The sequence below is a fragment of the Methylocapsa sp. S129 genome (genome assembly GCF_009765995.1).
Lineage (GTDB): Bacteria > Pseudomonadota > Alphaproteobacteria > Rhizobiales > Beijerinckiaceae > Roseiarcus.
Map to the genome: position 1 here is coordinate 112,629 of NZ_LMUI01000016.1, position 55,826 is coordinate 168,454.

Below are 55,826 nucleotides of genomic sequence, written 5' to 3' on the forward strand. Positions count from 1 at the left end.
GAAGCTCTGCTCGCGGCCGGGGCAAGGGGACGCCTGCCTCCTGCGCCAGGGCGACGACCTCGTCGAGGTCAAGGCATCCTTCGAGGTGGATATGCACTTCGGCTTTGGGGAGCGCCTGAAAGTCGAGGGTCACACTGCATCCATCGGGCGGTCTATCCACCCACGCATCGACTCTTCCATTTGCTGCATGTGCGAACAAGCGGAGTTTTTCGCATCAAGCGTGCGCAAATCTGCAACGCTTGCTCCCCGGCGATCGGTGGCTGCCTAGGCAATCGGCGGCAGAGCGCGCAACTCCTGGCGCAGGATTTCAATCATGAGGCCTGCCTGCGACGACAAGGTGTGATTGGGAGCGACGCAGAGCAGCAATTCCTCCGCCGGCAGGCGGATGTCCTCAATGGAGACAAACGAAAGTCGCCCCGCCTCGACTTCGGCCAGGACGTCCATGTAGCTGAGAATGGCGAGATGGCCCCCCTCGCTAATGAGCGCTTTGATCAGGCTCGTTGAATTGGTGGCGACGACGGCGAGCGGTTCGATCCCCGCGCGCCGCAGGGCGTCGTCGGCGACGCGGCGTAGGCCGAGCGAGCGGTCGGGCATCACGAACGAATAGCGCGCGCAATCGCTGAGGCGGATCGATTTTTTCTGGGCGACAGGATGGTCGCACGATGCGACGAGGCCGGGCCGGGCGGAGAGTTTGAGCATCGCCGTCACATGGGGGCGCGTCGGGGGATTGAAGCATAGCGCGACGTCGATCGTCTGAGCCGCGAGACGTTCGAGAATCTGCTCCGTGCCGCCGATGAAGACTTCCACCGTGACGCCCGGATGGCGCCGCTGAAGCGCGCCGATCGTTCGCGGAAGAACGCCCGCGACGAAGCATTCCATGACGCCGATCGCGACATGGCCGCGCTGCAGGCCCTTCAACTCCCGGATCCGGCCGGTCGCCCTTTCGAGTTCGCGCCGCCAGCGGCGCACGTCGTCGACGACGACCTCTCCGGCCGCCGTGAGCCTGACGCCTCGGGGCATGCGTTCGAACAGCGGCGCGCCGAGCTCAGCCTCAAGATTGAGGATCTGTCGGTTGACCGCCGACGCTGAGGCGTTGAGGCGCTCGGCCGCGCGACGGATCGAGCCGAAACGCGCGACTTCGTCGACGAGCAGGGCGGCGGGCGAGATGAGCGGCATGGTAGTCGGGCTCCGGAACCATAAAAATACGGAGCGTTGCAGATTTCCGCACGGATCGCACCAACAATTGCGCTTGCATGAAGCACTCGATGGTCGAAAGCTGGCGGCCGGCGCACCGAAGGCGCCGAGAGCGAATACGAGACGAAGGGTCGGAGGCAAGATGAAGACGATCGGCGCGGAGGCGAACACAGCGGATGAACTGCCTGGCGAGGATGCACGCTTCCTGCGCCTGACCTTCGCCGTGGCGCGTCGGTCGCTTGCTTCCGGCAGCCATCCGTTCGCGGCGATCCTGGTCGATGCGGACGGAGCCGTGCTTATGGAGCAGGAGAACGGATATTTGCCCGAACGCGACATGACCGCGCATGCCGAGCGCGTGCTGATGTCCAGGGCGTCGCGGGCCTACGATCCGCCGTTTCTTAGCCGTTGCACGATATATTCCTCCGCCGAGCCTTGCGCCATGTGCGCAGGCGCAGTCTATTGGGCCGGAGTAGGGCGCGTCGTCTATGCGCTGAGCGAAAGCCGCCTTCGCCTGCTAACGGGCGATCACCCCGAAAATCCGACGCTCGATCTTCCGTGCCGCGAAGTATTCGCTACCGGCCAACGAAAGGTCGAAGTACTCGGCCCCGCGCTCGAGGACGAAGCCGAACAAATCCACCGCGATGTCTGGTCGCGTTCGAGGTGAATGGCTGCCAACGACGGATCATCGACGAGGCGCTCGGAGAACTCGCTCGGGCAAATGGACGATCCGAGAGTCAGGCGCTGGCGGAACCTCGAGCGCAGAACCCATGTCTGCAACGTCTTCAGATGCGGCCTCTCCAATCGACGCGACGCCGAGACCCGCTGGCGAGTAGAGCCATGCAACTGGTGCTCTGACTCAGTCGGTTGGCGCCTAACTTTGATTTCGTCGAGGACATCGAGGGCGTGGCGCTCCGATTCTTCCCTCAGCGCAATTAGCTAGGCGGCCCCAATTTCGGCGCGGCCGGCGTAGACCCAGATTGAGTTCTCGGAATCAGACGGGGTCAGTTGGAAGCCGATAGGGGGCAAACCCCCGTGCCAATTCACAGTACATAACCGAAATCAGCGCAAGCCCGGCCTTCGTCAATCCGACGACGCCGGCCTTTGGTCCACGTGGGTGTCCCTCTCGATAGTGCGTTCGCTTGACCGACCGATCGTTTTAGAGCCAAACCCTGCCGCTACGTCACGTCACTGACTTCTGAGCTGCGGCGTCGCAATTCTTTGCAACGTCCGAAAATCTCGTGCGCAGATATTCCAGCACCGGATCGCCATCGTTACTTTGATGCCACTGGATCACCTCTCGTATAGATGGGATCAGAATCGGAAGCTCAAGCACTCTTAGCGGGAACTGACGCGCGAAGATGGAGGCCTGCCGACGATGAAGCGTCGCGATCCGCTTTGTGCCCACAATGAAATAGGGAAGTAGCGCGTGGCTGCGAACCGTGACCGCTGTCGCCTTCCGAAGACCGCTCTGTTCCAAGAACCATTCGTCGTGTGTCAGCCCGCTTTCGCGCTGAAAACGAACCGACACTTGGGGAAGAGACAGATACTCGTCTACGGTCAGCCTATCGGCCAGGGCCTCGTTGCTGGCGCAAGCCAGGGCGACATAATCGTCCTCGAAGAAAAGTGCGCTTGGATGTTGTTTAGAGACGTAGATGTCGAGCGTAATCAATAGATCCACCGAATAGTCTTCAATCACCTTCGATGGATTGTTGCTTACAGGGACTATATCAAACGAGATGCCTGGAGCTTCAGTCGAAATTTCGGCGAGGCAGCGGCCGAGCATGGCAAGCGCGACATAGTCAGACGCCATAACCCTGACGTTTCTGAGTGCTTTGCGCGGATCGATCGTCCGAAGGTTGATTAGGTCGCTGTCCACGTGCGCCAAAACGGCGCGCAACCTCGGCAGTATTTCTTCGGCGAAGGGCGATCGGTGCAACTCTCGCCCTGCCTGGACGAGCAGAGCATCGTCGAGCTGTTCGCGAAGCCGCGCCAGCGCGCTGCTGGTCGCCGACTGGCTCAGGTTCAAGCGCGCCGCTGCACGCGTGACGTTGCGCTCGGTCAGCAGGACTTCGAGCGCGGCGAGCAGATTCAGGTCGATACCTTTGTAGCGCAACAGACCCTCCTCCCGAGGCGAATATATCCATGAAATCGATACCAACAAGCGAAACAATGCGTTTCCATCGATTTGCAGCCCTCGCTAACGTGGCAATTGCAAGCCTCGGCGTCGCCAGCCTCTCGGTCGACGACGCCGGTAGCGCGCCCGGAGAGAACCGGGCCCGGCCGCGAAGATTTGTCGAACGGAGGAAACCTCATGGCCGATGCAAAACGAACGCTCATTATGGCGTCGCTGATAGGAATCTTCGCAACGGTCGCACCTGCAGCCCGGGCTCAGGGTCAGGCGGACGTCGAAACGGCGAAAGCCTTCGTGGAAAGCTATACCGGGCATCCCTCACCCTTTCCGATAACGGAATCGCTAGTGAAGAAACCGACTGGCAAGAAGATTGCCGTCATCGACTGCGGATCGCCCATCTGCGGAATATTCGCGGATATCGCCGAAGCTCCGGCTAAGGAGCTTGGCATGATTGCCGTACGTATCAAATCAGGGACGACCGCCGACGGCGTCGCGACGGCGTTCGACACAGTTCTCGATGGCCATTTCGACGGCGTCTTTGTTCCGGCTTTGGCTCCTTCCCTCTGGGACCGATATCTCGACAAGCTGAATGCAGCGCACATACCTGTCGTCGCGTCGGGGATCATCGGCCTTGACCAAGCCAAGGTTCCAGTCGCGATCGCGGCGGAGCCCTCCGCTTTGGTCAGCGCCACCGTCATGGCCGATTGGGCCGTGGCCCGCGACGGCGCGAAACTGAACACGGTTTTCTATACGACCCCTGAAATCTCGTTCACTGCGGTGCTCGCGACCAACTTCGTGAAGGAAGTCAAGGCCCGCTGCCCGACGTGCGAAGCGCGGGTCGTCGAAATTCCGGTCGCCACGTTCGGCAATAAGGCGCCGTCAATCGTTGTCGACGATTTGTTGGCTCATCCGAAGACGACCTCTGCGGTGTTCGCCGTCGGGGAGCAAGCCATCGGCCTCGCTTCAGCGCTCAAAACGGCGGACATCAGGCTTCCGATATTCTTGAATTCCCCAGATCCCTCGACACTCGCCCAAATTCAGGACGGCACTTACGAAGCGGGTTTTGGCTCCGATCTGGCGCTCATGAGCTGGATGGCGGTGGATTCGCTGGCTCGGCTAACAACGGGACAGGTTCCGTCGGAAGGCGCGCGGAAGGACGAACTCGTCGTTCAGGTCTTGCACGCCACAGATCTCAAGGGCGATTTGAGCCGTGGCTGGAACGGGTATCCCGACTTCCCCCAGAGGTTCAAGGCTCTTTGGGCCAACGCCAAGTAGCGGACAAGGGTCTGAGCGCGCGCTGCTCCGCAACATTGAAGGCGCCACGAGAGATGCAAGACATCCTGCTAGACGTCCGCCGCGTATCGAAGAGCTTTGGCGGAAACAAGGTCCTCGACAACGTGTCGTTTTCCGTCGGCCGCGGCGAGATAGTCGCCTTGCTCGGTCACAACGGATCGGGAAAATCGACGCTCGTCAAAATCCTCGCCGGGGCCTATTCGCTTGACGCCGGGGAAATCAAACATGGGGCGGTCGGAGACGTCGAACTCCATTTCATTCATCAAACGCTCGGCCTGGTTGCCAGTCTCACGGTCGCCGAAAATCTCGATCTGGGCCTCTCGCACCCCTGGTGTGGCCTGATGCCGGTCCGACGGGCCCAAGAGCGGCGACGGATACAGGCGATGCTGACGAAATTCGGCGTGACGTTCAGCCCAGACGCAATTGTCGCCGGACTGACCGCGGCCGATCGCACGATCGTCGCCATCGTTCGCGCACTCGCAGGCTGGAAGCACGGCAATCACGTGCTCGTACTCGATGAGCCCACGGCTACGCTGCATGGCGAAGAGATCGACAGGCTTAAAGGCGCCGTCAGGACCGTGGCCGCGCAGGGGGCGGGCGTAATCTACATCACGCATCGCCTGGGAGAGGCGGAGGAACTCGCCGATCGCGCCATCGTGCTGAAAAACGGCGTGAAGATTCTCGAGGAGGCGCGAGGCGCCTTCACGCACGACTCGCTGGTTCGCGCCATAGCTGGCGCAAATGCGCAGACGCGCTCGCGACGCGCGTCTCCGCCCAGGCGATCGGCGCTTCTGGAAGTCAGGGGCCTAGCCGGCGCCTCGCTCCGGAGCGCGACTTTCCACGCGCGTGAGGGCGAGATTCTCGGGGTGAGCGGGCTTGTTGGCTCCGGCATGGAGCGCCTCAACGGGGCGGTGTTCGGCGCGTTCCCCACGTCGGGGGGCGTCGTGCTCGTCGGCGGCGCGCCTATCGCGCTCGGCTCGCCGCGAAGCGCCATCAGAGCGGGCGTCGCCTATGTGCCGGCCGATCGGCGAGCCCGGGCGAGCATCGGACACTTCAGCGCACGCGAGAATTTGACGCTGGCGCGCATGCGGGACATCCGCCGTCCCTGGGGGGCTATCGACCGCGCCCTTGAGCGTCAGGAGGCTCTCGCCTGGATGGACCGGCTCCGCGTGACCCCGGGCGGCCAGATCGAACAGGCCTTCGATTTGTTCAGCGGCGGAAACCAGCAGAAGATTGTGCTCGCCAAATGGCTCCGCATGCAGCCGCGCGTGTTCCTGATTGACGAGCCGACGCAGGGCGTCGATGCCGGCGCCCAGACAGAGATCTATGAGTTGCTGGTCAAGGCCGCCAGGGCCGGCGCGGCCGTCGTCGTCGCGTCGAGCGACACAAAGGAACTGGCCCACATCTGCGACCGCGCGCTGGTCATGCGCGACGGCGCTGTCAGCGCTGAGCTTTCGGGCGCGGACATCAGCGAATCCGCGCTCATCTCCGCCATCATCGACGACTTCTCCGACGCTCGCGCGGACTGTCGCGTCAAGCCCTTGCGATACGTCTAGGCTATGAACATGGCTTTGAATGTCTTGAGATATCTCAGTTTTCGCAACGCCAGCGCGCTATGGGTCATGGTCGCGATCGTCCTGTACTTTTCTTACTCCATTCCAGAGACGTTTCTCGCCGCGCGCACGTGGAAGTCCCTGCTGGACGCGCAGGCGATTGTCGCGATTACCGCGATCGCGCTGGTGGTTCCGCTTTCGGCCGGAGTCTTCAATTTGGCGATCGGCGCGCAGGTCGGCGTCGCCTCGATCATGATCGGCTGGCTGCTGGTCCCGGCCGGTTTACCGATCCTTGTCTCCGTTCTCGTCACGCTCGTCGCCAGCGCCGCGATCGGTTTTCTCATATCCGTCCTGATTGTCGGATTTCGGATCGATTCTTTCATCGCCACCCTCGGCGCGAGTTCACTCCTGCTGGCCTTCGTGACGTTCATTTCCGGCGGACGACAGATCCTGAAGATGCCGCGCGCCCTCGTCGACTTCGGAACGGACAGGATCTTCGGGCTGACATATCCCTTCCTCGTGATGCTCGCGATAGCGATCGCCGTCTGGTACGTCCTAGAGCGCACCCCGCTAGGGCGGCGGATCTATGCGACCGGTGGAAGTCTCGAGGCCGCGCGACTGTCGGGAATCCATGTCGTCGCGATCGTCGTCGGTGCGATGACGGCGAGCGGACTGCTAACCGGAATCGCAGGCGCCCTGATGACGGCGCGCCTCGGCAACGCGGATCCGACTATCGGGCCCGCCTTCATGTTGCCGGCCTTTACAGCCGCATTCCTAGGGTCGACACAATTCCACCACGGCCGGTTCAACGTTCCCGGCACGGTACTGTCGGTTTACGTGCTGGCGGCCGGGGTCAAGGGGCTTCAACTGTCTGGCGTGCCGACGTGGGTTACCGACGGTTTCGACGGGGCCGCGCTTCTCATCGCTGTCGGCCTCGCGTCTGCGGCGCGCAGCGGCTCAGCCAAATCCTTGTGGCGGCGATTTCTTCGCCCTCGGCGGACGACTTTACAGATCGAGGCCGAACGTCCGCGGCCAGTGGGAACCTGACGGTGGCATCGCACCCCGCTCGCTGTGCCCACGCCGCCATAAAGGGACGCGAAGAGAAGCGTTTCCGGCTGGAGTCCGGAATTGAGGAGATCCATGCATGCGCGTAATCGCTCTGGAAGAGCACTTTCTGTTCGAAGATCTGGTGGAGAGAATTCCTGTATCGGCCCGCGTCGCCCGCGGCTTTTCGCCCGGACGCGGTCCCGGTCCGAACCAGCAGCTCGGAGACCTAGACTCTGGCCGCATCGAGGACATGGACCGGGCCGGAATCAGCATGCAGATCCTGTCCTGTTACGGTCCGGGACCGGACCTCCTGGAAGGCGGCGAGGCTGTGGCGCTTGCACGCGCCATCAACGACAGGCTCGCTTCGGCGATCGCAAAACGCCCTGATCGCTTCGGCGGCTTCGCGCATCTGCCGCTCCGAAATGGGGAGGACGCCGCACAAGAGCTCCGCCGCGCGGTTGGCGAACTCGGATTCTGCGGCGCGATCGTCAACGGCACGACGCAAGATCTGTTCCTCGACGACCGTCGCTTTGCGCCCGTTCTCGCCATGGCGGAAGAGCTCGACGCACCGATCTATCTCCATCCGCACTTGCCGCCTGAGACTGTGCGCAGGGCCTATTTCGAGGGACTTCCGGGAGCAACCGGAACACAGCTTTCCGGACCTGGATGGGGTTGGCACTCGGAGACGGCCCTTCACATTCTGCGGATGGTCCTGTCGGGAACTTTCGACCGACATCCGAAGCTGAAGATGATTGTCGGGCACATGGGAGAAGGGCTGCCCGCCATGCTGATGCGCTGCGATCAGGTCTTCGGCGGCAAGCCCGCGCATCTTTCGCGTTTGATCAGCCGCACGGTGCTTGATCATGTGTCGATCACCACGAGCGGCCTCTTCACGCTGCCGCCGTTTGAGATCGCGCTCGCCGTCTTTGGCGTCGATCGCGTGATGTTCTCAGTCGATTACCCCTATGCGTCCAACCAAATCGGACGACAGTTTCTCGAGAGTCTGAAGCTGCCTCAGGGCGATTTGGAGAAGATTTGCCATGGCAATGCTGAACGCCTGCTAGGCCTGGGCAAGGCCGGCGCTTCGAAGCAAAGCTGAAGTTTCCCTCCTTGCGACAAGGACCGTCGCGCCATCACCTCTCGAGCGTTGTGATCATGACTGATACTTTTTTTCGTCTCGGCCTGTTTTCTCATAACGCAAGCGCAAAGCTTTGCCTCGTGCTCGGCGATGAAGATATTTTCGAATTGAGAAACGCCTCGACATTCGCCGACCAGCCGGCGCTCGCGGCGGCGAACCGCCTCGACGATCTGCTCGTCGACTGGGAGCGGAATTTTGATCGGCTTCGCGAGCTTGCCGAAGCGATCACCCGGGAAGGCGCGGCGAATTTCCGCCCGCTTCGGCTCGAGGACGTCCTGCCGCTCGCGCCCGTGACGCGACCTCAGCGTCTCCTCTACGCGGCGGCGAATTATGCGGACCATGTCGCGGGGATGACAAAGACTTTTGCGAGTGGTCTGCCGGCGCCCGGCGCCCCCAAGGCTCAACTGCGCCCCTATCTCTTCGCGAAGGCCTGCGCCATGACCGGCGCCTTCGACGACATCGTGCTGCCGCCGGGCATGGAGCGTATCGATTGGGAGGCCGAGTTGGCGGTCGTGATCGGCCGCAGAGGCAAGCGCATCCCGCCCGAAAAGGTCGGCGATCATATCGCGGGCTACATGACGACGAACGACGTGTCGTGCCGCGACCTTACCTGGAGGGAAGACCGTCCAGCCATCCGGTCCGATTGGCTGAGCGGGAAGAGCTTCGACAGTTTCGCGCCTATGGGCCCTTACTTCACGCCCAAGGCCTTCGTCCCTGCGCACGACAACCTCTCGATCCGCCTGTGGGTCAACGGGACGCTCAAGCAGGACGGAATCTCGCGCGACATGATCTTCGGGATCGAAGATCAGATCGCCTATGCCGCGACCATGATGACTCTCGAGCCGGGCGATATCTTTTCGACGGGAACGCCCGCCGGCACCGGTCAGGAACGGCTTGAATTTCTCAAGGCGGGGGATCTGGTCGAGACGGAGGTCGAGCTTTGCGGCCGCCAGCGCAATCGGGTCGTGGCAGGAGATCCGCAATACAGCGCGTGAAACAGGCGCGCCCCGTATGGCCGCCGTCCAGAAGATGGGCCGCGCGTCCCAAACCGCCTGAAACCAGATCATAGCAAGGAAGGACATGCCATGAATATTATCGGACCAGACGCCGTCGCCTTCGGGGTCGACGATGTCTCCGCCTGCAAGGAATATCTGACGTCCTATGGCCTCGACCCTGTCGACGTCGATGAAACGGGCGGTTTCTTCGCGGCGCTGGACGGAACCGGCGTACTTGTGCGCCATCGCAACGATCCCCGGCTCCCCGAGCCGCTCGAGACGGCGAATATGTTGAGACAGATCGTGTACGGCGTCGCCGACCAGGGGACGGTCAACGCGATCGCGGACGAGCTCGCCAAAGACAGGCAGGTCCAGCGGCTTCAGGACGGCTCGGTCGAAGCGAGAGACGATACGGGCTTTGCGCTCAAGTTTCAGGTGACGAAGCGGCGTCAACTGGATCTGCCGGGAGAAATGGTCAACGCACCGGGATCGCCTCCTCACCGCGCGGTCAATAAGATCGGCGTTTGGGAGGACATGCCGGCGAAGCCGAGAACATTTTCGCATATCGTCTGCTTCGTACCCGAGATTCCGGCCGCGGAGAACTTCTATGTCGATCGTCTCGGCTTCAAGGTCACGGACCGGTTCGAAGTCGGTCCGTTTCTGCGTCCTGCGGGCACGCGCGATCATCACACGCTCTTCTTCATCCGGACGCCGGCATACATGAAGGGCTGCGAACATCTGGCCTTCCACATGGGCGGCCCGACGGAACTGATGCTCGCGGGGACCCGTTTCATCAGGGCAGGCTACCAATCGGCCTGGGGCCCAGGGCGCCACAAGTTCGGTTCTAACTGGTTCTGGTATTTCAACAGCCCGCTCGGCTGCCATTTCGAATATGACGCCGACATGGACCAGCACGACGACGAGTGGGCGCCGCGCGAGACGCTGATCAGTCCCGAGGCGGCGCAGGCGTTCCTCTTGGAATACAGCGAACGCAGGCTGCCGGGCGCCGAGCGTCGCAAGACCCAGGAAGGCGGCGGCCATTGAGGAAGCAGGTTCTCTGCCGGCTCGATGACCTTGATGAAAACGAGGCGCGCGCATTCGGACCGTTCGATGGTTCGCGCAAGAAGGCGTTCGTGGTGCGCAAGAACGGCCGCCTCTTTGCCTGGTGGGATTCCTGCCCGCACTACGACGGCGCCCCGATGGCGTGGCGCACCAACGCCTATCTCAACGCCGCGCGCAATCGCATCGTCTGCGCGTCGCACGGCGCGGAATTTGAGATCGAGACAGGACGTTGCCTGCTTGGCGCCGCGCTCGGTCGCTCTCTGACTGCGGCGCCGATCGAAGCGACGCCAGGCGGCGATGTGATCTTCAAGACATAAACAATAGGGGAAGAAACAATGAAGACGTCAGAACTGAGAATACTCATCGTCGGCGGCGGCTTCTCCGGAATGTCCGCAGCGATTCAGTTGCGCAAGACCGGTGCGGTCGTCGATCTCGTCGAGATCGATTCCGGCTGGCGCTCCTACGGCGCGGGCATCACACTCGGCGCGGCGACGCTGCGGACGTTTGTCGAGCTCGGAATTCTCGACGAATTCCTCAAACACGGTAATGCGGCCGAAGGCGGGGAGTTCTTCACGGCGTCCGGCCAGAAGATTGCATCGCTTACCGCACCCCGCCTTACTCGGCCCGACGTGCCGCCGGTCGGTGCGATCATGCGGCCCATCCTTGCCTCGATCCTCGCCAATGCGACGAGGGCATCCGGCACGCACGTCCGGCTCGGCGCCACATTTACCGAAATCAAAGATCAGGCTGACCAAGCGCGGGTCACGCTGACGGACGGGACGACCGCGACTTACGATCTTGTCATCGGAGCTGATGGCATCAACTCCGTTGTTCGCAAGAAATTCTTTCCTGACGCGCCGTCGCCCAGCTACACCGGGCAAAGCGTGTGGCGAGCCGTTCTGCCGCGCCCGGCTGACGTCGAAGCCATGCAGATGTGGATCGGCGACAAGGTCAAGGTGGGCATAAACCCGGTCTCGAAAGACGAGATGTACATGTTCGTCACCGAAGATCGCCCCCTGCACAGCCACGTCGAGCCCGGCCATTTCGCGGCATCGCTGAAGGCGCTGCTCGCGCAGTTTTCTGCGCCGCTGGTTCAGGCGATCCGCGAGTCGCTGAACAACGAGTCCCGCATCGTTTTCCGACCGATGGAGGGCATGTTGCTACCGCTGCCGTGGTCGAAGGGTCGCGTTGTCCTGATTGGCGACGCCGTTCATGCGACGACGCCGCATCTCGGCGCCGGCGCCTGCATTGGGATCGAAGACGCGATCGTCCTCGCACAGGAGCTCGAGCGGCAGGAGACCCTGGCCGAGGCTCTGGCGTTTTTCGGGACTCGTCGCTGGGAACGTTGCCGGATGGTGGTCCAAAACTCGCTGCGCCTGGGCGAGATCGAGGTCTCGAACGGCGACCGAGCTGAACACGCGGAAATCATGAGAAAATCTGCAATGGCGCTTGCGGAGCCAATCTGAACGGGCGGATGTTGAGCCGACATCGCGCTTTAACGGCGCTTGCAGCGTATGACGCCTGCGGACCGCGCGAGCGTCCGTTCGCCGCGCTCCGACGAAAGGTGGCTCCATGTCGTCGGGGCGGCCCGGCCGAACATCGCCGAGCGCGCTTCCGATGCGGGCGCTGCAAGGCCGGAGAGCTGGAGGGCGCAGCGTTCAGTATAGATGCGGTCAATCCGAACGAGGGTCTCCGCACTCTGCGCTTGCAGAAGATCGGCCCAAGCGCGGGAGCACCAAGAACGCGCCGTAGAGCTTCGCCTGTTACGCCAGCCATGCTTCGACCGTGTCCTCGCCGATATTGTCCGGTGCGACTACATTAGCCAGCAACGGATATTTCGCGAGGATCGCGGGGCGGCCTTCGTCCATGACGCGGCGGACTTGATGGGTATAGATGTCTTCGCCAGCCATATAGCTGAGCGCATTTTGCAGCCCTTTGATGCCTTCACGCGAGACAAGTCCGTCGCCTGTGATCGAGAGCACGATGGCAATGTCGAACTGGCCGGCCGGAGGTGTCATATCGCATCTCTTCGGGCGTGGGGTTTCATGACGCGCCATTACTACCATTGTGCTTGCGGCCGCAAATTGTTGGTATGCATTTCCACAAGCTCATTTGCGAGTTTGGCCGAGGGCCGCCCCTTCAGGCGGCGCGCGCGAGAGGCGGGCAGTCGTCCAGTTCCAGGGTAGGAGTTCGCGGAGCCGGCTTTGCGGTGTCTCGGCAATCCTTGAAAGAACGTCGGCGAGCCAAGCCTGCGGATCGACGGCGTTGAGCTTGGCGGTCTGGATCGACGTATACATGACCGCGGCGCGCTCAGCCCCGCGCTCTGAGCCAAAGAGTTAGCGATAATTTCGGAATGGGATGGTGCGCATTCGCCGACCTGCAGGACGCGGGGACCGCGGGGATCGGTAGAAGGGTGATTATGGATCACGCTCGGTCACCCTGGGTCACGGTGAAGCACCGGGGGTCACGCTGCCGCAATTGGAGCCAGTCCGGCTCCCGCGACCAAACTCTCGAGACATCGGGGACAGGGCAGGGGCTGGGCTTGGGAGAGGGATGGTTGGCGGTCGCACCGGCTGGCCGCGCAGAATCAATATCCCACCGGCCCGGAGATAGCTCAGGCGCTCATGGCGGGAAACATTGATGCGGAAGTGAACGATGCTGGCCAACTGAAAAGGGCCGTCGACAACCTTGGCGGAAAGCTGGTCATAACAAGCACGAAGCTTTTTTCCCAGCCGTGGTCGGTTCGGGAGTGAGGAAGAATAATTCGGAGGTGAAGGCCGCGCTGGAGGATGCCTTGAAGAAAATCCAAGCGAGCGGCTTTTATGACAAGCTGCTTGCAAAATACAACTTGGCGGCTCCGACGCCTGAGGAAATAGCGGCGGCGATGCAGAAATAAGCCCGTTTGGATCAGTTGAAACCGTTCGGGTGGAGTCCGCAGTCAGTCGGCGGGCTCCATTTGCTGCTCACCGCCAGCGCCGCTTGGCCATGCATCACCCGCGCCGGCATATCATCGCCATTAGCCATGCGTCGTAACCGATCGGCCAGCGTGGTCGGCCGGGATGTCCTCCTCTGCTCCAACTTGGTGGCTGACGGGCCTCGCAATGCCATGGTGGGTGTTACCGGCATCTTTCCAGCAAGGATGCGACGCAGAGTTTGGCGACTAACGCCAAGATGCTTAGCGGCGGTGGCGACCGGCATATTAAGCGCGTTGAAAACGTCCTTCCGGAGGATTTCGCCAGGATGGATGGGCGTGCGCTTGGGGTCACGCGTTGCCGTAAAAGTGCAAACGGGGATCGCCGTGGGGGGGCGGGAGGCCGTTCGCTACCCCTTAAACCGCGTCCAATTTGCCCAAGCCGCCGCGACTACGCAAGGCGGAAAAGACACAATGAATCAACATCCTTGAGCGTGATCCAGCGCGATCGAAAGGGGGTTAGTGGGGTGGTTGTGGATCACGTTCAGTCACCCTCGGTCATGGTGAAGCACGGCAGAGCAGGTTGCTATGACTTGAGCTCTCCGCGGGTGCTATGCCGACGTTGTCCAAACATTCCGAAAGGAGCAGGTTGGGGCGGGGGATTGGGGATAGGAGACGGATGGTCGAAGGTTCGTCAAATCCCACTCAATATTCGCGACCAGCGCGGATGTAGACGGGTCCGTGCAGTCGATCCCAATGGTAATCGTCCAGCTATTTGACCGCGATGGATTGACTGACCTTCTACCGGCGAGGCGTGGCTGAGCTAGTTTTCCACGAGACGCTCCTTCCTGCACGCGCGATCAAAAGTCTTGATCCTGCCATCTCGAACGGGCACAGCACGCGCATGCTCCGTCGCTTCTTCGCCTACTATCGTCCTTACCGCAGGCTGTTCCTGCTCGACTTCGGCTGCGCAGTGCTGTCCGGCTTGCTGGAACTCGTCTTTCCGATCGCGGTGAAAACCTTCGTCGACAATCTCCTGCCGGGCCAGGACTGGAGGCTGATCCTGCTCGCCTCCGCCGGGCTGCTGGCGGTCTACGTCTTGAATACCGGGTTGATGACCGTTGTGACCTATTGGGGCCACATGCTCGGGATCAACATCGAAACCGAGATGCGCCGAAAGGCTTTCGACCATCTGCAAAAGCTCTCGTTCCGCTTCTACGACAACGAGAAGACCGGCCATCTCGTGGCGCGCGTCACCAAGGATCTCGAGGAGATCGGCGAGGTGGCCCATCACGGCCCGGAAGACCTGTTCATTGCGCTGATGACGTTTTTGGGCGCTTTCGCCCTGATGCTCAGCGTCAATTCCGAACTGGCGCTGGTCACGGCGGCTATCGTGCCGGCCATCGCTTGGGTGACCAGCCACTTCGGCGCGCAGATGACGCACAATTTCCGCGCGCTCTACGGGCGCGTCGCGGCTTTCAACGTGCGGATCGAGGAGAATGTTGGCGGCATGCGCGTGGTCCAGGCTTTCGCCAACGAAGACTATGAGCGCGCCTTGTTCGCTGCGGACAATGCCAAGTACCGCAGCACCAAGCTCGACGCCTACCGCATTATGGCGGCCAATTCCTCCCTCTCGTATTTCGGCACGCGCCTGATCCAGATGCTTGTGATGGTGGCGGGCACCTGGTTCGTGCTGCACGGCGCCCTTTCGGCCGGTGGCTTCGTGGGCTTCCTGCTGCTGGTGAATGTGTTCCTGCGGCCGATCGACAAGATCACCAACGTGCTCGAAAGCTATCCCAAAGGGATCGCGGGCTTTCGCCGCTACACGGAACTGACCGATACCGCCCCCGATATCGCCGATACGCCCGGCGCGATCGATGTCGGGTCGCTACGGGGCGACATCCGCTTCGAAAACGTGGGCTTTGGCTATGTGCCAGGCAAGCTCGTCTTGGACGAGGTCGATCTCTCGATCCGCGCCGGCGAGACGATCGCCTTCGTGGGACCGTCGGGGGCGGGCAAGACGACGCTCTGCTCGCTGCTGCCGCGTTTCTACGAGGCGACGGGCGGGCGTATCACCATCGACGGGATGGACATTCACGCCATGACTTTGCACTCGCTGCGACGGCAGATCGGCATCGTTCAGCAGGACGTGTTTTTGTTCGGCGGCACGATGCGCGAGAACATCGCCTACGGGCGGCTCGGCGCCTCCGAGGCCGATATCCTCGAGGCGGGTCGCCGCGCGCGGCTGGACACGGTCATCGCCGAAATGCCGGAAGGCCTCGACACGGTGATCGGCGAGCGCGGGGTAAAGCTCTCCGGAGGCCAGAAACAGCGACTCGCCATTGCGCGAATGTTCCTGAAGAACCCGCCGATCCTCATTCTCGACGAGGCCACCTCGGCGCTCGACACCGAAACCGAGCGCGCCATCCAGCGCTCTCTGGCGGATCTGTCCGAGGGCCGCACGACGCTTGTGATCGCGCATCGCCTCGCCACCATCCGCAACGCCGACCGGATCGCCGTCGTCGACCGCAACGGCATCGCCGAACAGGGCGCTCACGCGGAACTGCTCGCGCAGGACGGCCTGTACCGGCGGTTGCACAACGCCCAATTCAGCGAAGCGGCGGAGTAGCATGGTAGGAGGCATGGCCCTCCAAACCATCATTGACATGCAGTCGAAAACTGGCTCGTCTATCACGTACCATGGGCGGCAAAGAACTTGCGCCCACCGTACCGCCGGCCGGCAGCCTTGTCGCTCGATGCGCCAAGGGCGGCGAATGACCGATTGCACTATCCAACGCAAGAAATCCGTTCGCGGGTATGGAAATTGGACATCGATCGGCGTTTTGGGTCGTGAACGTGATTCTTCCAAAGTCAGACGCATTGCTCAAGATCGTGGAGGCGCCCCGGGTCTCTGGAGGAGCCGTGACGTGTGCCGATTTATCCCGCCGTCCAATCGCAGAAGTTGCCGCCCACAAGCTCGCGTTCTCATGGTTCTCTGAGTTCAGAGGTCAGTTCTGCGCTCACTTTGTTCTTTTTTATGGAATCGCGGCCTTCGACAAGTGGATCGGCTCGAAAAGATTGGTGTCGATCTGTGCGCGGAAGCCCTCGATGCGGGTGTTTTCGATTGGGCCGAGGCTTCCGTAGCCGGCCACATTCGCCACCACGTCCAGTCGACCGAAGCGTTCGACCGCGGTGTTCACCGCGGCCTGCGCCGCGCCAAAGTCGGTCACATCGAGTCGCCGCAGGAGCACCTGGGGGGCGTACTCATCGGACAGGTCCTCGAGGCCGCGGTGTTTCGAGCTGTGGCGAAGAGATTGTCGCCGGCGCCGAGCAAACTTCCGGTTATGAGCCATGTCTTGGACATTCGTGCCTCCATTGGGTTGGTGAGGCAAATGTGACACCCCGGTCCGGCCCTCTCGACCGCTTGCCCGGACACCAGGCGAAGCGGATGTATTCGCATCCGTGGATCGCGTGCACGTCGCCCGACTATTTGAAATCGCGAGGCGCTCCCCAATCGCCACATGATCTCGGCGCGCACGAGCACGTCGGCTTTCGCAATCCCGCTTCCGGAAGGTTGCTCACGTGGCGCGTCGCGGCTACACGAGGAAAAGGCGTCCCGCGCGTCGCGCCGAAGCCGAAGCACATATTGGACGACGCGCACGCCGCCATCGTTCTTGTGGGTGACGGTTTCGGCATCGACTGGCGACCGGCGTGGCTCGTCGCGGAGGACGTTCGCAACGGCCGTCTCGTCGAAGTTCTCGCCCGGCGTCATTCGCGATTTCCCCGCCCCACTCGACCACCGGGCGGAGAGCGGGTCGAATCTGAAAGCTTCCTCATTCCGGCTTCGGCTGCGCCGCGCCTTTTCGCTCATCCAACATTTTCGCCAGACGCCGTCGCGCGCGCCATGCTGCAGGCCGAGAATAACTTCGCCATCGAAAAACACGAAGAGGCCGCTGCCGCCATGTATCGCCGCGCGCTCGATGTCGCGTTGAAAATATTCGCGCCTGAAGCCGGCAAATCGATCTACGAGCGCATCAAGACGCTCGAAGCCGAGCCCGACGCAAGGTGGCGATCTATGAGCATCTGGTGGGCGTCGATGCGGAGAATGCGGACTGGCTGGACGATCTCGCGACCAGATTGGAAATAGGAACGCGGTAGCGTTTGCCACATTCCCGCTACTCCGCGAGGATTGTTCCGTTTCGCATAATATTGTGAATGGACGCAGCGCCGGCCCAAGACGCTTCAAACGGCAAGCATACACTCAGAGGACGCTGGTTATTCCTCCATCGACAAAAAACGTCTGGCCAGTCACAAAGCTCGCGGCCTCAGAGGCAAGAAATAATGCCGCCCCAGCAAGCTCATGAACTTCGCCCCAACGTCGCATTGGCGTGCGCCCCGTCAGCCACTCCGAGAATTTTGGGTCAGCGACCAAAGCGGAATTGAGCTCTGTCTTAAAATAACCCGGAGCTATGGCGTTGACGCGAACGTTGTGCTGGCCCCACTCGCCCGCCATCGACTTGGTGAGCATGGTGATTGCGCCTTTGCTTGCGGAGTAGGGGGCGATTGAGGGCCTGGCGAGCGCGCTTTGAACCGAAGAGACGTTGATGATGGCGCCCCGGCGGCGTTCGATCATGCCCTTTACCGCCGCCCGGCTGACCTTGAAGACTCCATCAAGATTGGTGGCCATTAGCTCATTCCAATCGGCGTCGGTAAAGCTTTCGAGCGGCGCCCGGCGCTGGATGCCGGCATTGTTCACCAGAATGTCGATGGGACCGATTTCGGATTCCGCCGTCTTGATCGCTTCGTTGACTGAGTCAGTGTCGGTAACGTCGATGACGACTTGCGAAACGGCATGACCTGAAGCGCGCAGGCTGTCAGCAGCGTGCTCGAGCTCCTTCTTCTTGCGCCCAGCGAGGACTACGCTCGCTCCCGCTTTGGCGAATGCTTCGGCAAAGGCGAGGCCGAGCCCTCGGCTTGCGCCAGTAACGAAGGCCCGTTTGCCTTCGAGGTTGAACAGGGCCGTCAGATAATCAGCTGAACGCAATTTGCACCTTCATTGATTTTGATTTGTCCCCTGCGAGCAGGAACGCTTGTCTGGCTTCAACCAGAGGGAGCGTGTCGCTCAGCAACGGGCTGACGTCGATCCGCCCAGAGCCGATGAGATCGACCGCCAGTGCGAATTCCCTGTCAAACCGGAAGCTGCCGCTCAGCTTGATTTCCTTGGTGACGATCGTCGAGATGGGGATCTCGGCGGTCGCGCCCTGTCCTACCAGAATGACCGCGCCGCGGGGCTTCACCAGAGGCAACGCGTTCGACACGGTCTCGCCCTGGCCAGCGGCTTCAAAGATGATGTCGAAATGCCCCTTGTTGGTTGCATAGACGGCCATGGCGCTGGGGTGATCGGCGACGTTGACAGTCCTGTCCGCACCGACCTTGCGGGCGTAGGCTAGCGGCCCCTCTTGGATGTCGGTCACGACGATCTCGCGGGCGCCAGCGTAACGGGCGGCGAGCACCAGGAGTGCGCCAATCGGGCCCGCACCCATGATCAGCACGCGGCCGCCATAGACTGGCGCCTGTCCGACGGCATGCAGCGTAACCGCGAGGGGCTCCGCGAAAGCTCCCGCGGCAGAGTCAGAGCCGGACACCAGGGGAACGGCGTTTTCGGCGCGACAAACGAGATGCTCTGAGAAGCCACCTTGCACGTGCGGGGTACGCATCGCCGATCCCAGAAAGCGCATATCGGAGCAATGGATTGGCTGACCAGTGCGGCAAAATGAGCAGATGCCGCAAGGGCTCGAGGGGTTGACCGCGACCGGCGTTCCTACCGCCGGTCCCTCGACGCCTCGTCCGAGTTGTTCGACGCGCCCGGCAATCTCGTGCCCGAGGATCATCGGCTCCTTCATGCGCACTGCGCCGAAGCCGCCGTGCCTGAAATAGTGCAGATCCGACCCGCATATGCCGCCTCGCTCGATGCGCACCAGGACCTGGCCTGGGCCGGGTAGGGCGACCTCTCGCTCCTCTACATGGAGGTCCTGCGGCTTGTGCAGCACAATTGCGCGCATTGAAGATGGGTTCATCGAGGCGTTCTCCACTGCCTTGGCAACATCGCTATCGAACAATCGAACTTGTTTCAATCCAATTTGTCTGATAAATATTATTTAGCAGTCAATATGAACAGCGCTGCTAGGAGGAAAGGCATGACAACCAGGAAATGGGCGCTATTGGGCGCCGCCATGTGTGTGACGGCCCCCGCATATGCCGCCGACAGTTTCACGATGGGATATTCGGCGGGCTACCTGACCGACCCGTTCCAAAGCATCGAGGTCAACATGACCATTGATGCCGCCAAGAAGGCCGGCCTCACGGCTCTGCCAGTCGCCAACGCCAATGGCGATGCGGGCCGACAAGTCACGGACATCCACAACCTGATCGCTGCAGGCGCGCAGGGCATTATCGTCGTACCGACAGACAGCAAGGCGGTCGCGCCGGCCGTTGATTTCGCGTCGCAAAAGAAAGTGCCCGTGGTATCGATCGACAATGGCGTCGCAGGCGGCAAGGTCTTCATGGTTGTGCGGTCCAACAGCGTGCAGATGGGCAAGGAAGCCTGCGAGGCCGTTGGCAAGGCGCTGGGCGGCAAAGGTGTGGTTCTCGAATTACAGGGAGATCTGGCGACAACCGCCGGGCGCGAACGCACCAGCGGGTTTGAAAGCTGCATGAAGTCCGAGTTTTCGGGCATAAAGGTCAATTCACAGCCGACCAATTGGAAGACCGAAAAGGCCGTTGCCGCCGCGCAAACGATCGTATCCTCGACGCCAGATTTGGGCGCGATCTATATGCAGAGCGATTCAGTGATGCTCGCGGGCGTTCTTAGCGTGCTCAAGGGCGCGGACAAGATGACCAAGGTCGGCGAGAGCAAGCATATCTTTTTGGTAACCATCGACGGCACTCCGGGTGCGCTGAAGCGGGTGCGAGACGGATACGTCGACGCTGTTATTTCGCAGCCCGTCGATCTCTACGTTAAATACGGCCTGTACTATCTGCAGTCGGCTATCGCCGGCCAGACGTTCAAGGCAGGGCCAACCGATCACAATAGCGAGATCGTCAGCGACCAGGGCAGCTTGCAGGATCTTCTGCCGGCGCCGGTCGTAACCTCCGCGAACGCCAGCGATTCGGCTCTCTGGGGCAACGCTGCAAAATAAATCTATCAGTCGCGGAGCGCCGTTTGGTGCGGCGCTCCGCTCTCATTTCGCTCGGTCAAACATGCAGCCAGCCGCCGTCGAAGTTCGAAATATCAGCAAAGCATTCGGGGCCTCCCAGGTCCTTCATGATGTCTCGTTGTCGATTCCAGTTGGCGTCTCGCGCGGCCTTGTCGGGCGCAACGGCGCGGGCAAGTCCACCTTGGTCAGCATCCTGACGGGGCTGCTAGCGCCGAATAGTGGCAAGCTCCTCTTTGATGATGTTGAAGCGCCCGCACAGCGCACGAGCCGCGAATGGCGAAACAAGGTCGCATGTGTCTATCAGCGCTCAACGCTTGTCCCCACGATGTCGGTCGCCGAGAACCTGTTCGCCAACGCCTACCCTGGAAATCCGAGCTGGGTGAACTGGTCACGACTGCGGGCAGCCGCACGCGGAATTTGTGAGGAATGGGAACTCGGCGTCAATGTCGACACGCGCGCCTCTGATCTCAGGGTAGAACAGCGGCAATTGGTTGAAATCGCCAGGGCCCTCGCAAAGGGCGCCCGCTTCATTATCTTCGACGAACCGACGGCGGCGCTTGAATCGAAAGAGGTCGCGCGCTTGTTCGACCGCATCCGTCGCTTGAAACGCGAAGGCGTTACGCTCCTCTATATTTCGCATCATTTGCAGGAGATCTACGACATTTGCGACAGTGTCACCGTGCTGCGCGACGGACGCGTGATAGTGGCTGGCGCCGAAGTCGCCGATTTGCCGAAAGACAAGATTGTCGAGGCGATGGTCGGCGAGCAGATCGCTCGGTCGACGCGCCGGCCTCCCGTGTTGTCAGCCTCGTCGGCGCCGGCTCTCTCGGTGAAACATCTTTCTTTGGCTTCAATGTTTCATGACATCTCCTTTGACATCTCGCCAGGCGAACAGGTTGGGCTGGCTGGCTTGGGCGGATCGGGTAAGGAGCAGATCGCTGAAGCGATAGCTGGACTCCTGACGGCGAGGTCGGGAGACATTCTCGTCGGTGGCGTAACGCTTAAACCTGGTCACGTGCCAACAGCGCAATTGACGGGGGTGAGTTACGTTCCGCGCGATCGTCGCCGTCGCGGAATTCTCCCGCAATTATCGGTCGCGGAGAACTTGACAGTCTCAATCCAACGGACATTTGGAAACTTCGGTTGGATCGCGCCCCGCCGGTTGGAGGCGTCCGCCCGACAGCTCTTCAGCGCGCTTTCCATCGTCGCGTCGTCTATGCGGCAACCTGTCGTTGAACTGAGTGGCGGCAACCAACAGAAAGTCGTGATAGGGCGCGCTCTCGCATCCTCTCCGCAGGTCCTCGTCCTCGTCTATCCGACACAAGGCGTCGATGTCGCAGCAAAAGAAGCCATTTTCGATATTGTCGCGACGGCGCAAGCCCGCGGCGCCGCTGCACTCATTGTTTCTGACGAACTCGATGAGTTGCGCAATTGTCAACGCGTTCTTGTCGTCTTCAAAGGCAGCATCGTCAAAGCATTCGGCGCCGACTGGAGCGAACGCGATCTCATTGCGGCAATAGAGGGAGTCGACGCGTGAGTTCAGTTCAGATGGCGGCCAGTGCGCAGAGCGGCTTCAAGGCGCGCCTGACGAGCCTCGGGCTGCGGGAGCTCACGCTCATCCCCGCCCTATTGATTGTCGGCTTCGTTGGTTGGCTGAACAACCCGGCTTTCCTAACCTCAGACAACCTGCTCAACATTCTGCAGCAATCGTCGGAACTATCGATCCTGGTGATTGCCGAGACCCTGATTTTGCTACTCGCAAAGATTGATCTCTCACTGGAATCGATTGTCGGTTTCACGCCCATGCTCGGCGCCTGGCTGATTTCCACTGACCCGTCTCTCGGCGGGTCAGGGTTGGGCCTCAATCCAGCTTTGGCTATCGCCATCGTATTCCTGACGGGCGCGCTCATTGGCGCCCTCAATGGCTTTCTCGTGGTCAAGATGCGGCTATCGCCTTTCATTGTCACGCTATCTATTTTGATTCTCTTGCGCGGCATGACGCTTGGCCTGACGAACGGCACAACGCTGTTCGACCTCCCAAACTCGTTTCTTTATCTTGGCAGCGCCAAATGGGGCAGCGTTCCCGCGTCCATATGGATCGCAGCGTTGCTCTATCTGTTTTTTGGCATTGGCTTGCGCTACCACCGGATCGGCCGCGCGCTCTACGCCATTGGCGGAAACTCTGAAGCCGCTCGCGTGGCAGGCATCCAAGTCGACCGCGTTGTCTGGGGGACGTATATCGCGTCGGGACTGCTTGCCGCACTGGCGGGCTTGATGTTGAGCGGTCGCATTGCTTCCGTCGTTTCCAGCCAAGGCCAGAATATGATCTTCTACGTCTTTGCCGCGGCGGTGATCGGCGGCGTGAACCTCAACGGCGGCCGGGGTCGGCTGGTTGGCGCGCTGACAGGCGTTCTGCTGCTCGGCGTATTGCAAAATGTGCTCACGCTCTCTCAGGTGCCGACATTTTGGATCGACGCCGTCTATGGCGCAATCATACTCCTGGCGCTGATATTCGCGCGCCTCACTGGGGATCGCGCCGAGGACGTCTAGCGCCGCATGTCGAGTCCTCATTTAGTCGATGCCATTCGCTTTGCGCACGTGTATCAGTTGTCTCCGGACTTAGAACTGGGACTATGGCAAGCCATCAAAACTCGACCGTCACCGAAGAGATAACGAACATACTCGGTCGTGAGATCCTCGGAGGATTATTCCCACCTGGCGCAACGTTGCTGGGCGAAGAGGAGATTTGTGCGCGATTTGGCGCGAGCCGCAGCGCCGCGCGCGAAGCAGCGAAGATCCTGGCGGCGAAGGGTTTACTGCAGACGCGACCGCGGCGGGGCTCGCGTATCAGGCCGGTCAAGGATTGGAACTTCTTCGATCCGTCGGTTCTGGCGTGGTTGCGGGAGAGCGCTAAGCCCCGGCTCTTTATTATCGAACTCCTGGAAATGCGCCTCGCTTTCGAGTGCGAAGCCGCCGCTTTAGCCGCAACTCGCGGCCTCGCCAAAGAGATCGGCGCCATTCGCGTCGCCTTCGAGGCCATGGAAGCCGCGTCGCAAGGCGGCGGAGATCCGATATCGTCCGACGCGGCGTTCCACGAGGCGATACTCGCAGCTACTGGGAACCGGTTCTTTCTGCCGCTTTCCGCCGTCATTCACACCGCGTTGCAATTCAGCGTTCCCACCACGAACGCATTGTTCGGGCATACTGTGGGCGACCTTGCTGCCCATGGCCGAGTGCTGAAGGCGATAGAATGTGGCGACGCCGAGTCGGCGCGAATTGCGATGCGCGATATGTTGAACGGGGTCCTAACTCGAGTTCGCACGGCGGTTGAACTCATGGGCGCCGCTTAATTACCTTCAGGTGCCCGGACTTGTCCCAGGCCAACACGCCAACGCGCGAATCATTGGCCCATTGGATGTCCCGCGCAGGGATAGCGGCGTCGTTGGCCGCATTTCCAGCGATGCTGGAGTCTATGCCGTGATGTAGCGTCCCGATTCCCGCGATCACTATGAGAATCTCTTCCTGGAAGAGATGTCGGCGCCGTCGCGACGACCAGCGCCCTGGGCGCACCGTCTGAACGGCAACGCCAATCGAGGCGCTTCCGAGCGCGCGGCCGATGTCGGCCATCTGCGCGATGACCGGAGCTCCCAAACCATAGTCGAATGGTTTGACAGCCCGCATATTGAGTTTGCGAAGTGGCATAGGTCATGCTCCGCTGGTCCGGAAGCCTCGACTGATGCTCGCATACCGGGGCTGACCCATCAAAGAGAGCCCGGATCGTCAATATGAGATGCGCTTGCCCGGCCAGCATATGAACGGGCGCTCCCAGATGCCGCCGCTCTCCTGTCTGCGAGGCCTGTCAATCCTCGCGGGCTCACCAAGCGGCCTCGAATCCAAGCAGCCCGAGAATTTCGCGGCGCGTCGTCACGAGATCGGAATTGCCGCGATGACGCGGATAGGGCCGGTCGATTCGTATGTCGGCTTTAATCGATGCGGGCCTGTCGCTGAGCACGATGATGCGCGTGGCCATCAGCAGCGCCTCTTCGATGTCGTGGGTGACCAGAAGCGTTGTAAAGCCGGCGTCGCGCCACAGATTGACGATCTCGCCCTGCATCGACAGACGCGTCAGAGAGTCGAGCTTGCCAAGCGGCTCGTCGAGAATGAGCAGTTCCGGATCGTTGACCAGCGCGCGCGCTAGGGCGACGCGCTGAGCCATGCCGCCGGAAAGCTGGTGCGGATAGGCTTTGGCGAAGCGCTCCAGACCGACGAGGCGCAGAGTCTCGTCAATCCGGGCGCGACCAGTTCTCAACACGCCCTGGGCTTCGAGTCCGAGAGCCACATTGTCCCGAACATTGCGCCACGGAAATAAAGTCGGATCCTGAAACATGACGACCCGCGACGGGTCGGGACCAACGATCGTCTGACCATCGGCGACGACCTCGCCATCGGAAGGGGGCTCCAGTCCCGCCACAAGACGCAACAATGTCGACTTGCCGCAACCCGACGGCCCGAGCAAGGCGACAAACTCGCCGCGCGCCACTTTCAGGCTAATGCGATCGAGGACCGGGAGCGGCGCGCCTTCGAGAACGAACCGATGGCTGACGTTGCGAAATTCGAGATCCATCCCCGCTTCGCTGCCAGCCTTGGCGACAGTCGCCAGCCTCACCATTGCACGTCCGCCTTCTTATAGGACAGCAGGCGGTCGCGAATCTTGAACAGCAGAGTAACGAAGCTCGTGCACATTAGGGACATGACGAGCAGTGCGGCATACATATTGGCGTAAGCGGCCCAGCCCTGCGCCCATTGCAGGTAGAAGCCAAGGCCGGCCTTGACGCCCATCATCTCCGCTGTAACGAGGACTGCGAACGAGGCGCCAAGCCCCATGAATAAGCCGACGAACACATGCGGCAACGCCGCAGGAATCGCGACTTTGAAGACGAGGAACAATCGGCTCGCCCCGAGTGTGCGAGCGACGTCATAGTAGGATGAGTTGACGCTCGCCACGCCCGACCACGTGAGCACCGTGACAGGGAAGCCGGTGGTCAGCCCGATCAGGAAGATCGACGCGCTCCAACTCGACGGAAAGGCGTAGAAGGCAATCGGCAACCAGGCGATCGCCGGCAGCGGGCCGATCAACCGCATGATCGGGTGCGCCCAATAGCCAAAGGCGCGAGACCAGCCGAGCAGCACGCCTGTCACGAAGCCGCCCGCCGCGCCGACGAGAAAGCCGAGCAATTCCAGTTTGACGGATGCGGCGACGCTTTGCCCGAGCTTGGCCCAATCTTCGATGAAAACCTCGAGAATGGCATGCGGCGGCGGAAAGAACGGTTGCGGTAGGATGCCTAGCTTGGCCGTCGTCGCTTGCCATACGGAAAGGAATAAGCCTAGCGCCAGCAGCCATGGCGTTGCACGGCGCAGACGGGCGGCGCCCGGTTCCCAAATCGTGCCGAGAAGCGCTCCCGCGATCAAGGCGGCGCCGAGGGCGCTCGCAGCTATCGCAAGCTCGGGACCGCGACCCCAATCGCCGAGGTCAGGCCATCGCAGCGTAATAAAAGCCAACAGCAGCCAGGCGGCGCCGGCGCCGATAGCGAGCCCTGAACGCGCGATATTGTCCCGCGTAGCAATGGGCGCTCGAGCCGAGTCGGACGAATTGAGATGCTCGGCAATTGGAGAGAGCGACGACACCGACGGACCCCTTAACTCAACACATCAGCGTAGATGCGCTCCGCGTATTTCGTCGTATCGGTTGATGGTTTGAAGACCGACACGAGCTTCAATTCGTCGGCGTAAAGCGCAAGCTCCTTCTTCAGATCCTCGCCGACGGGATGGTGATGATGGGTGTGGTATTTGGCCAGTGTCGTCAGATCGTCCGGGTCCACTTTACCGGCTACGAAAGGCGCGTAGGTGGCCGCCGCTTCGGCAGGGTTCTCAGCGGCGAATTCCGCGGCGTCGAGAAGCGCTCGCGCAATTGAAGCGGCCGTTCGCTTGTCTTCGCGGATCAAACTCCCGCGTACGCCGACGATGCAGCAGGTGCGATGGGCGTATTCGGCGGAAAGATTGGTGGCGATCTCTTTGAACTTGCCGTCCTTCAACCAGACATACGTATTCGGATCGCCGTCCGCCAAGGCGTGGGCCTCGCCCTTTTCAACCGCCGCGCGCAAAAGCGGACCGGGAAATTGTTTGAAGTCGACATCGATATCGGGGTCCAGACCGGCCTTCTTGATCAGGATCGCGAAAAAATTCTTGGCCGGCGAATTCATATCGCTGACGCCGATCGTTTTGCCCTTAAGGTCGACGACTTCATTGATGCCCGAAGTCGTCGGCGCGAGCAGGCGCATGCAACCCCCGTGAAGACTGGCCACGATCTTGACGTCGAAGCCCTGTTCCAGGGGTTTCAGCCAACGAAGCGCCATGCCCACCGCGGCGTCGGCTTTGCCAGTAGCCAAGGTCTCCAGCAATTGATCCGTGGAGCCTGAATAGTTGATCAGATCAACGTCGAGTCCATGCTTGGCGAAAAACCCCTTGTCCTTGGCGACAGTCACCGCGAGCAGACAGGGCGCCCCCGCGTTCCAGGCGAAGGTGACCTTTTTCAGCTCGCCGACCGGAACGGCGCCGCCGTCGGCGGCCGCGCGGCAAATCGGAAAGTCCGACTCCGGGAAGGGCGCGACGCGTGGCGTGGCCAGGACGCGGCCGGCGAGGAGGCCGACCGGGGCGGCGACGCCCACTGCTGCGACCTTCGCCAAGAAGGTCCGACGAGAACCCACAGTCCGATTATTCCACGGTTCGGTCATGATCGTGCTCCTTGCATGATTTCCTGGGCGGCCAACGAAACGCGCCAACGATAGCCTTCGCCGAAGATCGAATTGCCGGGGGAAGGCGCGGCGCAGCGGCGTGCAGCCGGAAATCGAAAATCATTGCTTCACTCCCGCGACGATCGCAGGCGTGAAACTTGGATCGACGATCCCCGCGGCATCGATTCGCTTCGGGATCAGCCCGAAGCGAAGGTAGAGATCGATGGTCTTTTGTTCGTCGACGACGACGCTGGCGTCGATCGGCGTCGCGCGAAGTTCCCCGCGCTGATACATTTTCACGGCGACTCCTCGCGGCAGCCCGACGATCTTGCTCCAGGTCTCCGCGTAAGATTCGAGATTCTCAAGTCCCCACGAACGAGCCCGTGCGAGGCGGCCGACGAAATCGCTCAGCGCCGCGCGCTTGGCCTCGTTGGAAAGCGCTTCGTCGCTCGCGAAAAAGAAGCTGAGGCCCGGCGTCAGGTCGACGCCGTCAGCGATCCGGCGGGCGCCGTGGATCACTTCAAGCTGGGCCGTATAGGGATCCCAGGTCGACCAGGCGTCGATCGCGCCTGACATCAACGCGGCGGTGGCTTCGGACGGAAGGAGGAACACAAGATCGATATCGCTTAGCTTGAGGCCATTGGCTTCCAACTGCGTCAGCACGAGCTGATGACCGATCGAGCCGCGACCCGTGCCGATGCGTTTGCCAATCAAGTCCTTGAAATTGCGCGCCGGCGAATCGCCGGGGACCACCAACGCCAAGCCCTCTTGCTTCGATCGAGTCGCAGCGATCGCCTTGATCGGAACGCCGGCCGCGATCGCAAAGGTGAAGGGCGCATCGCCGACGGTTCCAGCGTCGATCGCGCCGGCGTTCGCCGCCTCCAGAAGCGGCGCCGCGGCCTGAAATTCCGACCATTCGATCTTGTAGGGCATATCCGCGAGGACGCCAGCCGCTTCCATTACCGCGCGCGCGTTGCCTTTCTGATCGCCGATGCGCAGCGTCGTCTCAGCGCGCGCGGGATTTCCGGCGAGCGACGATGCGCAGACTAGCGCTAGCAGCACCAGGGCGCGGCGCAACGTTGCTCCAAGGACAGCTCGCATCGGCCTCACTCCGCCGCGGCGTATGGCTGAGCGCGTTCGACTCGGCCAACGATCGTCTGCGGATTTTTCAATAAATTGAGAATCGGGCACCATTGCTCCACTGCCGCATGGAGCTGTTCGATCTGGGCGGCGCTCGCCGACGATGCGATCTTCACGACATAAGAAATATCGGTGGGATAGACGGGCGTGGCCTCAAAACCTTCGCTCTTGGCGCGCGGATCAAGCGTTGCTTCCACGTCGATCGCGATCGACTCGATGGGGACTTCAAGCGCGGCGGCCTGAATAAGAAACGAATGGTTGAGGCAGGAGGCGAGCACGCCAAGCTGCAACTCCGGCGAACTCGGGCCGAGATCGTAGCCCGCGAAATCCGGGGGGCTGTCGGTGATCGCCTGAAAATCGCGAATGCGGATGCGCCTGATCCCGCTGCGCCCCTCCGCGACCGCGCTCGCTTTCAGGCGGGTGGGGCCGAGCCGTCCATCGGCGATGCGCGCGCGACGGGCCAAGAGAGCCTGACGTTTTTGGCTGAGATATTCGACAAGCGAACTCATTAGCGCATCCCTCGTTTGAGCCCCGCTTACAGCTCGCCCCGTCAAACCGGCAGTCTACATTATATTATTTCTATAGACAATATATTTAATCGGAAACGACGAGGTCTTCGCGCCAAAAAGGAAAGTGATGGAGCCGCGCGGCTGAACGCGCCGCCGCCCTTCAGCGGTTTCGAGCCAAGTCGCGCGCGCGGGCAAAAACGCTTTCCATACGCCAATGCTCATTGGCGAAGCGAGCATCGCCGTCGAATTCATCCCATCCGGACTCGCGTCGATATTGACCCAGCGTTCCCGATGCTTGCGCCCCTTCGAAAGTGGTCGAGTTCGCAGTTTCGCAGTCGGCGCCGACATAGAGCGCGTCCGCCTTGCAATAGAGTTCGCACAGGAAGCAGGTCTGGCAGTCCTCAAGTCGCGCAATCACAGGCGGCGCATTCGGCTTGGCGTCGAACACATTGGAAGGGCAGATTTTCGCGCATTCGCCGCAATGGGTGCATCGCTCGGCGATGATCAATTCGATCATTGGGCGGCCTCGGAGAAGCAGTCCGCTTCGAACTTCGTCCAAATCTTGTCGAGACCGCCTACGTTTAGACGCCTCGCGTATCCGTCCTTTTCGTCCGGCGTGTCTTCGCGAACATGCATGCCGCGACTTTCATCGCGCCCCAGAGCCGCCGCGTAGGTCCACCGCGACGTTGCAACAATGGCCGCCGCCTCGCGCGCGGCGATCGCCCTGTCGCCGGAACAAGCCAACCCGTTCCTCAAGTCTTCCCATAATCTATCCAGGCGCGACAGAGACGCCGACAGCGTCGGTCCGAACCGAAAGAGATTTTTGTCGCAAGGCAGCATTTCTTTCTGCGCCTGACGGATGATGTCTCTGGGATCGAGGTCCCGAGCCCGCTCTTTCGGCCGTAATCCGACCTCGCCGATCGCTTGCGTCGGCGCGTCGGCGCGTCGCCCAAGCTGCTTGGCCAGCCGCGCCGCGCCGCGACCGGCCCATTGGCCCGAGGAGAGCGCCCAGGACGAGTTGACGGCGCCTCCGCCGCTCATTGCTCCGGCGACCAGCTCCCGGGTCGCGACGTCGCCCGCGGCGAACAGGCCTTCGACGTTTGTCGCACAATCCTCGCCAAGGATCCGCAGCCCGCCGGCGCCGCGCACCGTGCCTTCCGCCGTCAGCGTCACTTCGAAGCGATCCTTGAAAGGATCGACGCCGAGACGATCGAATGTCAGCGGCACATTGGGCGAGATCCGCGATAGCCGCGCCCTGATATCCTCCGGCATCCGATCGAGACGGCAGAACAGCGGGCCTTGCAGCAATGCGCGACCGAGATCGCGCGTATTGTCCGGCCCTGGCGGAATATCCAATTCGCGACCGTCGGCGTCGAAATAGCGCGCGAATGCGTAGGACATTGAGCGCGTCATGCTCGTGCGCGCCGGCGCGATCGAGTAGAAGTTGGAGAATTCCAGGCCGGACATTTCCGCGCCGGCCTCCGCCGCCATGAGATGTCCGTCGCCGGTGTTCGTCTGCCCGCCGAGCAGGCGCGACTTGAAAGCGTAGCCGCCGGTCGCGAGAACGACGGCGCCAGCGCGGACTGACCAGGCCGAATGGCGCTGACGCTGCCGCCCTCGCGCGCCCACGATTGAACCGTCGGCGCGCCGCAGCAATTCGAGCGCAGGGCTCTGGTCGAGAATCGTAACGCCATGATCGATTACGATCATGCGCATCGCGCGCAGATATTCAGGGCCTCGCAGCGCGCGAAACTGCGTCACGCCGTTCTCGTCCTTGGGAAAGCGGTAGTAGGGCGCAAGCGTGGGCAGGGTGCGCCAGGTCAGATCGAGGATGCGGGCCATCCAGTCGCGATCCCCAAGGCCGCCGCACGTCGCCAATCTTCGCTCGATCGCCTGAGCCCGCTGATCGGGCGGAACCCACCAATGGCCTGGCCCAGCCGTCGCGGCGACGCCGCTTGCGCCGCAATAACCTTTATCCGCCAAGATAACTGAAGCGCCTTCGCGCGCGGCGGCGATCGCGGCCCAGGTTCCCGCGACACCGCCGCCGATGATCAACACATCGGCTTCCAGGTCGTCGCCTGCCGCGTTCGCCATGATTTGGGATCGCTAAGGATACGGATGCTTGTGGATCGGGTCGACCCAGTAGACCGTCTCGGCTTTTTCTATGGGATCGACATCGGCAATATTGACGACGACGGCTTCGTTGTCCGAGCGCACCAGCACGCATTCCAGTAAGTTGTCGGGATCGGCGTTGATCTCCTGATGCGGCACATAAGGCGGCACGTAGATGAAATCGCCCGGTCCAGCCTCGGCGGTGAATTCCAGCCGCTCTCCCCAGCGCATTCTTGCCTTTCCTCGCACGACGAAGATGACGCTTTCCAGCGCGCCATGGTGATGCACGCCCGTTTTGGCGTTCGGCTCGATTGCCACCGTGCCGGCCCAAATCTTCTGGGCTCCGACGCGCGCGTGATTGATCGCCGCTTGCCGAAACATGCCCGACGTTTGCGTGGTGTTGGCGTCAAGGCGATCACCGCTGATGACTCTCACACCATCGTGCTTCCAGCGGGGCGCGTCTTCGTGAGAGTGGCCATGCGTCATGTCTTTCGCCCCCTTCGTCGTCGTGCGATACGCCAGTCCTACTCAGCCGCAGCGGCGCGGCTGACCTCGGCGTCGCGGTTCGCCACGAGCGCGCGCACGCGCGGCAGCAGATCGCGTCCGTAGTGGAAGGCGTCCTCAATCGGATCGAAGCCGCGGATCAGGAAGGTTGTGATGCCGAGGTCGTAATAGTCCAGAAGCGCTTCGGCGACCTGGTCCGGCGTTCCCACGAGCGCCGTCGTATTGCCCTGCGCGCCCGTCAGCCCCGCCATGCCGGTCCATAGGCGCTTGTCGAGCCTTGCGCCCTGCGCGGCGGCGGCCAGAAGACGTTTCGAGCCTTCATTGGCCGGATTATGACGAACAGACCCGTCGAACCGCTGATTGAAAGCGTCGCGGACCTTGCCAGCCTCGATCTGGGCCTTTGCCCTCGCGAGAATGCGGTCCGCTTTAGCCCAAGCCTCCTCTTCGGTATCGGCGAGTATGGGGCGCAGCGACAGACTGAAGCGGGGTGAACGGCCGTGAGGCGCGGCGGCTTCGCGCACGCGCTGAACGAGTTCCCTGACCTGCGCATGCGTCTCGCCCCACAGGGCGTAGATGTCGGCATGTCGGCCGGCCACTTTCAGTGCGGCGTCCGACGCGCCGCCGAAATAGACAGGAATGCCCTCCGGCTGCACTGACTTGATGCTGCTGAAACCACGCTCAACCTGATAATATCGGCCCACGTAGTCGAAGGGCTCCTTACTGGTCCATTCCTGGCGCAAGATGTCGATATATTCATCGGTGCGCGCGTAGCGCTCGTCCTTTGTCAGGCGATCGCCGTCCTGCGCCAACTCCCTGTCGTTGCCCCCCGTGATGATGTGCACGCCGACGCGCCCGCCGCCGATGTGATCGAGCGTCGCCAACTGCCTCGCGGCCAGCGTCGGAGCAGTGAAACCCGGACGGTGGGCGATCATCACGTTGAGCTTCTTCGTCACGCTCGTGACGTGCTGGGCGACCAGAAGGCATTCGGGGGAGGTGGAGTTGAACGCCAGGAGCACGCGGTCGAAGCCGCCGTTCTCCTGCACTTTGGCCAGCGTCTCGACATAGTTGAGATCGAGCACAGGGCCTTGGGCCGCAATAATTTCGGAGGCGTTCTGATTGCCGACAAAGCCGATGAATTCGACAGGCATGGGCTATTCCCTCAAATTTGCAGCGCGGCGCGCCCGGCGGCGATCCGCACCATGTCTTCCTGGGGCGAGTGGATGCGGGCGCACAGGACGTTGCGATAGTGCCGTTCGAGTGCGTTATGGCGGCTGACGCCATGATTGCCTGTGATTTTCAGCGCCTTCTCCACGGCGGAGATGGCGTTTTCGGTGACGGCGAGCTTTAAGAGATTGCTTTCGCCGGAAGAGGGCGGGTCGCCCGCGTCTGTATCGCGCGCCGCTGAGCGGAGCAGCCGTGCATTGACGGTCAGCAACTCCTCGATCTCGCCCAACGCCTGTTGAAGGCGCGGCACGGTCGCGAGCGCTGCGCCCAGATTGGCGGGCTTGCGCTCGTGCAGAAATGTCAGCAGCCAATCGCGCGCCGCACGCGCGACACCGTCGTAGAGCGCGCCGATTAGCACGGCCATCCAGACCGATTGTTCCGCGTCGCGCGCGCCCCACTCCGCTGGAGCGCGCAGATCGACGGCATGATTGAGCGGGACACGCGCCTCGTTCAGGATCGCGTCATGGCTTGCGGTCGCCCGCATCCCGAGCGGGTTCCAGGTCTCCTCGATGCCGAGGCCCTCCGCATCCGCCGGTACAAGAAACAGACCGACGCGCGGCTCAGGCTCGTCGGTGCGCGCCCAGACGAGCCACCATGACAGGCCGGCGACGCCTGTCGAGTAGATCTTCCGTCCGCTGATCGACCAGCCGTCTGCGGTTCGCCGCGCCGTCGTGGCGGGAAGGCCGCCGCGCAGGGGCGTTCCCAAATCGGCCTCGACCCGCAGCGCGTTGATCAGCGCGCCCTTCGTCGCCGCGTCGGAGAGAACGCGCTGCGCGATCGGCGCAGGCCAGCGCTTACCGGGTAGGACGGCGAGATTTGTATATTGCATCGCCAGAATAAGCGCCGTCGAAGGCTCGCCCCTGGCGATCTCGCCGACAACCGTCGCGGCGTCGGCAAGGCCGGCGCCGCGGCCGCCATACGCTGCCGGGGCCGTGAGGGCAAGGAGTCCCACCTGATGCAGGCGTTGGAAATTATCATGCGGAAAAGCGCCGGTTGTATCGTAGCGGCCGGCTGTCGCGGAAAACTCCGCCGCCAGCGTCCGCGCGATCTCGCCTAGCGTCAACGCTCGGGTCACGACCGCCGCTCCCTTGCGATCGAAAGTCCGCTCAAAGCCGACCGGACTGGATTGTCTTGATAGGTGGGGTTGACGTGACGATCATCCATCATCAGCGCTCCGATCTCGAGGATAAGGGCCTTGCTCAATGTCCCCGTCCGAGACGCAGCTCCGGGCAGGCGTTGGCGAACCGCCGGCAAGGGATGAGGGGAATAGGTCAATCCAGCAGATCCGGCTCCGCGGCGACGATCCAGTCCCAGAGGGGTTGAAACGAGAAATAGCCGCCCTTGTGCGTACCGACCTGCGATGCCGTCAGTCGCGCGACGTCCGGCGGGATGGGCTTCGGTTCGCCGGCGGCTTCGGCGAGGAGCTGCGCGTGCGCGGCGTTGTCCATCGTAATGAACCACCAAGCGGCGGCCTCCACCGTTGGCCCGACGGTGAGCAATCCGTGGTTCTGGAGGATGATTGCTTTCTTGCTTCCAAGCGTCTCGGCGAGGCGGACGCCTTCTTCCTCTGCAAGCACGACGCCCGAGAAAGGATCGAACAGGGCGTGATCCTCAAAGAAGGCGCAGGAATCTTGCGTGAGCGGATCGAGAAGCCGGCCAAGGGAAGCCCAGGCCTTGCCATAGGTGGAATGCGTGTGGGCGGCGGCCAGAACGTCAGGCCGGGCGGCGTGGATTGCGGAATGGATGACGAAGCCGGCTTGATTGATGGGACGGTTGCCGATCAGGATGTTGCCCTCGTGATCGACAAGCTGGAGATCCGACACCTTGATCCGGCCGAAATGTTGCGCCAGCGGATTGATCCAGAACCGGTTGGGATATTCGGGATCGCGGACGGTCACATGGCCGGCAAGCCCCTGGTCGAAACCATAGCGGGCGAACAGCCGAAAGGTCGCGGCGAGGCGCTGCTTTCGATGTAACCGCTCCTCCTCCGCCGAGGCCGACGGCTGGCGCTCGACGAGCGAGAATTTTCTGGGTGCTTGTTCGACTCGGGTCATGGCGGTTCTTGTTGTGGCGGACGTCGTTGGATCGCGCGAGGGGTCGGTGGGGCCCGTGAAAAATTGTCGCCTTCAGACTATAAATTACATATATCTTGTCAAGTGACAAAGGCGCGATAATGGAATCGCTCTATTTCTCTTGCGTTTGAACAAGCTGTCACTGTCGCGACCTTTCCGGCCCCATCCTCCTTGGCGCCCGGCGACCCCTTGCTGTTGGGCAGGTATGATCATCGCCATTGTGCAACATATTAGTCTATAAATTCGATAATATAACTGGACAATGGAGCTGAGATCGGGTTTGTTGAGCGCATGACGCATTGCAGCATGCCCGTAGCACAAACCCTCGCGCGCCGCATTTAGGCGCGGCGATGGAGATCAGAATGACTCGCCAGATTCGTTTCAACGCCTTCGACATGAACTGCGTCGGGCATCAGTCGCCGGGCCTTTGGGCTCATCCCCGGGATCGCTCGTGGCAGTACAAGGACCTCGAATATTGGACCGGGCTGGCGCAGACGCTCGAGCGTGGGGGCTTCGACGGAATCTTCATCGCCGACGTGCTGGGCGTCTATGACGTCTACAAGGGCGGCGCCTATCACGCGATCCAACAGGGCGCACAGATCCCCGTCAACGATCCCCTGCAGGTCGTGCCTGCCATGGCTGCTGTGACCAAGCATTTAGGCTTCGGCATCACCGCCTCCATCTCCTTCGAACATCCGTATCCGTTCGCCCGGCGCATGTCGACGATCGACCATCTGACAAAGGGCAGGGCGGGGTGGAATATCGTTACCTCTTATCTCGACAGCGGCGCCCGCAATCTTGGTCAAACGGCCCAGGTCAATCACAACGACCGGTATGATGTGGCGGACGAATATGTGGAGGTTTTGTACAAGCTTTGGGAAGGCAGTTGGGAAGAGGGCGCCGTCGTTCGCGACAAGGAAAAACGAATTTTCGCCCATCCCGAGAAGGTGCACGAGATTGGGCACCAGGGTCGATTCTTCCAGGTGCCCGGTTATCACCTGTGCGAACCCTCCCCCCAACGCAGCGTCGTCATCTACCAGGCAGGGGCTTCGAGCCGGGGCAAGGCTTTCGCGGCGGGGCATGCCGAATGTGTTTTCGTCGCGGCGCCGACCAAGACGATCCTGAAGAACTATGTCGCCGATGTCCGGCGGCGCGCGGCGGCAGCCGGTCGGGACCCCCGAAAGATCTTTGTCTACACGCTGCTGACCGTGATCGTGGACGAGACCGACGCCAAGGCGCAGGCCAAGTTCGAGGACTACCAGAAATACGTGAGTTATGACGGTTCTCTGGTATTCATGTCGGGCTGGACCGGCATTGATTTTGGCCAATATGCCCCGACCGACCTTGTGCGGAAGGTGGAAACCAACGCCATCATTTCAGCCGTTGAAGCTCTGTCCGAGGGCGATCCCAACAAGAAATGGACGGTCGAGGAGCTCGCCGCTTTCGGCAGCATCGGGGGCATGGGGCCGGTTGTGGTGGGCTCGCCCCAGACTGTCGCGGACATCCTTCAGGATTGGGTCGCCGAGACGGACGTTGACGGATTCAATCTCGCCTATGCGGTGACGCCCGAAACCTTCGAGGATGTGACCAATCTGCTCGTGCCCGAACTGCAACGGCGCGGCGCCTATCCCAAGGAATATCGGCCGGGGACACTGAGGGAGAAGCTGTTCGGCGACGGCCCTTATCTGCCGGAAACGCATCCTGCGGCGCGCCATCGCGATCTCGGTCGCAGAAGGGCGCGCGAAGAAGCCGCGGCCACGCGCAGCGTCGAGCGGGTTTGAGAGCGCGCGCCATGAGCCTTTCTCCGACCGCATCGCTAACAAGCGCGCTCAATCGTCTGATCGAAACCGCGCGCCGCGATCCCAGATCTGTGGCGCTGCGCCACAAACACCGCGGCGCGTGGGACGCGTGGTCCTGGTACAGCATTGTGGTCGCCGTCGATCGTTTTGCTTCAGGCCTTCGCCGTCATGGCGTCGAAGCCGGCTCGGTCGCTGCCTTCGCTGGCGAGATCAGCCCGAACTTTCTCCTCGGCGCGTTGGCGGCGCGAGCCATAGGCGCCGCAGTGATTTCGATTGCGCCGGGAGCCAAGACGCCCGAGATCGCTGCTGTGCTTCGAGGCCTGCCTGTCCGCGTCGCCATCGTGCAGGGTCGCGAAGCGCTCGCTGAATGGATCCAAGCGGGGACGGCGGCCGGGAAGTCCATCCCGATCGTGTTCGATCACGTCACGCCGGAGGGTCGATCGCCGCATCCCTCGGTATTGCCGATCGCAAACTTACGCGACCATGCAGCCGAGCAGGGTTGGGCCGAGACCCTGGGCGCGCCGTCGGCTTCGTCGCGCCGCAAACCGACGCTCTGGATCGAGGCGACGACCGCCTGGGCGGACGGGCTCAACATCATCGCGGACCTGTGGCTCGCTTCCGGCGAGACCCTGGCGCTTCCCGAACTCCTCGCTGCTTCCGCACGGGACCGTTTCGAGATCCGGCCAGACCGTTGGATTGCTTCATCCGAACAATTGACAGCGACCTCGGCCGAGATCGCTGGCCGTTTGCCGCCCAACGGCGGCCTGGCGGGTCGGATCGTCGCGCGCGCGATTGGATCCACGTCGCGATCGGCATCGACTGCGGCGCGGTTTGTCAAAAGCCTCCTGCGTTATCGCTTGGGTCTGTCCCGCCTCAACCTCGTTGAAGTGGGCGATGACCACAGACGCACGGAACAATGGGAGGAGGCCGAATACTTGTTCGCCGCGCTTGGCGCGCCCTTGCGCCGGATTGCGTCAGAAAATTATGAAACCGAAACGGCGGACTCTGCGCCCGCGAACGCGATCGGCCATCTTGCCTTGAGCGGAGATGCGCGATGAGCGGCGCCATCCTTGAAGTGAAGGACGTCTCCTTGTCGTTCAAGGGCATCAAAGCTTTGGCGAACCTGAGTTTTGCCGTCCAGCAAGGCGAAATCTGCGCGTTGATCGGGCCAAATGGCGCGGGCAAGAGTTCGCTTCTCAATGTCATCAACGGCGTCTATCGGGCGAACAGCGGCCAGATCGTTTTCGACGGCACGCCCATCGACCGACCGACCCCGATCGGCGTCGCGCGGCTTGGCGTCGGGCGGACGTTCCAGAACAATGCTCTGTTTCGTCGGATGAGCGTTCTGGACAATGTGCTGACGGGTCTTACGCGGCTTGGGCACGCCAGCGTCATTGAAGTTGCATTCCGGGTCGGCAGACATCCCGCCGAACGCCGCGCCTTCCGCGAGCGCGCTGAGGACATCATCGCCTTTCTGGAGATCGAGGCCTATCGCGACGCGGTCGTGGGGCGGCTGCCTTATGGCCTCCAGAAGCGCGTGGAGCTCGCCAGGGCCCTTGTGGCTTCGCCAAAGCTCCTGCTGCTCGACGAGCCGATGGCCGGCATGAATAGCGACGAGAAGACCGAGCTCAGCCGGTTCATCCAGGACGTCAATCAGGAGCTCGGCGCCACGATCGTGCTTATCGAGCACGATGTCGGCGTCGTCATGGGCCTCTCCCACCACGTGGTCGTCCTCGACTACGGTCGAAAGGTCGGCGACGGCTCGCCCGATGAAGTGCGGCGCAACCCGGACGTGATCGCCGCCTATCTCGGCACGAAACATTGAGAGCAGGGCGGACATGTTGTTTTTTCTGAACGTTCTGACTTCCGGCCTTCTTGCCGGGTTGATGTACGCGATGGTGGCGATCGGTTTCGTGTTGATCTACAAGGCGTCCGGCGTGTTCAATTTCGCGCAGGGGTCGATGGTGCTGTTCGCGGCGCTGACCTTTGTGACCCTGAACGAACATGGCTTGCCCTTCTGGGCAGCTTTTCCGTTGACCATCGTCGTCATGATCGCCGGCGCGGTTTTGATTGAGCGGCTGGTGCTGCGTCCTCTCGTCAATCGCAACCCGAATACGCTGTTCATGGCGACGTTGGGTCTGAGCTTCGTCATCGAAGGCCTGGCGCAATTGCTGCTCGGCACCGACGTTCATCAACTCGATCTCGGCATCGACGACATACCTGTTTCGGTCCTCGGGCTACAGATCAGCGCGTTCGATTTGTTCGCCTCCGCAATCGCTGTGGCGCTCGTCGCCGTGCTCGCCGTGTTGTTCAGCAAGACACGCATGGGCATCTCGTTGCGCGCCGTGGCCGATGACACGCTGGCGGCTCAATCGATCGGCATCCGGTTGCCGCGAATCTGGCGGATCGTATGGAGCGTCTCCGGTTTCGTCGCCCTTGTGGCGGGCCTTCTCTGGGGCGCCCGCCAGGGCGTGCAATTTTCGCTGTCGTTGGTCGTCCTTAAAGCCATGCCGGTTCTCATTATTGGCGGCTTCTCGTCGATTCCCGGCGCTATCGTGGGCGGCCTGCTGGTCGGCGCCACGGAAAATCTCGCCGACATTTACATCGGTCCGCTGGTGCAGGGGAGCGTGTCCACTTGGTTCGCCTACATTCTCGCGGTCGGCTTCTTGCTGATCCGCCCCGCCGGCCTGTTCGGCGAATCTGCGATCGAGAGGGTCTAGCCGGATGTCTGCGCTCGTTTCCTCGGTCCAGCCTGCTAACCTTGCCCGCCGGGAAGGCGCGCCGCTGGTAAGCTTGAACCGTATCGCCTTCGTGCTGGCGCTCGCGGCGATCTACGTCGTCGTCCCCCTGATTGGCAACGACTACTGGCTTAACTCGCTGGTTATCCCCACAGTCGTGATGGGGCTTGCCGGGGTCGGCCTCAATCTCCTCACGGGCTACGCCGGCTTGGTTTCGCTCGGCTCGGCCGCCTTCATGTCGATCGGCGCATTTTCGGCCTATAACCTTCTGCTGCGGGCGCCTTTCCTGCCGCTGCCGCTCGCGTTGATCGTCGCGGGGTTCGTCGCGGCCGCGGCCGGCGTGATCTTTGGCCTGCCCAGCCTGCGGATCAAAGGCTTCTATCTCAGCGCCTCGACGCTCGGCGCGCAATTCTTCTTCGAGTGGCTGTTCACGAACTTCCATTGGTTCTCAAACAACAGCATGTCGCTGACCATTTCAGCGCCTAGGCTCGAATTTTCTGGTTACAATCTGACGTCGCCTGCTGGGCGTTATCTCCTCGTCGTGGTGACGACGGGCCTCCTGGTCTGGCTGGCGCGCAATATCGTCAACAGCCGCATCGGCCGGGACTGGATGGCGATCCGCGATATGGACACCGCTGCCGCCGTCGCCGGTATTCCCATCGCCAGTCGCAAGCTCCTGGCCTACGGCGTGAGTTCGTTCTTCTGTGGCATTGCGGGGGCGCTTTGGGCCTTCGCCTACCTTGGCACGGCCGACGCCCATGCGTTCGACCTCGACAAGTCCTTCCAGATTCTTTTCATCGTCATTATCGGCGGGTCGGCGAGCCTGTTCGGCAATTTCCTGGGCGCCGCCTTCATCGTGCTGACTCCGATCGTGCTCGACCTCATCGTGCTCTGGTGGAACCTGACGGACTACGTCGATCAGGGCTCACTCACGAACCTCCTCCGAATTATCTTCGGATTGATCATCATCCTGCTCCTGATCAAGGAGCCGGACGGATTGTCGAGCCTGATCGGCAGGCTCGCGCGGCGTCTCGCCGCTTGGCCATTGAGGATTTGACCATGATCATTTGTCCGCATTGTTGACGCTGCCTTAGGCGCATAACCGCCCCTCTCAACGAACTTCCTCCCAGAAGACTCCCGACGGAAACACGCGTGTTTCCCAACGGAGACGTTTGTCCTCGAAACCGAAAGGTAAAACCCATGAAACTCAGCAAGACACTGGCGCTTTTCAGCGCGCTTCTCCTTGGAGCGACGAGCCTCGCCACGCTTCCCTCGCTTGCGGCCGAGCACGACGGCGAACAGCTCTATCCGCTGTTCTCGTACCGCACCGGCCCCTACGCGCCGTCCGGCATTCCGCAATGGGGCGGGATTCGAGATTATTTCAATTATATCAACGAAGTGAAAGGCGGCGTCGACGGCGTGAAGATATTCGTCCAGGAATGCGAGACCGCCTATACGGTCGAACGCGCCTTCGAGTGCTATGAGCGGTTCAAGAATGGATACGCCGGCGCCCCAGTGGCGGCTCTGTTTACGACCTCAAGCGGTTTCGACGCGGCGGTGTCGGAAAAAGCGCGCGCCGATAAACTGCCGGTCGTTTCTGTCGCTGGCGGACGCGAGGATGCGGTCGACGGCAATGTCTTCCCGTACCAGTTTCCGCTGCTGTTCGACTACTGGACCGAATCGTCAATCGTCATCGACTATATCGCCAAGCAGGTTGGCGGCTATGACAAGCTGAAGGGTCTGAAGATCGCCACCGTCTACCATGATTCCGGCTATGGCCGCGACACGATTGAACCGCTCGCGATTCTGTCCAAGAAATATGGCTTCGAAGATATCCAGATTCCGGTTCCCCATCCCGGCGAGCAGCAGCAGGCGCAATGGCAGCAGATCAAGGAGGCTGGCGCCGATTGGGTGTTTTTCCGCGCCTGGGGCGTCATGACGCCGGTGGGGATCAAGACGGCGGCGCGGGTCGGCTTTCCCGCTGACCATATCATCGGCGATATCTGGAGCGGCTCTGAAGAGGACGTGAAGCCGGCGGGCGCGGCCGCGACGAATTATCTGGCCGTTTCGGTCTATTCGCCAGGCGTCGATTTCAAGATCAGCCAGGAGTTGAAGAAAGATATCATTGATCCAGGCAAGAGCGATCTCAAGGATACGTCGAAGTTCGGCTCAGTCTATTACAACGCCGGTCTGGTCACGGCCATCATCTATGTCGAGACCCTGCGCACCGGGCATAAGAAGTTTGGCAATCGTCCGTTGACGCCAGCCGAGGGCGAATGGGCGCTCGAACACCTCGACATCACCGCGCAGCGGATTGAGGAGATCGGCGCGACGGGCCTGCTCAGCCCACTCAAGGTGACGGCCGCCGATCACGAAGGCAGTCCAGCCGCCAAGATCCAGCAGTGGGATGGCAAGGCTTGGCATCCGCTAACCGATTGGCTCAACGGCGATCGCGCATTGTTCCATGACGCCATCTTCGCCAAGGCGGCCGCCTACGCCAAAGAGAAGAACTTGCCGCCGCGCGACGCGACCAACTAATCTCGTCGAACAGGAGATTGCCATGAACGCCCCGGTGCAGAGCTTTCTGGAAGTGCAGTCGATCGACGCCTTGTATGGCGAAGCGATTCTGGCGCTGCGTGGGGTGTCGCTCTCCGTTTCCGAGGGTTCGATCGTGGTCTTGCTTGGCGCCAATGGCGCCGGCAAGACTACGACGCTCAAGGCAATCTCCAATCTGCTTAGCGCTTCGCGCGGCGCCGTAAGCGGCGGCGCCATCACATGGAGAGGACGATCGACGCGTCGGCTTGATCCCACGGAACTCGTCGCCCAAGGGATCGTGCAAGTTCTTGAAGGACGTCACTGCTTTCCGCAGCTCACGGTCGAGGAGAACCTGCTTTCAGGAGGCTTTGTCCGCCGCCCCAGTCGAAAGGAACTCCAGGCGGACCTTGAACGGGTATATGCGTGGTTTCCGCGGCTCAAGGACCGACGACGCTCTCGGGCCGGACTTTTGTCGGGCGGCGAACAGCAGATGGCGGCGATCGGCCGCGCGTTGATGACGCGCCCGACGCTCGTCTTGCTCGACGAGCCGTCGATGGGGCTAGCCCCCATGATCGTTGAGGAGATTTTCGAGATCATTAGCCGCCTCAATCAAGACAGCGGCGTCAGTTTCCTGCTGGCCGAGCAGAACGCGAACCTGGTGCTGCGTTACGCCCACTATGGCTATATTCTCGAAAACGGCCGTGTGGCGGCTTCAGGGACCGCCGCTGAGCTGGCGGCCCGTAGCGATTTTTCCGACTTTTATCTCGGCGGCGCGGGCGCGACCGACGGTCTTCATCCGACCGCCCCGAATTGACGGGGCCCTTCTCAAACTAGAGTTCACAATGACCGAGCAGAGCGGAGTTTGGGGCGCAGGCCCGACTCGAGATTATGAAAAGCTGGCGGCGCGCTTCCGACCTGTGTTTCGACGCATTCGCGACGGCGCTGTCCAGCGCGAGATTGACCGTACATTGCCGTTCGAGCAGATTCGCTGGCTCAAAGAAGCTGGTTTCGGCGCCGTACGAGTCCCGCGGGATCATGGCGGCTCGGGGACGACCTTACCTGAATTGTTCGCATTGCTGACGGAGCTCGCGGAAGCGGATTCCAATATAGCGCAGGCCCTGCGCGCCCATTTCGCCTATGTGGAAGACGTATTGAATTCCAAAGATGACGCGAGGCGCGATCGTTGGTTCAAGCGCTTCAGGAAGGGCGACATTGTCGGCAGCGCATGGACGGAGGTCGGCGAGGCGAAGATGGCGGCTTTCTCAACGCTCGTGAGCGCGAAAAGCGGTCGACTGGTCCTCAATGGGGCCAAATATTATACGACGGGCTCTATCTTCGCCGACTGGGTTGACGTCGGGGCGGTGAACGACGCCAATGAGACGGTTTCCGTAGTTGTCTCGGCAACCGCGCCAGGCGTCGACATTATCGACGATTGGGACGGCTTCGGCCAAAGACTCACGGGAAGCGGTACGGCGACTTTCACGGACGTTCCGGTCGAACCCGAACAGGTCGTGGCTGGCGAAGAACGGTTCGGCTATTCCGCAGCCTTCGTTCAGCAGGTGCATCTTGCGACATTGGTCGGTATCGCCCGCGCGGCGTCCGCCGATGCGGCCAAGGCTGTAGCCGAACGGCGACGAACTTATTCGCATGCGGCCGCCACTCGCTCGAGCGAGGACCCGCAAGTGCTACAAGTCATCGGCCACGTCCACAGTCTATCCTATGCCGCCGGCGCCGTCGCGCTCAAGGCGGCTGAAGCGCTACAACGAAGTTTCGATCATGGGGGCGCCGGCGACGCGGCGGACGCGGCTAACGTCGCGGCGGAGATCGAGATTGCGCAGGCCCAAACGGTCGTGTCCGCTTTGACGCTCGAAGCGACCGCGGCATTGTTCGACGCGCTTGGCGCATCAGCCACCAGCCGATCGAAAAGCTTCGATCGCTATTGGCGCAACGCCCGCACGATCGCGTCGCACAATCCGCGGATCTACAAGGATCGGATTGTTGGCGATTATGTCGTGAATGGAACGCCGCCGCCCTTCCAGTGGCGGATCGGCCAAGCGTAGCCGGTCGCCTCATTCGCGACACTTATATCTTCTGGCGACTCGGATCTGTAGTCGTGCCGCTCCAGCGTCGCGCGCTGCGTTCCATTTGACGGAGGCCGAGCGCATGCCCTTTTGCTCGGCCCATCTCCGTGGGATGATATAGCGACATCGGCTTGCCGAGAACCGAGGAGCGGACCATTTTCGCGATTCGCATAAAATTATGTACGGAACGGAACTCTGCAGACCCGTAGCCGGGCAGCCCTTGCTACCGAGTCCCGACTTTGCCCCTCGCGGTCGAACCCGACAGGATTGTACTCGACCCCAAAGCGGCGGTGTAGGTCCGAAGACGTCGCTGCGCCGAAGACCATTGGCGGCGTACGCACATATAGGGCACACAAAACTTTGGGCGCCCGCTGATCTGAGAATGCATTTTTCACAGACGACGAGATACAGCGCCCGGTCGACGAAGGCTTGGCCGCGGCCCCTTATCGCACCCGTTTGGTTTCTCGACGCGCCTCTCAGTGTTTGAGAACCCGCGACAGGAAGAGCTTCGTCCGCTCCTCGCGGGGGGCGTCGAAAATTTCGGCGGCGGTTCCGACCTCCAGGATTCGCCCCTGATCGATGTAGACGACGCGATCGGCGACCTCCCGTGCAAAACCCATCTCGTGGGTTACGATGACCATCGTCATCCCCTCCCGCGCCAAGCCCCGCATGACTTCAAGAACTTCGCCGACCATCTCCGGGTCCAAGGCGGACGTCGGCTCGTCGAACAGCATGACCCGAGGCTCCATCGCTAGGGAGCGCGCGATCGCGACGCGTTGCTGCTGACCTCCGGAGAGCTGCGAGGGATATTTTTGAATGTGGTCGACGAGGCCGACGCGCTCTAGGAGGCGCCGCGCGGTTGTCTCGGCCTTGGCCTGATCCCACTTGCGCACCTTTATCGGCGCCAGGGTCACATTTTCCAGTACGGTCTTGTGCGGGAACAGATTGAACTGCTGAAAGACCATCCCGACTTCGCGCCGGATATCCTGCAACGCCCCCGAAGCCTGCCGCCGACCTTTGGCGGCAGGCAGCAACGTGAGGCCATCGACCTCGATCGCGCCGGAGTCCAATTGTTCGAGCCCGTTGATGCAGCGGATCAGCGTCGACTTGCCCGAACCGCTTGCCCCGATGATGACGACCACCTCGCCCTTAGCGATCGACAGGTTGACGTCATGAAGCACTTGAAAAGCGTCGAAAGCCTTGTTGAGGCCCGTCATCTCGATGATGTTGGCCATACCGCCGACCTCCATTCTCTCCGCCTGTCCACGCCGAAGATGATCCAGGAAGGGGTTTGAACCAGGCACTCTGGCGCAGAATGCTGGCCCGGCTTCATCGGCGCTGTCCGGAACGATTGAAGTAGCGCTCCAGCCATCGCACGCCCGCGCTGGCCGGAACGCTGATCGCTACGTAAATGACAAAAATGATGGAGTAGATCTCGGTGTAGCGGAATGTGTCGGAGGCAATGAGCTGGCCCTGAAACATCAACTCGGCGATCGAAATCGTCGAGACCAGCGCAGTATCCTTGAAGAGCGAGATGAAGTAGTTCCCGGTCGGGGGAATGACGATGCGCCAGGCCTGCGGCAGAATGATGTGGCGCATCGTTTGCGAAGGCGACATGCCAAGCGACTCCGACGCTTCGCGCTGACCGGACCCGACGGCAGCGATGCCGGCCCGGAACACCTCGCTCAAATAGGCCGCGTAATTGACCCCGAGGCCCAGCAGCCCCGCCTGGATTGGGGTCAGGCGCAACCCCAGCGCCGGAAGCACGTAGTAGATGTAGAACAGTTGCAGCAGCAGCGGCGAGCCGCGGATCAACTCGACGAAAGCGATGACCGGGGTTCTGATCCACGCATTGAGGCTGATCCGCCCCAACGCAAGCGCGAGGCCAAGCGCCAGCGCGATCGCCATGCTGCCGAACGTCATGCCGACAGTCAAACGTATGCCGGTGAGGAGCTCAGGCGACCAGGCTTTCAGGTCGGCAAACATCCTGTCGTCCCTTCATGGCCGCAACATCCGCTGTTGCGCGTCCGCGCACGATCACCGGCTGAGGAAGAAGTCCGTGGGCGTCAGGCCCCATTTGGAAAAGATGGCGGCCGCCGATCCATCCGCCAGCATTGCAGCATAGGCCGCATTGAACTGTTGTAGAAAGGCGTCGTTGCCTTTGGCCACGCCGACCGCGCTTCCCGCATGCGCCCTGTCGGCGGGTTGGTAATCAGCGACGATCTCGAAGTTGAGCGCCGGATTCTGCCTGAGCGCATAGGCGGAGAGGCTGCTGGCGGCCACAGCCGCGTCAAGACGCCCTGCGGATAGATCCGCCAAGACATTGTCGAGGGTCGGATACTGGCGAATTTCGATGGACTTGCCGCTTGGGCAGTTAGCGCTCGCCGCGCGCAGCAAGCCGACGTAGGTCGTGCCTTCGTAGCTGCCGGCGGTTCGGCCGCAGAGATCAGCCAGATTGCGCAGCTTTGCGGGATTGCCCTTGGCGACGTCCAACGCCTCCGGATTGTAGAAGACGATGTCGGTGAAATCGATGACTTGCTTGCGCTGGGGCGTCGCGTACATGGAATCGCCGATCATGGCGATCCGCTCGCTCGCCAGAGCGGGAATGAGGCTGCTGAACGGCATCGCCACGGGATGGATATCCGCCCTGACGCCCATGCGCGCGAATACCGCCCGCAGGATGTCCGGGAAAATGCCGATGGCGGCGCCATCCCGGCTGTCGATCGAGGACAGCGGCGCGTCGTTCGCTGTGCCGATCGTAATTTCGTGGCCGCCGCCGCGCAGGGACGACAGCAAATCGGCGGCCTGAAGAACCCCTGACGACGTCAACGGAACGATTACCGACAGGATCGACGCTCCGAGCGTCTTCGATAGACGATTCATGTTGACGACCGGTCCTTGGCTGTGCGGCTCAGGGGGCGAGGAAGAAGGCCGTCGGGGTCAGGCCCCATTTGGTGAAAAGCTTGGCTGCGGAACCATCAGCCAGCATGGCGGAATAGGTTTCGTTGAAGGATTTGAGAAAGTCCTCGCTGCCCTTGGCGACGCCGAAGGCGCAGCCTGAACCCTGTTTATCCTCAGGCTTGTAGTCCGCCACCAGTTCGAAGCTGAGGGACAAATTCTCCTTCAACGCATAGGCGGACAGCGTGCTGTCCACTACGGCGGCGTCGAGCCTGCCGGCGGAAAGATCTGCAAAGACGTTCTGGATTGTCGGGTACTGGCGCACGTCGATGGTCTTGCCCGCGGGGCATGCGGCGCTCGCCTTGCGCAGCATGTCGATATAGGTCGTTCCCTCGTAGGTGCCGGCGATCTTGCCGCACAGATCGGCGAGGCTGTGCAGCTTGCCAGGATTGCCCTTCGCGACGTCGAGCGACTCGGGATTGTAGAAGCTGATTTCAGTGAAATCGATAATCTGCTTGCGCGCCGCCGTCGCATACATCGCGTCGCCGATCATATCGATGCGCCCGCTCGTCAGCGCCGGAATGAGGCTGCTGAACGGCATGGCGACAACGCGAACCTCGGTCTTCACGCCCATTTTCGCGAGCGCGGCCCGCAGGACGTCAGGAAGCACGCCGGTGGCGGAATTGTCTTTGGAATCTATGAAGGAGAGAGGCGCGTCGTTGGAGGTGCCTATCGTGATCTCATGCTTGCTACGGGCGGTGGAGAGGAGATCGTCCGCCAGCGCTCCTTGCCATGCAACAAGCGAGAGCATGGCGGAGAGCGCGGCAAGCAAGGTCGTCTTACATTTTCTGGCCATTTTGACTCCTATCAACCGGGTGGGGGAAGCCTCAGCATAGGCGGCGCGCGCCGCGAACCATTCGTCTTCAAGCTGAAAGATTTCGGTACGGGCGATCCTCCTTTGCGGCTTCAGCCTTCGATCACGTAATGCGCATCCCGAGGCGTCTTGTCCGGCCCGTTGATCACGGTCATGTCCTGCGGACAGGCCGAGATCACGACGATGAGATCCATCCCAGCTTTGAGCCGGACATAGTCGCCAGGTTTGGTTGCTGGCGGCAGGCGGCTGATCGTGCGGTCGGCATTGACCGGGATGTTCATGAAAACGTTGAGCGGGCCTGGCGTGAACGGAAATGACAGGCCGATCTCCGCCAGGCCCTCATGCAGGTTGTCCGAGCAGTTTCGGTGATATGTCTTGCAACCCGCCTCTTCGTATATCTGGCGATTGCACGCGCAGAGCAGCGTGTCGTGGATGCCGGGCGATGTGTCTTCGGTGACGCACAACATGGGGCGACGGCGGTCGGACACATAATGGTCGCCGACCCCCAAGACAATTTTGCTATTGCGGGAACGGGTGTGCTCCATCGACATGAATTCGGTCATGTCGGCAGCGTTGAACGCCCACATGTCAAACACCTGCGTTCCATGCTGGCTGAGGACCTTGATGACCTGCCCGTTGGAAAGGGGAATCGCCTTCCCCATCGTGGCCGGGACGACGCCCGGAACGGCTCTCGAAAGTGTGTCGATCATTATCGTCCTTCGGCTTGATGGGACTCTATTAGCGGGCGGGCGCTATGGACAAAAGCTTCAGTCGCCTCATTTGACGCCAGATATTGTATTCAAATGGCATAGTGAGACAAGATGAACTTCTAGGCGCACCGTGCCCCTTTAATAAGCACGGCCGCGAACGTGCATTGGGGTTCCGCGACAGAACCATGACACGCGACGATGAGCGGCGCGGCGTCGCTGTTGGCGGCGGCAAAGAGGCTCTCACCTCTGACGCCCTAAATCCAGACTCTGTTTCCTGTGCCGCATCGCATTGGCCAGATGCGTGCGCATCAGGGCTGACGCCTCCTGGAGTTCGTTCGCGACGACCGCTTCCAGAATGTCCAGATGTTCCTTCAGCCAGACCAGCATGCGGCCCTCGTCCGGCGCGTCGCGGTATTCAAGGATTTGGCGCATTCGATTGTGCTGCGCCACGCCCGAATGGAAGAAGGGGTTGCCGCCGCAGGTAGCGATCGCTTCGTGGAAGGCGGCGTCGACCCTGAAGGCGATCCGCCCGGTGCGCTCCGGCGTGGCGAGCGTGAGAAGGCGAATATGCTCGTCGCGGCAAGCCCGGATCAGGTCGCGCTTGACCCTGAAGGTCGGCAGCAGCAGGATTCTCGGCTCGGTCGCTAATCGGTATTCATAGCTCGCCAGGCTGGCTTCGTTGGTGAGGAGAAAAGGATTGAAACGCCATTTTCCATCCTCGTCCGAGAAAATCACCTTTTCGTCGCAGAGCGCGTTGAGAACGCGTCGCACCATGCGCGCGCTCATCCCGTAGCGGGAGATCACGTCTCTTTCCGAGAAGGGTCGCGGCAGAACGCCCTGGAGGTGATCCAGCGCGACGCGCTCGAACAATGCGTCTTCGTCGAAAGACGGAAAGTCGAGACTCGCCGCGAACAGGGTTCGGGCCGGGCGGGCGAGGAAATAGCCGCGATGCGCGACCTTGGCGACAATGCCTTCGGCGTGCAGATCGGTCAGCGCTTTTCGGATGGGCGTTCGCGAGACGTTCAAGGCGTCGGCCAAGCCCTGCTCGGTCAGATGGGCGCCCTCTGGCGTGTCCTCGGCGACGAGGTGGCTGAGAAGCCGACGAATCAGCGGGGAGCCGCCGCCGTCCGGAGCGGCCGTCGCGCTCGCCTCGCCCCGCGATTGCTTCGGCGCTTCTTCGTCATCGCGGCTGGACCGTTTGGGCATCGTATTTTTTTCGCAGGGAAACATTGTTCTGACGCGGCGCCTATTGTATCAATTTTTTAAATTGATACAAATTCTCGGTTCGCTGCGACGCCGTATTGGCCATAGGCCGCGCCGAGTCTTTGACACCCTGCCGTTCCGGATGACCCGATGTCGCCTGCGCCCCATCTCATTCTGTCGCAAGAGGCCGTTGCGCCGGGGTTGGAATGCGTCTTCCCCGACGACGAACTCGCGGCGCGCATGGCGCGCTTGCGCGCCGCCATGCGCCAGCAGCGCTTCGACGGGTTGGTGCTGACGGGAGCGGAAAACATTTTCTGGCTGACGGGCCGCCAGACGCCGGGGCATTTCGCCTTCCAGGCGCTGTTCGCGCCCCTCGACGGCGAGCCCTTCATCATCGTGCGGCAATTGGAGGAAATGAATTGCCGCGCCAACACCCGTCTTGCCGATATTCGCACCTATGCCGACGATGAGGCGCCGGCGGATGTGCTTGTCGCGGCGATAACGGACCTCGGCTGGCGACATCGCCGCATCGCGACAGAGATGCGCGGCGCCGGCCTGACGCCGGCCGCTTTTGCGCGTCTGGCGGCTTGCGCGCCCGACTTGCACGATGCGAGCGCGCTTGTCGGCGCGTTGCGCGCCGTCAAATCGCGGCTGGAGATCGCCTTCATCGAACAGGCGGCGCGCTATGCGGACGCCGGGCTAGAAGCCGGTATTGGCGCGATCAGGGTCGGAGCGAGCGAGAACGCTGTCGCTGCGGCGATGATGCAAGGGGCCATCGCGGCCGGTTCTGAATATGTCGGGATGGAGCCCCTGGTTTCGTCGGGACCGCGCAGCGGCATGCCACATGCGACATGGCGCCGTCGTCGGCTGGCGGCAGGGGATGGGCTGTTCCTTGAACTCGCCGGCTGCCACAACCGTTATCACGCGGCCATCCTGAGGCCGGTCTGGCTTGGCTCGATGCCTGACGAGGCGCGTCATATGCTAGAGGCGGCGCAGGCAGGGCTTGCGGCGGCGCTCGATGCCCTACGTCCGGGTGCGACCTGTGCGGATGTCCACCGCGCGGCGGAATCGGCCATCGATCGGCATGGTTTTGCCACAGCCTATCGCAAGCGGACAGGATACAGCATGGGCGTCGCTTTCGCACCGGATTGGGGGGAGGGCGATGTGTTGAGCCTCTATCGGGGCGTCGAGCGTCCTATCGAGCCAGGCATGGTGTTCCACATCCCGACGACACTGAGGGCGTATGGTCGCTTCACCATTGGCGTCAGCGAAACGGCGGTGGTGACCCAAGACGGGCCCCGATGTCTGTCCCGCATTCCGCGCCGGCTGTTCGAGATGTCGTGACGGCGCGCCGCTGGAACAATGTCTCAGGCGAAAGCCGCGCTCATTTTCCCACATCAACTTCCCTCCAATTGCGATCGGAACCCTCCCATGCCCGCCCACAAGATCAGCGAAACGACGCGCGGCGTCTTCATCATCGCGCCAACGCCCTTCGACGAGAGCGGCGCGGTCGACGCCTACAGCACGGATACGCTCGTTGACTTCTTCCTTGCCAAGGGCGTCACGGGCATCACGATCCTTGGCGTGCTCGGCGAGGCGCCGAAGCTCTCGGCCATCGAGCGCAAGGACTTCATGACGCAGACGCTCCGACGCGTCGCCGGGCGAGTCCAGATCGTTGTCGGCGCCAGCGACGCCGGCACGGACAATCTCGTCCGGTTCGCCAGGGAGGCGATGGATCTCGGTGCCGCGGGCCTGATGATCGCCCCCGTCGCGGGCCTCAAGACCGACGATCACGTCTATGATTATTGGGCGGCTGTACTGGAGAAGCTCGGACCGAATATTCCCGTATGTTATCAGGACTATCCGCAGACGACGACCGTCGTCAGTTCGGTCTCCGTGCTCAATCGCTTGATCGACGCCTTCCCGAATTTCGTCATGCTGAAACATGAGGATTGCCCGGGCCTTGGCAAGATCACCAGCCTGCGCGACAGCGCCAGAGACGGCGCCCGTCGGCGCGTGAGCATCCTGGTCGGGAACGGCGGCCTCTATCTGCCGCAGGAATTGCGGCGTGGCGCAGACGGCGCCATGACCGGCTTCGCCTTTCCCGAGATGCTTGTCGAGGTTTGCGCAAAATTCTCCGCCGGCGCGGCCAAGGAGGCGGAAAATCTCTTCGACCTTTATCTTCCGGTGCTGCGCCATGAGCAGCAGCCGGGTTTCGGCCTGGCCATCCGCAAGGAAATCCTGCGGCGGCGGGGCGCCATAAAGTCCGCGAAAATCCGCCATCCCGGCCCGTCCCTGACGCCTGCCGATCATCGGGAGCTCGATGGGCTCCTTGTGCGCCTCAACAATCGTCTTGGAGCTTGACATGGATCTTGGTCTGCCCGGCAGAACCGCCCTCGTCTGGGCTCAAGCAGAGGTCTGGGGCCAGACGAGCTCGCCGAATTCGCCGATGTCGTCGCCTTCCTGGCGAGCGCATGCGCGAGCTACGTCACGGGCAGTGTGCTGCGCGTCGATGGAGGCATGATCCGCAGCATCTGATATTCTGAACAAACCGGCGCTCCGATATCGATCATCACGCGCTCGGATGCGAAGCGGGAGAAGCTGCCATGAAAGTCGATCTCAATTCCGACCTCGGCGAGAGTTTTGGTGCCTGGACCATGGGCGACGATGCTGCGATGCTGGACATCGTGACCTCGGCCAATGTCGCGTGCGGCTTCCATGCGGGCGATCCGATCGTGATGCATCGCACGATCGCAGCCGCGCGGGATCGCGGCGTCAGCGTCGGCGCGCATCCCGGCTTTCTCGATCTGTGGGGGTTCGGCCGGCGGCCGATCCAAGGGGAAAGTCCCTCCGATATCGAGAAGATCATCGTCTATCAGGTCGGCGCGGCGATCGCTGTCGCGGCGGCGGCGGGATGGCGCGTCACCCACGTCAAGACCCACGGTTCGATGGGTAATATGGCGATGGTCGATCCCGCTCTAGCCGACGCGATCGCCAAGGCCGTGCATACGGTGGATCGCGATCTGATCCTCGTCGTCATGCCGGCTCTGGAGCTGGAGAAGGCGGGAATGAAGCGCGACCTCGCGCTCGCGCGCGAGATCTATGCGGATCGCACCTATGACGATAACGGCAATCTGACGTCGAGGAAAAAAGAGGGCGCCGTCCTCCACGATCCGGCGGCGGCCGCCGCCCGCGTGCTGCGCATGATCGAAGAGCAGGCGGTTACGACGGTATCCGGGCGCAAATTGCCGGTCCGCATCGACAGCGTCTGCGTCCATGGCGACAAGCCGGAGGCTGTCGCCATGGCGCGTGCGGTTCGCGAGAGCCTCGAGGCCGCCGGCGTCGAACTGCGCCCCTTCGTCGAATTCGTGCGGTCCTAGGCGATGGGCGCGACCGGCACGGGCAAGCGACGACGGCTCCAGACATCCGGATTGACGAGATGCGCCGGCCGACGACCCTCGAGAATATCGGCGACTTGATCGCAAATGGCAATCGCCGTGGCCTGAAGCGCGGTCTCGGTCGTGCCGGCGACGTGAGGCGTGATTACGACCTGAGGGCTGGCCAAAAGGTTCTCATGCGTCTCCCCGCCTTCTTCGTGAGCCAGCACGTCGAGCCCAGCGCCAAAGAGCTGCTTCGATTGCAGCGCTGCGAGGAGGGCGTCCTCATCGATCAGTCCGCCGCGTCCCGTATTGATGAGGATCGCGCCGCGCTTCATGGCGGCCAGAGCGCCGCGTCCGATGATGTGCCGCGTCTGCGGCGTCAATGGTAGGTGCAGGGAGAGCACGTGGGCCTCGGCGAGAAGAACGGCGAGGTCTTCTGTGAAAACGACATCGGAGCGCGGCGCGGCATCGGCATGGCCTCGCCGCCACGCGAGGACCCGCATGCCGAGCCCCGCCGCCGCGATTTCCGCTGTGGCGCGGGCCGTATGTCCCCAGCCGGCAAGCCCGAGAGTTCGTCCGCGAAGCTGCATGAAGTCATTTTCAAACTTGAAGCGAAGGTCGCGAGCACGCCCGGCGGCGTCCGCCTGCGGAATCCGGCGCGCCACGGCCAGCATCAGGGCGATCGCATGCTCCGCCACGGAATGGGCGTTGGCGCCGGGCGTGTTGACGACGGGAATGCCGCAGGCCGACGCGGCGGCGAGGGCGATCGAATTGTGACCGCTGCCATGGCATCCGATGGCGGCCAGGCGCTGTCCGGCTTCCATCATCGGTCGATCGATCGTCGCGTTGCGCGTGATCAGCGCATCGACGCTCGCCGCGAGGGACAGCAGCGCGCCGTGACCAGGCGCTGGAGCGATCGCGTCGATGCCTCGTTGGCGCAACAGCTCGAGCCCCACGCCATGGATCGGCTGGAGGACGAGGCATCGACGCGTCATAAATATGGCCTCCGCTCCAGAATGGCGTTTCGTCAGCGCGGCGGGATTGTATTTTGTCGTGAAATATATTCAATCGCATCGCGCGCTTCGGGAACCGCCCCGTATGATGCAAGCCTTGCGGTCAAGAGACCGGGCGCGGCGGTTGCTGTCTCGAATCGCGCCAATCGGCCCACCTTTATTGAAGCGATCGTTCGGATAGGTCACGCCATGTCCCCAGCGCCGCATTCCGGCCTTCCTTCGGCGGCGTTATGCCGCATCCTGAATGCGGGCGACTGTGGCCTCGTCGTCGAGTTTGGGTCCGCGGTGGACGCCAGGCTAAACGGTCTTGTCGTCGCGCTCGACGCCAGGCTTCGCAGCGAGGCTTTGCCGGGCGTTGTCGAGACGGTGCCGACCTATCGCTCGCTTCTCGTTCTCTTCGATCCCATCGTGCTAGGCCGTCGCGAACTAATCGCCAAATTGGAGATGATGTCCGCCGATCTTCGGCCAGAAGACGATAGCCAAACGCGGCGCTGGTTCGTGCCCGTGACCTACGGGGAGGGTTTCGGCGAGGATCTCGATCACGTCGCGGCGCTGCATGGCCTGACGACTGATGAGGTGATCCGCCATCATTCGCAAGCCGAGTATCGGGTCTATATGATCGGTTTTGCGCCGGGCTTTGCCTATCTTGGCGGTTTGCCCGAGTTGCTCCACACGCCGCGGCGGATCGATCCGCGTCAGCGGACGCCCGCTGGCAGCATCTCGATCGGCGGCGTGCAAGCGGCGATCTCCTCGGTTGAAGGGCCAAGCGGCTGGCATTTGCTGGGGCGGACTCCTCTACGCACCTTCGATCTCGCTCGCGAGGACCCATTTCTGCTGAAGCCCGGGGATCGCGTGCGGTTTCAGCCGGTACCGCAGGCCGAGTTTCTTCGCCTGAAGGCGATGTCGGAAAGCGGTGCCGTCACAGCGGAATGGGAGGCGGCGTCTTGAACGCCGCCTTGCGGATCTCGGCGCCGGGCGGCGCGGCGACGATTCAGGACCTCGGTCGCCCCGGCTTTCAACGCTACGGCGTGCCGGAGGCCGGCGCGATGGATCGAGGAGCTCTCAGGATCGCGAATCTTCTGGTTGGCAATGACGAGACGGAGGCATGCATCGAATTTGCGGTCGTCGGAGGCGCCTATGAGATGGTCGGCGGTCCCGGCCGGCTCGCCGTCGCCGGCGACTTCACCGTGACGGTCGACGGGGTCAAGCTCGCAGCGTACCAATCTTACGACCTGCGCGAGGGGAGCCGCTTGTCTATCGGCCGCAGCGCATCCGGCGTCTATGGCTATCTCGCTGTTGACGGTGGCTTAGACATCGCCGCTGTGCTCGGCAGCCGTTCGACGCATGTGCGCTCGGGCATTGGCGGCGGCGTCTTGCAAGCGGGGATGAGGTTGCCTTTGCGGCAGCAGCGGGAGTCTTTTGCCGTCGCGCAAATATTGCCGCGAGCGTCATGGCCGCAATACGATGGCCCCATCCGCGTGGTCCTGGGTCCACAGGACGATTTCTTCACGCCAAAGGGCATCGCCGATTTCCTAGCTGGCGATTATCGCGTCTCGCTTCGGTCGGACCGGATGGGCTATCGCCTGGAGGGCCCGCCCATCGCGCGTGCCGGCGATTTCAACATTGTGTCCGACGGCATCGCGCTTGGCAGCATCCAGGTGCCGGGCACGGGCCTGCCGATCGTGCTTCTTGCCGATCGTCA

Annotated in this window: 54 protein-coding genes and 3 pseudogenes (2 of these 57 cut by a window edge); 30 read left to right on the forward strand and 27 right to left on the reverse strand. The window is 62.0% G+C overall.

The annotated features are described in order from the left end of the window. On the reverse strand, nucleotides 1-133 hold the 5' end (the start) of the coding sequence (gene add / locus GSQ90_RS09795) for an adenosine deaminase (protein WP_158814652.1). Its footprint begins 857 nt before the window's first position; the window shows 133 of its 990 coding nt (coding positions 1-133); the start codon lies at nucleotides 131-133; its stop codon lies beyond the left edge, outside the window. A gap of 131 nt (nucleotides 134-264) precedes the next feature. After that, nucleotides 265-1,176, reverse strand: a complete 912-nt coding sequence (locus tag GSQ90_RS09800) for a LysR family transcriptional regulator (RefSeq protein ID WP_158814653.1) — start codon at nucleotides 1,174-1,176, stop codon at nucleotides 265-267. Nucleotides 1,177-1,336: 160 nt separating this feature from the next. On the opposite strand from GSQ90_RS09800, the gene GSQ90_RS09805 reads away from it, so the two are divergent. Next, a complete protein-coding gene (locus GSQ90_RS09805) occupies nucleotides 1,337-1,858 on the forward strand; it encodes a nucleoside deaminase (protein WP_158814654.1) in 522 nt (173 codons plus the stop codon). Nucleotides 1,859-2,374: 516 nt separating this feature from the next. Here GSQ90_RS09805 and GSQ90_RS09810 read toward each other — a convergent pair. Continuing rightward, complete coding sequence (locus GSQ90_RS09810) at nucleotides 2,375-3,307, reverse strand: LysR family transcriptional regulator (RefSeq protein WP_158814655.1); 933 nt, start codon at nucleotides 3,305-3,307, stop codon at nucleotides 2,375-2,377. 198 nt (nucleotides 3,308-3,505) lie between these two features. Here GSQ90_RS09810 and GSQ90_RS09815 point away from each other — a divergent pair, with 198 nt between their 5' ends. The 8 genes from GSQ90_RS09815 (at nucleotide 3,506) to GSQ90_RS09850 (ending at nucleotide 11,879) form a co-directional block, all read left to right on the forward strand. Beyond that, nucleotides 3,506-4,600 (forward strand): substrate-binding domain-containing protein, encoded by a 1,095-nt coding sequence (locus GSQ90_RS09815; protein ID WP_158814656.1) that lies wholly within the window; start codon nucleotides 3,506-3,508, stop codon nucleotides 4,598-4,600. Nucleotides 4,601-4,653: 53 nt separating this feature from the next. Continuing rightward, the gene (locus tag GSQ90_RS09820; protein WP_158814657.1) at nucleotides 4,654-6,174 is read left to right on the forward strand and encodes a sugar ABC transporter ATP-binding protein; all 1,521 of its coding nucleotides are present in this window, start codon (nucleotides 4,654-4,656) and stop codon (nucleotides 6,172-6,174) included. Nucleotides 6,175-6,183: 9 nt separating this feature from the next. Continuing rightward, complete coding sequence (locus GSQ90_RS09825; RefSeq protein WP_158814658.1) at nucleotides 6,184-7,218, forward strand: ABC transporter permease; 1,035 nt, start codon at nucleotides 6,184-6,186, stop codon at nucleotides 7,216-7,218. Between the two features lie 97 nt (nucleotides 7,219-7,315). Beyond that, nucleotides 7,316-8,317: an amidohydrolase family protein gene (locus GSQ90_RS09830; RefSeq protein ID WP_158814659.1), complete on the forward strand. Its 1,002-nt coding sequence runs from the start codon at nucleotides 7,316-7,318 to the stop codon at nucleotides 8,315-8,317. Nucleotides 8,318-8,373: 56 nt separating this feature from the next. Then, the gene (locus GSQ90_RS09835; protein ID WP_158814660.1) at nucleotides 8,374-9,351 is read left to right on the forward strand and encodes a fumarylacetoacetate hydrolase family protein; all 978 of its coding nucleotides are present in this window, start codon (nucleotides 8,374-8,376) and stop codon (nucleotides 9,349-9,351) included. Nucleotides 9,352-9,441: 90 nt separating this feature from the next. Then, a complete protein-coding gene (locus tag GSQ90_RS09840) occupies nucleotides 9,442-10,395 on the forward strand; it encodes a VOC family protein (RefSeq protein WP_158814661.1) in 954 nt (317 codons plus the stop codon). Further along, complete coding sequence (locus tag GSQ90_RS09845; protein ID WP_158814662.1) at nucleotides 10,392-10,730, forward strand: Rieske 2Fe-2S domain-containing protein; 339 nt, start codon at nucleotides 10,392-10,394, stop codon at nucleotides 10,728-10,730. The genes GSQ90_RS09840 and GSQ90_RS09845 overlap by 4 nt, the downstream gene beginning before the upstream one ends. An 18-nt stretch (nucleotides 10,731-10,748) precedes the next feature. Beyond that, a complete protein-coding gene (locus GSQ90_RS09850; RefSeq protein WP_158814663.1) occupies nucleotides 10,749-11,879 on the forward strand; it encodes an FAD-dependent oxidoreductase in 1,131 nt (376 codons plus the stop codon). Nucleotides 11,880-12,176: 297 nt separating this feature from the next. Here the strand turns inward: GSQ90_RS09850 and GSQ90_RS09855 are convergent, their stop codons facing one another. Continuing rightward, nucleotides 12,177-12,431 carry a hypothetical protein gene (locus GSQ90_RS09855; protein WP_158814664.1) on the reverse strand — a complete coding sequence of 85 codons (255 nt, stop codon included), beginning with the start codon at nucleotides 12,429-12,431 and terminating at the stop codon, nucleotides 12,177-12,179. Nucleotides 12,432-12,521: 90 nt separating this feature from the next. Next, nucleotides 12,522-12,743, reverse strand: a pseudogene (locus GSQ90_RS09860) (transposase domain-containing protein); the annotation flags it as partial. Between the two features lie 440 nt (nucleotides 12,744-13,183). Between GSQ90_RS09860 and GSQ90_RS09865 the strand changes: the two are divergent. After that, complete coding sequence (locus GSQ90_RS09865) at nucleotides 13,184-13,309, forward strand: hypothetical protein (protein WP_246731502.1); 126 nt, start codon at nucleotides 13,184-13,186, stop codon at nucleotides 13,307-13,309. 11 nt (nucleotides 13,310-13,320) lie between these two features. Here the strand turns inward: GSQ90_RS09865 and GSQ90_RS09870 are convergent, their stop codons facing one another. After that, nucleotides 13,321-13,707, reverse strand: coding sequence for a HigA family addiction module antitoxin (locus GSQ90_RS09870; protein ID WP_158814925.1), 387 nt, complete (start codon nucleotides 13,705-13,707; stop codon nucleotides 13,321-13,323). Nucleotides 13,708-14,228: 521 nt separating this feature from the next. On the opposite strand from GSQ90_RS09870, the gene GSQ90_RS09875 reads away from it, so the two are divergent. Then, nucleotides 14,229-15,953: an ABC transporter ATP-binding protein gene (locus GSQ90_RS09875; RefSeq protein WP_158814666.1), complete on the forward strand. Its 1,725-nt coding sequence runs from the start codon at nucleotides 14,229-14,231 to the stop codon at nucleotides 15,951-15,953. 406 nt (nucleotides 15,954-16,359) lie between these two features. Here the strand turns inward: GSQ90_RS09875 and GSQ90_RS09880 are convergent, their stop codons facing one another. Continuing rightward, nucleotides 16,360-16,677, reverse strand: coding sequence for an SDR family oxidoreductase (locus GSQ90_RS09880; RefSeq protein ID WP_246731504.1), 318 nt, complete (start codon nucleotides 16,675-16,677; stop codon nucleotides 16,360-16,362). A 41-nt stretch (nucleotides 16,678-16,718) separates the two neighbouring features. On the opposite strand from GSQ90_RS09880, the gene GSQ90_RS09885 reads away from it, so the two are divergent. After that, on the forward strand, nucleotides 16,719-17,471 hold the full coding sequence (locus GSQ90_RS09885; RefSeq protein ID WP_256366591.1) for a LysR substrate-binding domain-containing protein: 753 nt from the start codon (nucleotides 16,719-16,721) through the stop codon (nucleotides 17,469-17,471). A 114-nt stretch (nucleotides 17,472-17,585) separates the two neighbouring features. On the opposite strand, the gene GSQ90_RS09890 is transcribed toward GSQ90_RS09885, so the two are convergent. Together GSQ90_RS09890 and GSQ90_RS09895 are read right to left on the reverse strand one after the other, a co-directional pair. Further along, a complete protein-coding gene (locus tag GSQ90_RS09890; protein ID WP_158814667.1) occupies nucleotides 17,586-18,368 on the reverse strand; it encodes a glucose 1-dehydrogenase in 783 nt (260 codons plus the stop codon). Then, the gene (locus GSQ90_RS09895; protein ID WP_158814927.1) at nucleotides 18,355-19,386 is read right to left on the reverse strand and encodes an L-idonate 5-dehydrogenase; all 1,032 of its coding nucleotides are present in this window, start codon (nucleotides 19,384-19,386) and stop codon (nucleotides 18,355-18,357) included. Before GSQ90_RS09895 ends, GSQ90_RS09890 begins: the two co-directional genes overlap by 14 nt. Nucleotides 19,387-19,545: 159 nt before the next feature. Here GSQ90_RS09895 and GSQ90_RS09900 point away from each other — a divergent pair, with 159 nt between their 5' ends. The 4 genes from GSQ90_RS09900 (at nucleotide 19,546) to GSQ90_RS09915 (ending at nucleotide 23,891) form a co-directional block, all read left to right on the forward strand. Then, nucleotides 19,546-20,523: a sugar ABC transporter substrate-binding protein gene (locus GSQ90_RS09900; protein ID WP_158814668.1), complete on the forward strand. Its 978-nt coding sequence runs from the start codon at nucleotides 19,546-19,548 to the stop codon at nucleotides 20,521-20,523. Nucleotides 20,524-20,584: 61 nt separating this feature from the next. Then, on the forward strand, nucleotides 20,585-22,078 hold the full coding sequence (locus tag GSQ90_RS09905; RefSeq protein ID WP_158814669.1) for a sugar ABC transporter ATP-binding protein: 1,494 nt from the start codon (nucleotides 20,585-20,587) through the stop codon (nucleotides 22,076-22,078). Next, on the forward strand, nucleotides 22,075-23,091 hold the full coding sequence (locus GSQ90_RS09910; protein ID WP_246731507.1) for an ABC transporter permease: 1,017 nt from the start codon (nucleotides 22,075-22,077) through the stop codon (nucleotides 23,089-23,091). The genes GSQ90_RS09905 and GSQ90_RS09910 overlap by 4 nt, the downstream gene beginning before the upstream one ends. Before the next feature lie 83 nt (nucleotides 23,092-23,174). Beyond that, nucleotides 23,175-23,891 carry a FadR/GntR family transcriptional regulator gene (locus tag GSQ90_RS09915; protein ID WP_158814670.1) on the forward strand — a complete coding sequence of 239 codons (717 nt, stop codon included), beginning with the start codon at nucleotides 23,175-23,177 and terminating at the stop codon, nucleotides 23,889-23,891. Between the two features lie 524 nt (nucleotides 23,892-24,415). Here the strand turns inward: GSQ90_RS09915 and GSQ90_RS09920 are convergent. From GSQ90_RS09920 to GSQ90_RS09970, 11 genes and pseudogenes are all read right to left on the reverse strand, one after another. Continuing rightward, nucleotides 24,416-25,210, reverse strand: a complete 795-nt coding sequence (locus GSQ90_RS09920) for an ABC transporter ATP-binding protein (protein WP_158814671.1) — start codon at nucleotides 25,208-25,210, stop codon at nucleotides 24,416-24,418. Further along, on the reverse strand, nucleotides 25,204-26,166 hold the full coding sequence (locus GSQ90_RS09925) for an ABC transporter permease (RefSeq protein ID WP_246731532.1): 963 nt from the start codon (nucleotides 26,164-26,166) through the stop codon (nucleotides 25,204-25,206). The genes GSQ90_RS09920 and GSQ90_RS09925 overlap by 7 nt, the downstream gene beginning before the upstream one ends. 71 nt (nucleotides 26,167-26,237) lie before the next feature. Further along, nucleotides 26,238-27,332 carry an ABC transporter substrate-binding protein gene (locus GSQ90_RS09930; RefSeq protein ID WP_158814672.1) on the reverse strand — a complete coding sequence of 365 codons (1,095 nt, stop codon included), beginning with the start codon at nucleotides 27,330-27,332 and terminating at the stop codon, nucleotides 26,238-26,240. Between the two features lie 120 nt (nucleotides 27,333-27,452). Next, the gene (locus tag GSQ90_RS09935; protein ID WP_174247461.1) at nucleotides 27,453-28,433 is read right to left on the reverse strand and encodes an ABC transporter substrate-binding protein; all 981 of its coding nucleotides are present in this window, start codon (nucleotides 28,431-28,433) and stop codon (nucleotides 27,453-27,455) included. Between the two features lie 5 nt (nucleotides 28,434-28,438). Then, complete coding sequence (locus GSQ90_RS09940) at nucleotides 28,439-28,981, reverse strand: OsmC family protein (RefSeq protein ID WP_158814673.1); 543 nt, start codon at nucleotides 28,979-28,981, stop codon at nucleotides 28,439-28,441. 160 nt (nucleotides 28,982-29,141) lie between these two features. Beyond that, complete coding sequence (locus GSQ90_RS09945; protein ID WP_158814674.1) at nucleotides 29,142-29,498, reverse strand: ferredoxin family protein; 357 nt, start codon at nucleotides 29,496-29,498, stop codon at nucleotides 29,142-29,144. Further along, a complete protein-coding gene (locus GSQ90_RS09950; RefSeq protein WP_158814675.1) occupies nucleotides 29,495-31,075 on the reverse strand; it encodes an FAD-dependent oxidoreductase in 1,581 nt (526 codons plus the stop codon). The genes GSQ90_RS09945 and GSQ90_RS09950 overlap by 4 nt, the downstream gene beginning before the upstream one ends. 12 nt (nucleotides 31,076-31,087) lie before the next feature. Further along, nucleotides 31,088-31,579 (reverse strand): cupin domain-containing protein, encoded by a 492-nt coding sequence (locus tag GSQ90_RS09955; protein WP_158814676.1) that lies wholly within the window; start codon nucleotides 31,577-31,579, stop codon nucleotides 31,088-31,090. Between the two features lie 38 nt (nucleotides 31,580-31,617). Further along, complete coding sequence (locus GSQ90_RS09960; RefSeq protein ID WP_158814677.1) at nucleotides 31,618-32,745, reverse strand: LLM class flavin-dependent oxidoreductase; 1,128 nt, start codon at nucleotides 32,743-32,745, stop codon at nucleotides 31,618-31,620. Nucleotides 32,746-32,756: 11 nt separating this feature from the next. Further along, complete coding sequence (locus GSQ90_RS09965) at nucleotides 32,757-33,896, reverse strand: acyl-CoA dehydrogenase family protein (RefSeq protein ID WP_158814678.1); 1,140 nt, start codon at nucleotides 33,894-33,896, stop codon at nucleotides 32,757-32,759. Nucleotides 33,897-34,092: 196 nt separating this feature from the next. Further along, a pseudogene (locus GSQ90_RS09970) lies at nucleotides 34,093-34,917 on the reverse strand (class II aldolase/adducin family protein); the annotation flags it as partial. Nucleotides 34,918-35,255: 338 nt separating this feature from the next. Between GSQ90_RS09970 and GSQ90_RS09975 the strand changes: the two are divergent. The 8 genes from GSQ90_RS09975 to GSQ90_RS10010 all read left to right on the forward strand — a co-directional run bounded on the left by GSQ90_RS09975 (nucleotide 35,256) and on the right by GSQ90_RS10010 (nucleotide 44,025). Then, nucleotides 35,256-36,674, forward strand: coding sequence for an LLM class flavin-dependent oxidoreductase (locus GSQ90_RS09975; RefSeq protein WP_158814680.1), 1,419 nt, complete (start codon nucleotides 35,256-35,258; stop codon nucleotides 36,672-36,674). Nucleotides 36,675-36,685: 11 nt separating this feature from the next. Beyond that, on the forward strand, nucleotides 36,686-37,750 hold the full coding sequence (locus GSQ90_RS09980; RefSeq protein ID WP_158814681.1) for an AMP-binding protein: 1,065 nt from the start codon (nucleotides 36,686-36,688) through the stop codon (nucleotides 37,748-37,750). Beyond that, a complete protein-coding gene (locus tag GSQ90_RS09985) occupies nucleotides 37,747-38,517 on the forward strand; it encodes an ABC transporter ATP-binding protein (protein WP_158814682.1) in 771 nt (256 codons plus the stop codon). Before GSQ90_RS09980 ends, GSQ90_RS09985 begins: the two co-directional genes overlap by 4 nt. A gap of 13 nt (nucleotides 38,518-38,530) precedes the next feature. Continuing rightward, nucleotides 38,531-39,412 carry a branched-chain amino acid ABC transporter permease gene (locus tag GSQ90_RS09990; RefSeq protein WP_158814683.1) on the forward strand — a complete coding sequence of 294 codons (882 nt, stop codon included), beginning with the start codon at nucleotides 38,531-38,533 and terminating at the stop codon, nucleotides 39,410-39,412. A 4-nt stretch (nucleotides 39,413-39,416) separates the two neighbouring features. After that, nucleotides 39,417-40,487 carry a branched-chain amino acid ABC transporter permease gene (locus GSQ90_RS09995; protein WP_158814684.1) on the forward strand — a complete coding sequence of 357 codons (1,071 nt, stop codon included), beginning with the start codon at nucleotides 39,417-39,419 and terminating at the stop codon, nucleotides 40,485-40,487. A 143-nt stretch (nucleotides 40,488-40,630) separates the two neighbouring features. Beyond that, on the forward strand, nucleotides 40,631-41,968 hold the full coding sequence (locus tag GSQ90_RS10000; RefSeq protein WP_158814685.1) for an ABC transporter substrate-binding protein: 1,338 nt from the start codon (nucleotides 40,631-40,633) through the stop codon (nucleotides 41,966-41,968). Nucleotides 41,969-41,990: 22 nt separating this feature from the next. Further along, a complete protein-coding gene (locus GSQ90_RS10005; protein ID WP_158814686.1) occupies nucleotides 41,991-42,779 on the forward strand; it encodes an ABC transporter ATP-binding protein in 789 nt (262 codons plus the stop codon). Between the two features lie 28 nt (nucleotides 42,780-42,807). Continuing rightward, entirely contained in the window at nucleotides 42,808-44,025 is a 1,218-nt protein-coding gene (locus GSQ90_RS10010; protein ID WP_158814687.1) for an acyl-CoA dehydrogenase family protein, read from the forward strand. Between the two features lie 497 nt (nucleotides 44,026-44,522). Here the strand turns inward: GSQ90_RS10010 and GSQ90_RS10015 are convergent, their stop codons facing one another. The 6 genes from GSQ90_RS10015 to GSQ90_RS10040 all read right to left on the reverse strand — a co-directional run bounded on the left by GSQ90_RS10015 (nucleotide 44,523) and on the right by GSQ90_RS10040 (nucleotide 49,734). Continuing rightward, nucleotides 44,523-45,281, reverse strand: coding sequence for an amino acid ABC transporter ATP-binding protein (locus tag GSQ90_RS10015; RefSeq protein WP_158814688.1), 759 nt, complete (start codon nucleotides 45,279-45,281; stop codon nucleotides 44,523-44,525). 94 nt (nucleotides 45,282-45,375) lie between these two features. Next, the gene (gene ehuD, locus GSQ90_RS10020; protein ID WP_158814689.1) at nucleotides 45,376-46,032 is read right to left on the reverse strand and encodes an ectoine/hydroxyectoine ABC transporter permease subunit EhuD; all 657 of its coding nucleotides are present in this window, start codon (nucleotides 46,030-46,032) and stop codon (nucleotides 45,376-45,378) included. Nucleotides 46,033-46,083: 51 nt separating this feature from the next. Next, nucleotides 46,084-46,929 carry an ABC transporter substrate-binding protein gene (locus tag GSQ90_RS10025; RefSeq protein WP_158814690.1) on the reverse strand — a complete coding sequence of 282 codons (846 nt, stop codon included), beginning with the start codon at nucleotides 46,927-46,929 and terminating at the stop codon, nucleotides 46,084-46,086. A gap of 28 nt (nucleotides 46,930-46,957) precedes the next feature. Next, a complete protein-coding gene (locus GSQ90_RS10030; protein ID WP_158814691.1) occupies nucleotides 46,958-47,800 on the reverse strand; it encodes an ABC transporter substrate-binding protein in 843 nt (280 codons plus the stop codon). 110 nt (nucleotides 47,801-47,910) lie between these two features. Then, entirely contained in the window at nucleotides 47,911-48,528 is a 618-nt protein-coding gene (locus tag GSQ90_RS10035) for a DUF1989 domain-containing protein (protein WP_158814692.1), read from the reverse strand. A gap of 240 nt (nucleotides 48,529-48,768) precedes the next feature. After that, complete coding sequence (locus tag GSQ90_RS10040; RefSeq protein ID WP_158814693.1) at nucleotides 48,769-49,734, reverse strand: GntR family transcriptional regulator; 966 nt, start codon at nucleotides 49,732-49,734, stop codon at nucleotides 48,769-48,771. A 147-nt stretch (nucleotides 49,735-49,881) separates the two neighbouring features. On the opposite strand from GSQ90_RS10040, the gene GSQ90_RS10045 reads away from it, so the two are divergent. From GSQ90_RS10045 to GSQ90_RS10060, 4 genes and pseudogenes are all read left to right on the forward strand, one after another. Then, on the forward strand, nucleotides 49,882-51,075 hold the full coding sequence (locus GSQ90_RS10045; RefSeq protein WP_158814694.1) for a Xaa-Pro peptidase family protein: 1,194 nt from the start codon (nucleotides 49,882-49,884) through the stop codon (nucleotides 51,073-51,075). A gap of 87 nt (nucleotides 51,076-51,162) precedes the next feature. Further along, complete coding sequence (locus GSQ90_RS10050; RefSeq protein ID WP_158814695.1) at nucleotides 51,163-52,095, forward strand: dihydrodipicolinate synthase family protein; 933 nt, start codon at nucleotides 51,163-51,165, stop codon at nucleotides 52,093-52,095. Between the two features lie 75 nt (nucleotides 52,096-52,170). Further along, nucleotides 52,171-52,269: pseudogene (locus GSQ90_RS10055) on the forward strand (SDR family oxidoreductase); the annotation flags it as partial. Between the two features lie 68 nt (nucleotides 52,270-52,337). Next, entirely contained in the window at nucleotides 52,338-53,111 is a 774-nt protein-coding gene (locus GSQ90_RS10060; RefSeq protein WP_158814696.1) for a LamB/YcsF family protein, read from the forward strand. Here the strand turns inward: GSQ90_RS10060 and GSQ90_RS10065 are convergent. Beyond that, a complete protein-coding gene (locus tag GSQ90_RS10065; protein WP_158814697.1) occupies nucleotides 53,108-54,106 on the reverse strand; it encodes an NAD(P)-dependent oxidoreductase in 999 nt (332 codons plus the stop codon). The genes GSQ90_RS10060 and GSQ90_RS10065 overlap by 4 nt on opposite strands. Nucleotides 54,107-54,313: 207 nt before the next feature. On the opposite strand from GSQ90_RS10065, the gene pxpB reads away from it, so the two are divergent. Further along, entirely contained in the window at nucleotides 54,314-55,072 is a 759-nt protein-coding gene (pxpB, locus tag GSQ90_RS10070; protein ID WP_158814698.1) for a 5-oxoprolinase subunit PxpB, read from the forward strand. Beyond that, a protein-coding gene (locus GSQ90_RS10075) for a biotin-dependent carboxyltransferase family protein (protein WP_158814699.1) crosses the window boundary here: on the forward strand, nucleotides 55,069-55,826 show its 5' portion. Its footprint extends 256 nt past the window's final position; only the first 758 of its 1,014 coding nucleotides appear in the window; it begins with the start codon at nucleotides 55,069-55,071; its stop codon lies beyond the right edge, outside the window. The genes pxpB and GSQ90_RS10075 overlap by 4 nt, the downstream gene beginning before the upstream one ends.

Excerpts from the sequence above, each read along its gene's own strand:
- GSQ90_RS09800 (WP_158814653.1), bottom strand. The coding sequence starts at position 1,176 with ATGCCGCTCATCTCGCCCGCCGCCCTGCTCGTCGACGAAGTCGCGCGT.
- GSQ90_RS09805 (WP_158814654.1), top strand. The coding sequence starts at position 1,337 with ATGAAGACGATCGGCGCGGAGGCGAACACAGCGGATGAACTGCCTGGC.
- GSQ90_RS09815 (WP_158814656.1), top strand. The coding sequence starts at position 3,506 with ATGGCCGATGCAAAACGAACGCTCATTATGGCGTCGCTGATAGGAATC.
- GSQ90_RS09820 (WP_158814657.1), top strand. The coding sequence starts at position 4,654 with ATGCAAGACATCCTGCTAGACGTCCGCCGCGTATCGAAGAGCTTTGGC.
- GSQ90_RS09825 (WP_158814658.1), top strand. The coding sequence starts at position 6,184 with ATGGCTTTGAATGTCTTGAGATATCTCAGTTTTCGCAACGCCAGCGCG.
- GSQ90_RS09830 (WP_158814659.1), top strand. The coding sequence starts at position 7,316 with ATGCGCGTAATCGCTCTGGAAGAGCACTTTCTGTTCGAAGATCTGGTG.
- GSQ90_RS09835 (WP_158814660.1), top strand. The coding sequence starts at position 8,374 with ATGACTGATACTTTTTTTCGTCTCGGCCTGTTTTCTCATAACGCAAGC.
- GSQ90_RS09840 (WP_158814661.1), top strand. The coding sequence starts at position 9,442 with ATGAATATTATCGGACCAGACGCCGTCGCCTTCGGGGTCGACGATGTC.
- GSQ90_RS09850 (WP_158814663.1), top strand. The coding sequence starts at position 10,749 with ATGAAGACGTCAGAACTGAGAATACTCATCGTCGGCGGCGGCTTCTCC.
- GSQ90_RS09855 (WP_158814664.1), bottom strand. The coding sequence starts at position 12,431 with ATGACACCTCCGGCCGGCCAGTTCGACATTGCCATCGTGCTCTCGATC.
- GSQ90_RS09875 (WP_158814666.1), top strand. The coding sequence starts at position 14,229 with ATGCTCCGTCGCTTCTTCGCCTACTATCGTCCTTACCGCAGGCTGTTC.
- GSQ90_RS09880 (WP_246731504.1), bottom strand. The coding sequence starts at position 16,677 with ATGGCTCATAACCGGAAGTTTGCTCGGCGCCGGCGACAATCTCTTCGC.
- GSQ90_RS09895 (WP_158814927.1), bottom strand. The coding sequence starts at position 19,386 with ATGCGCGCAATTGTGCTGCACAAGCCGCAGGACCTCCATGTAGAGGAG.
- GSQ90_RS09905 (WP_158814669.1), top strand. The coding sequence starts at position 20,585 with ATGCAGCCAGCCGCCGTCGAAGTTCGAAATATCAGCAAAGCATTCGGG.
- GSQ90_RS09915 (WP_158814670.1), top strand. The coding sequence starts at position 23,175 with ATGGCAAGCCATCAAAACTCGACCGTCACCGAAGAGATAACGAACATA.
- GSQ90_RS09920 (WP_158814671.1), bottom strand. The coding sequence starts at position 25,210 with ATGGTGAGGCTGGCGACTGTCGCCAAGGCTGGCAGCGAAGCGGGGATG.
- GSQ90_RS09930 (WP_158814672.1), bottom strand. The coding sequence starts at position 27,332 with ATGACCGAACCGTGGAATAATCGGACTGTGGGTTCTCGTCGGACCTTC.
- GSQ90_RS09935 (WP_174247461.1), bottom strand. The coding sequence starts at position 28,433 with ATGCGAGCTGTCCTTGGAGCAACGTTGCGCCGCGCCCTGGTGCTGCTA.
- GSQ90_RS09940 (WP_158814673.1), bottom strand. The coding sequence starts at position 28,981 with ATGAGTTCGCTTGTCGAATATCTCAGCCAAAAACGTCAGGCTCTCTTG.
- GSQ90_RS09945 (WP_158814674.1), bottom strand. The coding sequence starts at position 29,498 with ATGATCGAATTGATCATCGCCGAGCGATGCACCCATTGCGGCGAATGC.
- GSQ90_RS09950 (WP_158814675.1), bottom strand. The coding sequence starts at position 31,075 with ATGGCGAACGCGGCAGGCGACGACCTGGAAGCCGATGTGTTGATCATC.
- GSQ90_RS09955 (WP_158814676.1), bottom strand. The coding sequence starts at position 31,579 with ATGACGCATGGCCACTCTCACGAAGACGCGCCCCGCTGGAAGCACGAT.
- GSQ90_RS09960 (WP_158814677.1), bottom strand. The coding sequence starts at position 32,745 with ATGCCTGTCGAATTCATCGGCTTTGTCGGCAATCAGAACGCCTCCGAA.
- GSQ90_RS09975 (WP_158814680.1), top strand. The coding sequence starts at position 35,256 with ATGACTCGCCAGATTCGTTTCAACGCCTTCGACATGAACTGCGTCGGG.
- GSQ90_RS09980 (WP_158814681.1), top strand. The coding sequence starts at position 36,686 with ATGAGCCTTTCTCCGACCGCATCGCTAACAAGCGCGCTCAATCGTCTG.
- GSQ90_RS09985 (WP_158814682.1), top strand. The coding sequence starts at position 37,747 with ATGAGCGGCGCCATCCTTGAAGTGAAGGACGTCTCCTTGTCGTTCAAG.
- GSQ90_RS09990 (WP_158814683.1), top strand. The coding sequence starts at position 38,531 with ATGTTGTTTTTTCTGAACGTTCTGACTTCCGGCCTTCTTGCCGGGTTG.
- GSQ90_RS09995 (WP_158814684.1), top strand. The coding sequence starts at position 39,417 with ATGTCTGCGCTCGTTTCCTCGGTCCAGCCTGCTAACCTTGCCCGCCGG.
- GSQ90_RS10000 (WP_158814685.1), top strand. The coding sequence starts at position 40,631 with ATGAAACTCAGCAAGACACTGGCGCTTTTCAGCGCGCTTCTCCTTGGA.
- GSQ90_RS10005 (WP_158814686.1), top strand. The coding sequence starts at position 41,991 with ATGAACGCCCCGGTGCAGAGCTTTCTGGAAGTGCAGTCGATCGACGCC.
- GSQ90_RS10010 (WP_158814687.1), top strand. The coding sequence starts at position 42,808 with ATGACCGAGCAGAGCGGAGTTTGGGGCGCAGGCCCGACTCGAGATTAT.
- GSQ90_RS10015 (WP_158814688.1), bottom strand. The coding sequence starts at position 45,281 with ATGGCCAACATCATCGAGATGACGGGCCTCAACAAGGCTTTCGACGCT.
- ehuD (WP_158814689.1), bottom strand. The coding sequence starts at position 46,032 with ATGTTTGCCGACCTGAAAGCCTGGTCGCCTGAGCTCCTCACCGGCATA.
- GSQ90_RS10025 (WP_158814690.1), bottom strand. The coding sequence starts at position 46,929 with ATGAATCGTCTATCGAAGACGCTCGGAGCGTCGATCCTGTCGGTAATC.
- GSQ90_RS10030 (WP_158814691.1), bottom strand. The coding sequence starts at position 47,800 with ATGGCCAGAAAATGTAAGACGACCTTGCTTGCCGCGCTCTCCGCCATG.
- GSQ90_RS10035 (WP_158814692.1), bottom strand. The coding sequence starts at position 48,528 with ATGATCGACACACTTTCGAGAGCCGTTCCGGGCGTCGTCCCGGCCACG.
- GSQ90_RS10040 (WP_158814693.1), bottom strand. The coding sequence starts at position 49,734 with ATGCCCAAACGGTCCAGCCGCGATGACGAAGAAGCGCCGAAGCAATCG.
- GSQ90_RS10045 (WP_158814694.1), top strand. The coding sequence starts at position 49,882 with ATGTCGCCTGCGCCCCATCTCATTCTGTCGCAAGAGGCCGTTGCGCCG.
- GSQ90_RS10050 (WP_158814695.1), top strand. The coding sequence starts at position 51,163 with ATGCCCGCCCACAAGATCAGCGAAACGACGCGCGGCGTCTTCATCATC.
- GSQ90_RS10060 (WP_158814696.1), top strand. The coding sequence starts at position 52,338 with ATGAAAGTCGATCTCAATTCCGACCTCGGCGAGAGTTTTGGTGCCTGG.
- GSQ90_RS10065 (WP_158814697.1), bottom strand. The coding sequence starts at position 54,106 with ATGACGCGTCGATGCCTCGTCCTCCAGCCGATCCATGGCGTGGGGCTC.
- pxpB (WP_158814698.1), top strand. The coding sequence starts at position 54,314 with ATGTCCCCAGCGCCGCATTCCGGCCTTCCTTCGGCGGCGTTATGCCGC.